The 55,719-nt window shown below is 67.1% G+C and carries 54 protein-coding genes and 1 tRNA gene (2 of these 55 running past the window's edge); 21 read left to right on the forward strand and 34 right to left on the reverse strand.

Features of this window, described 5'->3' with window-relative positions; all coding sequences use genetic code 11:
- The 12 genes from leuE to gloB form a co-directional block, all read right to left on the reverse strand.
- Positions 1-406, reverse strand: the 5' portion of a protein-coding gene (leuE, locus tag AC3FJ6_RS01255; protein ID WP_488770398.1) for a leucine efflux protein LeuE. The gene continues 272 nt to the left of window position 1, outside the view; the window shows 406 of its 678 coding nt (coding positions 1-406); it begins with the start codon at positions 404-406; the stop codon falls past the left edge of the window.
- Positions 407-453: 47 nt separating this feature from the next.
- On the reverse strand, positions 454-1,602 hold the full coding sequence (gene carA / locus AC3FJ6_RS01260; protein WP_400391276.1) for a glutamine-hydrolyzing carbamoyl-phosphate synthase small subunit: 1,149 nt from the start codon (positions 1,600-1,602) through the stop codon (positions 454-456).
- A gap of 329 nt (positions 1,603-1,931) precedes the next feature.
- The gene (locus tag AC3FJ6_RS01265; RefSeq protein ID WP_153945340.1) at positions 1,932-2,345 is read right to left on the reverse strand and encodes a RidA family protein; all 414 of its coding nucleotides are present in this window, start codon (positions 2,343-2,345) and stop codon (positions 1,932-1,934) included.
- 42 nt (positions 2,346-2,387) lie between these two features.
- Positions 2,388-2,813 carry an acyl-CoA thioesterase gene (locus tag AC3FJ6_RS01270; RefSeq protein ID WP_153945341.1) on the reverse strand — a complete coding sequence of 142 codons (426 nt, stop codon included), beginning with the start codon at positions 2,811-2,813 and terminating at the stop codon, positions 2,388-2,390.
- A gap of 38 nt (positions 2,814-2,851) precedes the next feature.
- Positions 2,852-4,531 (reverse strand): AMP-binding protein, encoded by a 1,680-nt coding sequence (locus tag AC3FJ6_RS01275; protein WP_488770399.1) that lies wholly within the window; start codon positions 4,529-4,531, stop codon positions 2,852-2,854.
- A gap of 32 nt (positions 4,532-4,563) precedes the next feature.
- A complete protein-coding gene (locus AC3FJ6_RS01280; protein WP_488770400.1) occupies positions 4,564-5,736 on the reverse strand; it encodes an acyl-CoA dehydrogenase family protein in 1,173 nt (390 codons plus the stop codon).
- Positions 5,737-5,745: 9 nt separating this feature from the next.
- Positions 5,746-6,597 carry an enoyl-CoA hydratase family protein gene (locus tag AC3FJ6_RS01285; RefSeq protein WP_488770401.1) on the reverse strand — a complete coding sequence of 284 codons (852 nt, stop codon included), beginning with the start codon at positions 6,595-6,597 and terminating at the stop codon, positions 5,746-5,748.
- A gap of 91 nt (positions 6,598-6,688) precedes the next feature.
- Positions 6,689-7,483: an SDR family NAD(P)-dependent oxidoreductase gene (locus tag AC3FJ6_RS01290; RefSeq protein WP_488770402.1), complete on the reverse strand. Its 795-nt coding sequence runs from the start codon at positions 7,481-7,483 to the stop codon at positions 6,689-6,691.
- Between the two features lie 2 nt (positions 7,484-7,485).
- Positions 7,486-9,861 carry a bifunctional salicylyl-CoA 5-hydroxylase/oxidoreductase gene (locus AC3FJ6_RS01295; protein ID WP_488770403.1) on the reverse strand — a complete coding sequence of 792 codons (2,376 nt, stop codon included), beginning with the start codon at positions 9,859-9,861 and terminating at the stop codon, positions 7,486-7,488.
- Between the two features lie 184 nt (positions 9,862-10,045).
- A complete protein-coding gene (locus AC3FJ6_RS01300) occupies positions 10,046-12,028 on the reverse strand; it encodes a propionate--CoA ligase (protein ID WP_488770404.1) in 1,983 nt (660 codons plus the stop codon).
- Positions 12,029-12,210: 182 nt separating this feature from the next.
- Positions 12,211-13,923 (reverse strand): transglycosylase SLT domain-containing protein, encoded by a 1,713-nt coding sequence (locus AC3FJ6_RS01305; protein ID WP_488770405.1) that lies wholly within the window; start codon positions 13,921-13,923, stop codon positions 12,211-12,213.
- Positions 13,924-14,102: 179 nt separating this feature from the next.
- Positions 14,103-14,903 carry a hydroxyacylglutathione hydrolase gene (gloB, locus tag AC3FJ6_RS01310; RefSeq protein WP_488770406.1) on the reverse strand — a complete coding sequence of 267 codons (801 nt, stop codon included), beginning with the start codon at positions 14,901-14,903 and terminating at the stop codon, positions 14,103-14,105.
- Between the two features lie 10 nt (positions 14,904-14,913).
- Between gloB and AC3FJ6_RS01315 the strand changes: the two genes are divergently transcribed.
- The 4 genes from AC3FJ6_RS01315 to AC3FJ6_RS01330 all read left to right on the forward strand — a co-directional run bounded on the left by AC3FJ6_RS01315 (position 14,914) and on the right by AC3FJ6_RS01330 (position 17,153).
- Positions 14,914-15,714, forward strand: coding sequence for a class I SAM-dependent methyltransferase (locus AC3FJ6_RS01315; protein WP_488770407.1), 801 nt, complete (start codon positions 14,914-14,916; stop codon positions 15,712-15,714).
- A gap of 23 nt (positions 15,715-15,737) precedes the next feature.
- On the forward strand, positions 15,738-16,175 hold the full coding sequence (rnhA, locus tag AC3FJ6_RS01320) for a ribonuclease HI (RefSeq protein ID WP_153945351.1): 438 nt from the start codon (positions 15,738-15,740) through the stop codon (positions 16,173-16,175).
- Positions 16,176-16,225: 50 nt separating this feature from the next.
- Entirely contained in the window at positions 16,226-16,963 is a 738-nt protein-coding gene (gene dnaQ / locus AC3FJ6_RS01325) for a DNA polymerase III subunit epsilon (protein WP_488770408.1), read from the forward strand.
- Positions 16,964-17,078: 115 nt separating this feature from the next.
- Positions 17,079-17,153, forward strand: a tRNA-Val gene (locus AC3FJ6_RS01330).
- An 87-nt stretch (positions 17,154-17,240) separates the two neighbouring features.
- Here AC3FJ6_RS01330 and AC3FJ6_RS01335 read toward each other — a convergent pair.
- Positions 17,241-18,038 (reverse strand): AadA family aminoglycoside 3''-O-nucleotidyltransferase, encoded by a 798-nt coding sequence (locus tag AC3FJ6_RS01335; RefSeq protein WP_488770771.1) that lies wholly within the window; start codon positions 18,036-18,038, stop codon positions 17,241-17,243.
- Between the two features lie 306 nt (positions 18,039-18,344).
- Here AC3FJ6_RS01335 and AC3FJ6_RS01340 point away from each other — a divergent pair, with 306 nt between their 5' ends.
- On the forward strand, positions 18,345-18,575 hold the full coding sequence (locus AC3FJ6_RS01340; protein ID WP_488770409.1) for a hypothetical protein: 231 nt from the start codon (positions 18,345-18,347) through the stop codon (positions 18,573-18,575).
- A 116-nt stretch (positions 18,576-18,691) separates the two neighbouring features.
- On the opposite strand, the gene AC3FJ6_RS01345 is transcribed toward AC3FJ6_RS01340, so the two are convergent.
- The 5 genes from AC3FJ6_RS01345 to AC3FJ6_RS01365 all read right to left on the reverse strand — a co-directional run bounded on the left by AC3FJ6_RS01345 (position 18,692) and on the right by AC3FJ6_RS01365 (position 23,149).
- Positions 18,692-18,853 (reverse strand): hypothetical protein, encoded by a 162-nt coding sequence (locus AC3FJ6_RS01345; RefSeq protein ID WP_488770410.1) that lies wholly within the window; start codon positions 18,851-18,853, stop codon positions 18,692-18,694.
- A gap of 20 nt (positions 18,854-18,873) precedes the next feature.
- Positions 18,874-19,452, reverse strand: a complete 579-nt coding sequence (locus AC3FJ6_RS01350) for a DUF6932 family protein (protein WP_488770411.1) — start codon at positions 19,450-19,452, stop codon at positions 18,874-18,876.
- Positions 19,453-19,634: 182 nt separating this feature from the next.
- Entirely contained in the window at positions 19,635-21,236 is a 1,602-nt protein-coding gene (locus AC3FJ6_RS01355) for a rhodanese-related sulfurtransferase (protein ID WP_488770412.1), read from the reverse strand.
- A complete protein-coding gene (locus tag AC3FJ6_RS01360) occupies positions 21,233-21,853 on the reverse strand; it encodes a cysteine dioxygenase family protein (protein WP_488770413.1) in 621 nt (206 codons plus the stop codon). The genes AC3FJ6_RS01355 and AC3FJ6_RS01360 overlap by 4 nt, the downstream gene beginning before the upstream one ends.
- An 87-nt stretch (positions 21,854-21,940) precedes the next feature.
- The gene (locus AC3FJ6_RS01365) at positions 21,941-23,149 is read right to left on the reverse strand and encodes an acyl-CoA dehydrogenase family protein (RefSeq protein WP_488770414.1); all 1,209 of its coding nucleotides are present in this window, start codon (positions 23,147-23,149) and stop codon (positions 21,941-21,943) included.
- A 210-nt stretch (positions 23,150-23,359) separates the two neighbouring features.
- Here AC3FJ6_RS01365 and AC3FJ6_RS01370 point away from each other — a divergent pair, with 210 nt between their 5' ends.
- The 6 genes from AC3FJ6_RS01370 to AC3FJ6_RS01395 all read left to right on the forward strand — a co-directional run bounded on the left by AC3FJ6_RS01370 (position 23,360) and on the right by AC3FJ6_RS01395 (position 29,423).
- Positions 23,360-24,451: an LLM class flavin-dependent oxidoreductase gene (locus AC3FJ6_RS01370; RefSeq protein WP_488770415.1), complete on the forward strand. Its 1,092-nt coding sequence runs from the start codon at positions 23,360-23,362 to the stop codon at positions 24,449-24,451.
- 35 nt (positions 24,452-24,486) lie between these two features.
- Positions 24,487-25,500: an ABC transporter substrate-binding protein gene (locus AC3FJ6_RS01375; protein WP_400394064.1), complete on the forward strand. Its 1,014-nt coding sequence runs from the start codon at positions 24,487-24,489 to the stop codon at positions 25,498-25,500.
- Positions 25,501-25,515: 15 nt separating this feature from the next.
- Positions 25,516-26,598, forward strand: coding sequence for an ABC transporter permease (locus AC3FJ6_RS01380; protein WP_488770416.1), 1,083 nt, complete (start codon positions 25,516-25,518; stop codon positions 26,596-26,598).
- Positions 26,592-27,374: an ABC transporter ATP-binding protein gene (locus AC3FJ6_RS01385; RefSeq protein ID WP_488770417.1), complete on the forward strand. Its 783-nt coding sequence runs from the start codon at positions 26,592-26,594 to the stop codon at positions 27,372-27,374. Before AC3FJ6_RS01380 ends, AC3FJ6_RS01385 begins: the two co-directional genes overlap by 7 nt.
- A gap of 21 nt (positions 27,375-27,395) precedes the next feature.
- A complete protein-coding gene (locus tag AC3FJ6_RS01390; protein ID WP_488770418.1) occupies positions 27,396-28,598 on the forward strand; it encodes a c-type cytochrome in 1,203 nt (400 codons plus the stop codon).
- A 147-nt stretch (positions 28,599-28,745) separates the two neighbouring features.
- Entirely contained in the window at positions 28,746-29,423 is a 678-nt protein-coding gene (locus AC3FJ6_RS01395) for a hypothetical protein (RefSeq protein ID WP_488770772.1), read from the forward strand.
- On the opposite strand, the gene waaC is transcribed toward AC3FJ6_RS01395, so the two are convergent.
- Together waaC and AC3FJ6_RS01405 are read right to left on the reverse strand one after the other, a co-directional pair.
- Entirely contained in the window at positions 29,396-30,412 is a 1,017-nt protein-coding gene (gene waaC / locus AC3FJ6_RS01400; RefSeq protein ID WP_488770419.1) for a lipopolysaccharide heptosyltransferase I, read from the reverse strand. The two genes, AC3FJ6_RS01395 and waaC, sit on opposite strands and share 28 nt — an antisense overlap.
- 162 nt (positions 30,413-30,574) lie before the next feature.
- Positions 30,575-31,192, reverse strand: coding sequence for a cysteine hydrolase family protein (locus AC3FJ6_RS01405; protein ID WP_488770420.1), 618 nt, complete (start codon positions 31,190-31,192; stop codon positions 30,575-30,577).
- Between the two features lie 88 nt (positions 31,193-31,280).
- Between AC3FJ6_RS01405 and AC3FJ6_RS01410 the strand changes: the two genes are divergently transcribed.
- Positions 31,281-32,141, forward strand: coding sequence for a LysR family transcriptional regulator (locus tag AC3FJ6_RS01410; protein ID WP_488770421.1), 861 nt, complete (start codon positions 31,281-31,283; stop codon positions 32,139-32,141).
- 263 nt (positions 32,142-32,404) lie between these two features.
- Positions 32,405-34,369: a diguanylate cyclase domain-containing protein gene (locus AC3FJ6_RS01415; RefSeq protein ID WP_488770422.1), complete on the forward strand. Its 1,965-nt coding sequence runs from the start codon at positions 32,405-32,407 to the stop codon at positions 34,367-34,369.
- Here the strand turns inward: AC3FJ6_RS01415 and AC3FJ6_RS01420 are convergent.
- The 7 genes from AC3FJ6_RS01420 to AC3FJ6_RS01450 all read right to left on the reverse strand — a co-directional run bounded on the left by AC3FJ6_RS01420 (position 34,318) and on the right by AC3FJ6_RS01450 (position 41,894).
- Positions 34,318-35,598: an AAA family ATPase gene (locus AC3FJ6_RS01420; RefSeq protein ID WP_488770423.1), complete on the reverse strand. Its 1,281-nt coding sequence runs from the start codon at positions 35,596-35,598 to the stop codon at positions 34,318-34,320. The genes AC3FJ6_RS01415 and AC3FJ6_RS01420 overlap by 52 nt on opposite strands.
- 182 nt (positions 35,599-35,780) lie before the next feature.
- Entirely contained in the window at positions 35,781-37,523 is a 1,743-nt protein-coding gene (locus AC3FJ6_RS01425) for an ABC transporter substrate-binding protein (RefSeq protein WP_488770424.1), read from the reverse strand.
- Between the two features lie 127 nt (positions 37,524-37,650).
- Positions 37,651-37,959, reverse strand: coding sequence for a DUF2160 domain-containing protein (locus AC3FJ6_RS01430; protein WP_153945368.1), 309 nt, complete (start codon positions 37,957-37,959; stop codon positions 37,651-37,653).
- 10 nt (positions 37,960-37,969) lie between these two features.
- Positions 37,970-38,800: a carbohydrate ABC transporter permease gene (locus tag AC3FJ6_RS01435; protein WP_153945369.1), complete on the reverse strand. Its 831-nt coding sequence runs from the start codon at positions 38,798-38,800 to the stop codon at positions 37,970-37,972.
- Positions 38,793-39,677 carry a carbohydrate ABC transporter permease gene (locus tag AC3FJ6_RS01440; protein WP_488770425.1) on the reverse strand — a complete coding sequence of 295 codons (885 nt, stop codon included), beginning with the start codon at positions 39,675-39,677 and terminating at the stop codon, positions 38,793-38,795. The genes AC3FJ6_RS01435 and AC3FJ6_RS01440 overlap by 8 nt, the downstream gene beginning before the upstream one ends.
- On the reverse strand, positions 39,674-40,774 hold the full coding sequence (locus AC3FJ6_RS01445) for an ABC transporter ATP-binding protein (RefSeq protein WP_488770426.1): 1,101 nt from the start codon (positions 40,772-40,774) through the stop codon (positions 39,674-39,676). The genes AC3FJ6_RS01440 and AC3FJ6_RS01445 overlap by 4 nt, the downstream gene beginning before the upstream one ends.
- A 1-nt stretch (position 40,775) precedes the next feature.
- Entirely contained in the window at positions 40,776-41,894 is a 1,119-nt protein-coding gene (locus tag AC3FJ6_RS01450) for an ABC transporter ATP-binding protein (protein ID WP_488770427.1), read from the reverse strand.
- Positions 41,895-42,053: 159 nt separating this feature from the next.
- On the opposite strand from AC3FJ6_RS01450, the gene AC3FJ6_RS01455 reads away from it, so the two are divergent.
- Positions 42,054-42,824: a DeoR/GlpR family DNA-binding transcription regulator gene (locus AC3FJ6_RS01455; RefSeq protein ID WP_194946428.1), complete on the forward strand. Its 771-nt coding sequence runs from the start codon at positions 42,054-42,056 to the stop codon at positions 42,822-42,824.
- An 84-nt stretch (positions 42,825-42,908) separates the two neighbouring features.
- On the opposite strand, the gene purU is transcribed toward AC3FJ6_RS01455, so the two are convergent.
- Positions 42,909-43,775 carry a formyltetrahydrofolate deformylase gene (gene purU / locus AC3FJ6_RS01460; RefSeq protein ID WP_153945374.1) on the reverse strand — a complete coding sequence of 289 codons (867 nt, stop codon included), beginning with the start codon at positions 43,773-43,775 and terminating at the stop codon, positions 42,909-42,911.
- Positions 43,776-43,822: 47 nt separating this feature from the next.
- Complete coding sequence (locus tag AC3FJ6_RS01465; RefSeq protein ID WP_488770428.1) at positions 43,823-44,644, reverse strand: NUDIX hydrolase; 822 nt, start codon at positions 44,642-44,644, stop codon at positions 43,823-43,825.
- A 33-nt stretch (positions 44,645-44,677) separates the two neighbouring features.
- Here AC3FJ6_RS01465 and glpK point away from each other — a divergent pair, with 33 nt between their 5' ends.
- From glpK to AC3FJ6_RS01480, 3 genes are all read left to right on the forward strand, one after another.
- Positions 44,678-46,225 (forward strand): glycerol kinase GlpK, encoded by a 1,548-nt coding sequence (gene glpK, locus AC3FJ6_RS01470; RefSeq protein WP_488770429.1) that lies wholly within the window; start codon positions 44,678-44,680, stop codon positions 46,223-46,225.
- Between the two features lie 20 nt (positions 46,226-46,245).
- Complete coding sequence (locus AC3FJ6_RS01475) at positions 46,246-47,850, forward strand: glycerol-3-phosphate dehydrogenase/oxidase (protein ID WP_153945377.1); 1,605 nt, start codon at positions 46,246-46,248, stop codon at positions 47,848-47,850.
- Between the two features lie 109 nt (positions 47,851-47,959).
- Positions 47,960-48,343 (forward strand): hypothetical protein, encoded by a 384-nt coding sequence (locus AC3FJ6_RS01480; RefSeq protein WP_488770773.1) that lies wholly within the window; start codon positions 47,960-47,962, stop codon positions 48,341-48,343.
- A 57-nt stretch (positions 48,344-48,400) separates the two neighbouring features.
- Here the strand turns inward: AC3FJ6_RS01480 and AC3FJ6_RS01485 are convergent, their stop codons facing one another.
- The 3 genes from AC3FJ6_RS01485 to AC3FJ6_RS01495 form a co-directional block, all read right to left on the reverse strand.
- Positions 48,401-48,625, reverse strand: coding sequence for a hypothetical protein (locus AC3FJ6_RS01485; protein ID WP_400392817.1), 225 nt, complete (start codon positions 48,623-48,625; stop codon positions 48,401-48,403).
- Positions 48,626-48,728: 103 nt separating this feature from the next.
- Complete coding sequence (locus AC3FJ6_RS01490) at positions 48,729-49,172, reverse strand: YXWGXW repeat-containing protein (protein WP_488770430.1); 444 nt, start codon at positions 49,170-49,172, stop codon at positions 48,729-48,731.
- Positions 49,173-49,337: 165 nt separating this feature from the next.
- The gene (locus AC3FJ6_RS01495) at positions 49,338-49,541 is read right to left on the reverse strand and encodes a hypothetical protein (RefSeq protein ID WP_092594216.1); all 204 of its coding nucleotides are present in this window, start codon (positions 49,539-49,541) and stop codon (positions 49,338-49,340) included.
- A gap of 429 nt (positions 49,542-49,970) precedes the next feature.
- Here AC3FJ6_RS01495 and yfiR point away from each other — a divergent pair, with 429 nt between their 5' ends.
- The 4 genes from yfiR (at position 49,971) to AC3FJ6_RS01515 (ending at position 55,099) form a co-directional block, all read left to right on the forward strand.
- On the forward strand, positions 49,971-50,429 hold the full coding sequence (gene yfiR / locus AC3FJ6_RS01500; protein ID WP_488770431.1) for a regulatory sequestration protein YfiR: 459 nt from the start codon (positions 49,971-49,973) through the stop codon (positions 50,427-50,429).
- Positions 50,426-51,745 (forward strand): diguanylate cyclase DgcN/YfiN, encoded by a 1,320-nt coding sequence (gene dgcN, locus AC3FJ6_RS01505; protein WP_488770432.1) that lies wholly within the window; start codon positions 50,426-50,428, stop codon positions 51,743-51,745. The genes yfiR and dgcN overlap by 4 nt, the downstream gene beginning before the upstream one ends.
- A 15-nt stretch (positions 51,746-51,760) precedes the next feature.
- Complete coding sequence (gene yfiB / locus AC3FJ6_RS01510; protein WP_488770433.1) at positions 51,761-52,282, forward strand: outer membrane lipoprotein YfiB; 522 nt, start codon at positions 51,761-51,763, stop codon at positions 52,280-52,282.
- A gap of 270 nt (positions 52,283-52,552) precedes the next feature.
- Positions 52,553-55,099: an EAL domain-containing protein gene (locus AC3FJ6_RS01515; protein WP_488770434.1), complete on the forward strand. Its 2,547-nt coding sequence runs from the start codon at positions 52,553-52,555 to the stop codon at positions 55,097-55,099.
- Between the two features lie 18 nt (positions 55,100-55,117).
- Here the strand turns inward: AC3FJ6_RS01515 and AC3FJ6_RS01520 are convergent, their stop codons facing one another.
- Positions 55,118-55,393, reverse strand: a complete 276-nt coding sequence (locus AC3FJ6_RS01520; RefSeq protein ID WP_488770435.1) for a hypothetical protein — start codon at positions 55,391-55,393, stop codon at positions 55,118-55,120.
- Between the two features lie 70 nt (positions 55,394-55,463).
- On the reverse strand, positions 55,464-55,719 hold the 3' end of the coding sequence (locus AC3FJ6_RS01525; RefSeq protein ID WP_488770436.1) for a D-amino acid aminotransferase. 593 nt of this gene lie beyond the right edge of the window; only the last 256 of its 849 coding nucleotides appear in the window; the start codon falls outside the window, past its right edge; its stop codon occupies positions 55,464-55,466.

Consider the following 55,719-nt stretch of genomic DNA (forward strand, 5'->3'; position numbering starts at 1 on the left):
TGATGACCAGCGCCTTGGTGAACGGGTTCGAAGACCTGTCCACCGGCACGGCCGCCGCCTGCGCGGCAGCGGGGTCGGCCGGCCTGGTCCAGTTGCGCACTGCGCCGCGCAACATCTGGAAGCCGATCCACCCCAGGTAGCCGGCGCCCACGTACTTGATCACGTGGAACAGCGCCGGGCTGGCCTTGAGCAGCGAAGCCACGCCCGCGGCCGACAGCACCATCAGGATGGCATCGCCGAGGAACACGCCGCACGCACCCTTGTAGCCGGCACGCACGCCGCGCTGGGCGGCCACCGACAGCACATACATCGAGTTCGGCCCGGGCAGCAGCACGATGAAGATCGTGCCGAGCACATAGGTCCAGAAATCGGTGATGCCGAAGCTGGCGTGCATGAAAGCGGTCATGGCAGGTGGATTCCGTTCAGGTCTCTCGTTGCATCCAACGCGCCGCGTCAGGCGGCAGCCTTGGCGCGGGCGTCCTGCATCAGCTTCGTGAAGCGGTCGAACAGGTACGCGATGTCATGCGGACCCGGCGACGCTTCGGGGTGACCCTGGAAGCAGAAAGCAGGCTTGTCGGTCAGTGCGAAGCCCTGCAGCGTGCCGTCGAACAGCGACGTGTGCGTGACACGCGCATTGGCCGGCAGCGTCGCCGCATCCACGGCAAAGCCATGGTTCTGAGACGTAATCACCACGCGGCCATCGTCGTGATCCTTGACCGGATGGTTGGCGCCATGGTGACCCGTGCTCATCTTGAGCGTCTTCGCGCCCACGGCCAGCGCCATGATCTGGTGACCCAGGCAGATGCCGAACGTAGGGATGCCGCGGGCGATGAACTCGCGCGTGGCGGCGATGGCGTAGTCGCACGGCTCGGGGTCGCCGGGGCCGTTCGACAGGAAGATACCGTCCGGATTCAGCGCCAGGGCGTCGGCCGCGCTGGCCTGCGCCGGCAGCACCGTCACCTTGCAGCCGCGCTCGGCCAGCATGCGCAGGATGTTGAACTTGACGCCGTAGTCATAGGCCACCACGTGGAACTGCGGCTTGTCCTGCTTGCCATAGCCTTCGCCCAGCTTCCATTCGGTCTGGGTCCACGCGTACGGTTCCTTGACCGACACCACCTTGGCCAGGTCCATGCCCGACAGGCCCGGGAACGAGCGCGCCAGGTCGATGGCCTTCTGCACGTTGTCCTCGCCCGCCAGGATGCAGCCGTTCTGGGCGCCCTTCTCGCGGAGGATACGGGTCAGCTTGCGGGTGTCGATACCGGCAATCGCCACGACCTTTTCCTGCTTCAGGTAGTGGGCGAGCGTGTGTTCCTTGCGGAAGTTGGAGGCCAGAAGCGGCAGATCCTTGATGATCAGGCCGGCGGCATGGACTTTCGTGGCTTCTACATCCTCAGGATTGACGCCGTAATTGCCGATATGCGGATACGTCAGCGTGACGATCTGCCGGGAATAGCTGGGGTCGGTGAGGATTTCCTGATAACCGGTGATGGCGGTGTTGAACACCACTTCGCCGATCGTATGGCCGGAAGCGCCGATGGAATAGCCACGAAAGACCGTGCCGTCTGCAAGCGCGAGGATGGCGGACGGAAAAGACGGTAACACGGGTAGGCTCCTGCTGGACTCACCCCGTGACCGACCTGCTCAACGCCTCGTGCCCCGTAGGCGGCCCAACAAAGGGACCGGCTGGCGCATGGCTTTTTCATCACATTTTTGCAGTGCATGAAAAACGCGCGCAAGCGGGGCGGCGGAAGGTGGAATACGGTAGGCGCTAGGGTGAAGGGTTCTGAAAGCGAAACTTTCGGATTATATCCCGCCGTACCCAATTTCTCAAGTATTCAACAACTTACGATGGACAGACGCGGCCGCCGGCTTACCGGCCATCGGCATGCCAGACGGCCGCACCACCGCGCTCCGCCGGCATCGCGCGGGATTTACGCCGCCGGCGGCACCACCGCCGTGACTTCGATTTCCACCTTGGCCCGCGGCTCCACCAGGTCGGCCACTTCGACGGCCGTCATGGCCGGAAAATGCCGGCCCACGATATCGCGATAGTGCTGGCCGATGGCCTTGTAGGCGCCCACGTATTCGGCCTTGTCCTTCACGTACCAGGTCATGCGCGCGATGTGCTCGGGCCGCGCCCCGCCCTGCTCCAGCACCGCCACGATATTGCGCAGCGCCTGCGCCACCTGCAGCGCGAAGTCGTCGGTCTCGAATTCGCACTGGCCGTTCCAGCCAATCTGGCCGCCCACGAATATCAGGCGGCTGCCCACCTGCATGTCGGCTAGGATGCCGTTGGCGTAGCCCTTCGGCGCTGCCCAGTCGGGCGGTTGCAATGTCTTCAGCATGTTGGGTCCTTTCGGTGTTGCCATCGTCTGGTTTGTTCTGGCTTACGCGGCGGGCGCCAGGAAGCGCCCCATCGCGGTGCGCACGGGGTCAGGCAGCGGCTGCGGGGCCATCTGGCGCGTGTCCACGCAGACCAGGCGCTGGGTGATGGCCATGCGCGTGTCGCCATCCGGGCCGGCAAAGCGGATCTGCACCGCAAAGCTGCTGCGGCCGATGTGTGTCACACGCAGTTCGCGCGTGAGCAGTTCGCCCAGGCGGCTCGGCGCCTCGAAGCGGCACTGCAACTCGGCCGTCGGAATGCCCGCGTGCGCCGCCCCGTGCATGGCGTCGAACGGCCAGTCCAGCGCCTCGGCGAACCAGTCTTCGATCAAGTCGTTCAGCATCTCGAAGTAGCGCGGATAGAACACGATGCCGGCGGCGTCGCAATGCTTGAAGCGGATGCGCACGTGGTTGCGGAATACCTCGCTCATGACGGCTCCCTCATGACGGCTCCCTTGTGACGGTTCGCTCACGGCCGTCCGCCCTCGTTGGCCATTTGCCGCAGCCGGAAGCGTTGCAGCTTGCCCGTCTCGGTGCGCGGCAGCGCGGCCACGAACTCGATGCGGCGCGGATACTTGTAGGGCGCGATCTCGCGCTTGCAGTAGTCCTGCAGGGCGGCACACGTGGCCGCGTCGGCCGCCACGCCGGGGCGCAGCACCACGTAGGCCGTCACCACCTGGCCGCGCTCGGCGTCGGCCGCGCCCACCACGCCGCACTCGGCCACGAATGCGTGCTTCATCAGCGTGCCCTCCACCTCGGGGCCGGCGATGTTGTAGCCGGCCGAGATGATCATGTCGTCCGAGCGGGCCTGGTAGAAGTAGTAGCCGTCCTCGTCGGCCATGAAGGTATCGCCGGGCAGGTTCCAGCCTTCGCGCACATAGACTTCCTGGCGCGGGTCGTCGAGATAGCGGCAGCCGGTCGGGCCGCGCACCGCGAGCTTGCCCACGGTGCCGGGCGGCAGCGGCTGCATGTTGTCGTCCACGATGCGCGCCTCGTAGCCGGGCACCACGCGGCCCACGGCGCCGGGCCGGACATCGGCGCCGGCGCTGGACACGAAGATATGCATCATCTCGGTCCCGCCCAGCCCGTCGATCATCTCGATGCCGGTGGCCGCCTTCCAGGCCTGGCGCGTGGCGTCAGGCAGCGCCTCGCCGGCCGATACGCTCTTCTTCAGGCTGCCGATATCGAAATTCCCGGCCAGCGTGGCCATCTGCCGGTAGAAGGTGGGGGCCGTGAACACCACGGTGGCACGGTGGTCCTGGATCAGCTTGAGCAGCGTCTCGGGCGTGAGCTTCTCGGCCAGCGCCGTGCTGGCGCCGATGCGCAGCGGGAAACACAGCATGCCGCCCAGCCCGAACGTGAACGCGATCGGCGGCGTGCCGCAGAACACGTCGTCCGGCGTGGGCTTCAGCACGTGGCGCGGGAACAGGTCGCACATCGCCAAGACATCGCGGTGGAAATGCACGGTGCCCTTGGGCTGGCCCGTGGTACCGCTGGTGAAGGCGATCAGGCAGATGTCGTCGGTGGCGGTGTCGCAGGCGGCAAACGTATCCGGCTTGCCGTCCATCGCGGCTTCCAGCGACCCCGGGCCGGTGCCGTTGAAGTACCGTACCGTGGTCAGCGTCGGGCAGAAGTGCTCGCCGTCGGCGCGCTGGTTGGCGTCGAGTTCGTCGCGCAGGCGGGCGTCGCACAGCGCGGCCGTGACCTGCGCCTTGTCGATGATCTGGCGCAGTTCCTTGGCGCGCAGCAGCGGCATCGTCGGCACTGCGATCAGGCCCGCCTTGACCGTGGCCAGCCAGCTGGCCGCCATCATCAGGTTGTTCGGCCCGCGCAGCAGCACGCGGTTGCCCGGCACCAGCTTCATATCCTCCACCAGCACATGGGCGATGCGGCTGACCAGCGCGGACAGTTGCGCGTAAGTCACCGTTTCGATGCGCCCGTCGCGCTCATGGCGCACCGCCACGCGCTGGCCATTGCCGTCGGACACATGGCGGTCCACCAACTCCACGGCCGCGTTGAGCCGCGCCGGGTAGCGCGTGTCGTCGTTGAACTGGAATACCGGCCACGTATCCGGCGGCGGCAGGCGATCGCGGGCGAAGGTGTCGACGTGCGCCGTGGCGGCATTCGGGACGATGGTGGGGGCGACCATGCTTGTCTCCTGTTCGATTCGGATGCGATGCGTCAGGCCGGGCGCGCAGCCAGGGTCTCGCGCGCGATGATCAGCTTCTGCACCTCGGTGGCGCCTTCGTAAATACGCAGCGAGCGGATCTCGCGGTACAGGCGTTCCACACGCGTGCCCGCCTTGACGCCCAGGCCGCCAAAGATCTGCACGGCGCGGTCGATCACCTGCTGCGCGTGCTCGGTGGCCACCATCTTGGCCATGGCCGCCTCGCGCGTGGTGCGCTGCTGGCGCACGTCACGCAGCCAGGCGGCACGGTAGGTCAGCAGCGCGGCCGAGTCGATGGCCGTGGCCATCTCGCCAATCGCGGCCTGCGTCAGCTGCAGGTCGGCCAGCACGCCGCCGAACATCGGCCGCGACGTGGCGCGCGCCAGCGCGTCGTCCAGCGCGGCGCGGCCAAAGCCCAGCGCAGCCGCCGCCACCGACGCGCGGAAGATGTCCAGCGTCATCATCGCCACCTTGAAGCCCTGCCCCGCCTCGCCCAGCCGGTTGCCCACCGGCACGCGGCAGTGATCGAAGCGCAGCGTGGCCAGCGGATGCGGCGCGATGACGTCGATCCGCTCGGCAATCGACAGGCCCGGCGTATCGGCATCGACCACGAAGGCCGTGATGCCGCGCGCGCCCGGCGCTTCGCCGGTTCGGGCGAAGACGCAGTAGAAGTCGGCGATGCCGCCATTCGAGATCCAGGTCTTGGCGCCGTCCAGCACGTAGTGGCTGCCATCGTCGGACAGCCGCGCGCTGCACTGCATCGCCGCTACATCTGAGCCGGCCTCGGGCTCCGACAGCGCAAAGGCCGCAATCGCCTCGCCCCGGGCCACGCGCGGCAGGTAGCGTTCGCGCACGGCGTCGCTGCCGGCCAGCGTGATCGCACCGGAGCCCAGCCCCTGCATGGCGAAGGCGAAGTCGGCCAGGCCGTCGTGACGCGCCAGCGTTTCGCGCAGCAGGCACAGCGCGCGTGAATCCAGCGCCGGCAGCGCGCCGCCAAAGGCCGCCGGCACGCAGTAGCGCAGCCAGCCCGCCTGGCCCAGCTGGCGCACCAGCCCCCGGCATGCAGCATCGGCGTCGTGATGGTCGATATCGCGCAGGTGCTGGCCGCACCAGCCGTCCAGCTCGCGTTCCAGCTGGCGATGCGCGTCGTCGAAGAACGGCAGGTCGAGATAGGTCTTGTCGCTCATGCCGGCTCCTCAATCGCCTTCGAAGACGGGCTTCTGCTTCGCCACGAATGCATCGTAGGCACGCCGGAAGTCGCGCGTCTGCATGCAGATGGCCTGGGCTTCGGCCTCGGCCTCGATGGCCTCGTCCACGCCCATATTCCACTCCTGGTGCAGCAGCTTCTTGGTCACGCCGTGCGCGAAGGTGGGGCCCGCCGCGATCTGGGCGGCCAGCGCCTGCGCCTCGGCCAGCACGGATTCCGAGGCATGCAGCGCATTGAAAAAGCCCCACTGCAGGCCTTCGTCGGCCGTCATCGCGCGGCCCGTGTAGAGCAGTTCGCTGGCCCGGCCCTGCCCGATCATGCGCGGCAGCAGCGTGCAGGCGCCCATGTCCGCCCCGGCCAGGCCCACGCGGACGAACAGGAAAGCCGTTTTGGCCTGCGCCGTTCCCAGCCGCATATCGGATGCCAGCGCCATCATGGCGCCGGCGCCGGCGCAGATGCCGTCGATCGCACTGATCACCGGCTGCGGGCAGGCGCGCATGGCCTTGACCAGGTCGCCCGTCATGCGCGTGAAGTCGAGCAGTTCGGGCATTGACATGCGCGTCAGCGGCCCGATGATCTCGTGCACGTCGCCGCCCGAGCAATAGTTGCCGCCCGCGCCGGTTATCACCACGGCCTTGATGTCCTTGGCATAGCACAGCGCGCGGAACAGGTCGCGCAGCTCGGCGTAGGAATCGAACGTCAGCGGATTCTTGCGCTCCGGCCGGTTCAGCGTGATCGTGGCCACCTTGCCGTCGGCCGACACCGACCACAGGAAGTGCTTCGGCTGGTAGTCGGCAAAGGTGCGCTTGTGGTGGCGCATGTCCAGTGCTACATCGCTCATCGTTTGTCTCGCTTTGGATTCTTGACCTGCATTTGGTTTGGTTGCCGCCCTGCTGCCGCGACGTGGAAGCGGGGCGTAACACCCCGGTACTTCACCCCACCATCACCTCGCCGCCCGCCACCGGCACGGCCTGCCCGGTGATGGCGGATGCCGATGGACGGCACAGCCACGCCACGGCATCGGCCACCTCGTCGGGCTGCACCAGCCGGCGCTGCGGATTGCGCGCGGCCAGCTCGGCGCGCGCCTGTTCTTCCGTGCGGCCGGTCTTGTCGACGATATTGGACACCGCATCGCGCACGATGTCGGTCTCGGTATAGCCCGGGCACACCGCGTTCACGGTGATGCCCTTCGGCGCCAGCTCCAGTGCCAGCGCGCGGGTCAGGCCGATCACGCCGTGCTTGGCCGCGCAGTAGGCGCTGACGTAGCCGTAGCCGATCAGCCCGGCCGTGCTCGCCACGTTGACGATGCGGCCCCAGCCCTGCTCCAGCATCGCGGGCAGCGCCGCTTGCGTACACAGGAAGGTGCCGGTCAGGTTCACGTCGAGCATGCGCTGCCACAGCGCCAGGTCGGTCCTGGCGAACGGTGCGCTATGGGCCTGGCCCGCGTTGTTGATCAGCACCGTGATCGGGCCGCGTTCGCTGGCGGCCTGGGCAAAGGCACCGGCCACCTCGTCGGCATCGGTGATGTCGGCCGCCGCCATGCCCAGCGCCGCGCCATCGACGGCCAGCGGCTCGAGCGCCTGCATGGCCGCGTCCAGCACCGTGCAGTCGCGGCCCACCAGCGTCACGCTCGCGCCCTCTTCCAGCAGCCGGCGGGCAATCGCCGCGCCAATGCCGCGTCCGCCGCCGGTAACCAGCGCATGGTGGCCCTGCAACGCCATCGCCATGATCACTTCCCCGCTTGCTGCGCGTACGAAGCTGCCCGCGCCAGGTTGGTTTCGAGCTGCCGCTTGCCGGCCACGTATTGCCTGGGCCAGGTGATGTCGCGGAAGCCCAGCCGTGCGGCTTCGTGCAGCGTCCAGGCCGGATCGGCCAGGTGCGGGCGGGCAATCGCGCACAGGTCGGCGCGGCCCGCCGCCACGATGCTGTCCACGTGGTCGGCCTCGAAGATGGCGCCGACGGCAATCGTCGGAATGCCGGCCTCGTTGCGGATGCGGTCGGCGAACGGCGTCTGGTACATCCGGCCATAGACCGGGGTCTGGTCGGGGCTGACCTGGCCGGACGAACAGTCGATCATGTCGGCGCCGGCCGCCTTGAAGGCGCGCGCGATTTCCACGGCATCGTCGGCCGTGATGCCGCCTTCGACCCAGTCGTGCGCCGAAATCCGCACCGACATCGGCTTGTCCTGCGGCCAGACGGCGCGCACCGCGGCAAAGACCTCCAGCGGAAAGCGCAGCCGGTTGGTCAGCGAGCCGCCGTAGCCGTCGGTACGTACATTGGTCAGCGGCGAGATAAAGCTCGACAGCAGATAACCGTGCGCGCAGTGCAGTTCCAGCCAGTCGAAGCCGGCCTCCGCCGCGCGGCGGGCATTGGCCACGAAGTCGTCGCGCACGCGATCCATGTCGGCGCGGGTCATCTCGCGCGGCACCTGCGACACGCCCGGCAGGTAGGGCAGCGCCGATGCCGATTCCAGCGGCCAGTTGCCCTCGGCCAGCGGGTAGTCCATCTTCTCCCAGCCCAGCTGCGTCGAGCCCTTGCGGCCGGCATGACCCAGCTGCATGGCGATGCGGGCGTCGCTGTTGGCGTGTACGAAATCGACGATGCGCTTCCAGGCATCGCGCTGGGCGTCGTTCCACAGCCCTGGGCAGCCCGGCGTGATACGCGCATCGGGCGACACGCAGGTCATCTCGGCCACCACCATGCCGGCGCCGCCCATGGCGCGCGAGCCCAGATGCACCAGGTGGAAATCGCCCGGCACGCCGTCCACCGACGAATACATCGCCATCGGGCTCACCACCACGCGGTTCTTCAGCGTGACGCCGCGCACCGTGAACGGCGTGAACATCGGCGGCAGGCCCGCGTCGCCGGCGGCGGCGCGCAGCTTCAGCGTTTCCGGTGGCACGCCGGCCTGGGCGGCCAGCCATTGCTCGAACCCGGCGACGTAGCCGGCATCGCGCACGCGCAGGTTCTCGTGCGAAATCCGCTGCGAACGCGTCAGCAGCGAATAGGCGAACTGCTCGGGCGCCATGCCCGCGTAGCGTTCGACATTCTCGAACCATTCGGTGGAATTGCGCGCGGCGTTCTGGATCTTCAGCACCTCCACGCTGCGCGTGGCCTCGTAGCGCGTCAGCGCCTCGGGCACCCCATCCACGCCGGCGGCGCGCTGCGCGCCGATCTCGTTGGCCAGGTCGATTGCGTCTTCCAGCGCCAGCTTGGTGCCTGAGCCGATCGAGAAATGCGCGGTGTGCGCGGCATCGCCCATCAGCACCACCGGCACGCGGCGGCCGTCGGCCAGCGTGTTCCAGTGCACCCAGCGGTGGCAGATCACGCGCGGGAAGCGGATCCAGTTGGCCGAGCCGCGCAGGTGCGTGGCATTGCTGATGAGCCGGTGGCCGTCCAGATGGCGGGCGAAGAGCCGTTCGCAGAATGCCACGCCCTCTTCCTGGCTCATCTGTTCGATGCCGGCGGCGCGCCACACGGGCTCCGGGGCTTCGACGATGAACGTCGATGTGTCGTCATCGAAGCGGTAGGCATGGGCCTGGAACCAGCCATGCTCGGTCTTCTCGAACGCAAACGTGAACGCGTCGAACAGCTTGTGGGTGCCCAGCCAGACAAAGCGGCACTGGCGCGTGTCGATATCGGGCGCGAAGGTCTCGGCGTAGCGGGTGCGGATGCGGCTGTTGATGCCATCGGACGCAATCACCAGGTCGGCGTTGTACTGCCGGGCCAGCGCCTGGTCGTCAGTGGCGTCGGTCTCGAACACCAGCTTCACGCCCAGCGCCTCGCAGCGGGCCTGCAGGATGTTGAGCAGGCGTTTGCGGCCAATGCCGATGAACCCGTGCCCGCCCGAGCGGATGGTGCGCCCGCCGATATGGATGTCGATATCGTCCCAGTGATTGAACGCCGCGTTGATTTCGGCCGCGCTGACCGGATCGGCCTGCTTCAGGTTTTCCAGCGTGGCGTCGGAAAACACCACGCCCCAACCGAACGTGTCGTACGGCCGGTTGCGCTCGACCACCACCACCTCGTTGGCCGGGTCCTGCAGCTTCATCAGCAGCCCGAAGTACAACCCTGCCGGGCCGCCACCAATACAGAGCACTCGCATCTGTCAGTCTCCTGCACGCCGCCGGCATCGGGGCCCATGGCGCTCTACATCAGGGTTAAATATTTTATGCTTAAAATATTAGGGCGCCTGACGATGGCTGGCAAGCAGAATTTCAGGACGCGTCGGAGGTCGGATCAGGCCCCTCCTCTGCCCGCGCAGAAAAGGGGAGCCTTCGCCACATCAATCAGCCCAGGGCGTCTTTTACCTGATCGAGCGCCGTCGGGTCCTCGATCGTCGTGAGGTCGCCCGGATCGCGCCCCTCCGCCACGGCCTGGATGGCCCGGCGCAGCAACTTGCCCGAGCGGGTCTTCGGCAGCGCGTTGACAAAGAACACGCGCGCCGGCCGCGCCACCGCGCCAAGCTGCTGCTCGACGGTCTTCATCAGTTCGCCTTCAAAGATCAGGCGGTCGTCATCGGTGCCGGTGCGGCTAGCATCGCGGGCGATACAGAAGCCCAGCGCCACCTGCCCTTTCAGCGCGTCCTGCACACCCACCACGGCCACCTCCGCCACGCCCGGGTGGGAAGACAGGCTTTCCTCGATCTCGCGCGTGCCCAGCCGATGCCCGGCCACGTTGATCACATCGTCGGTGCGCCCGAGGATGAAGATGTAGCCATCGTCATCGCGCACGCCCCAGTCGAACGTCGAATAGCACTGCCGGTTCGGCACCGCCGACCAGTAGGTGCGTACAAAGCGGTCGTCGTCGCCCCAGACCGTGGTCATGCAGCCGGGCGGCAGCGGATAGTCGATGGCCACCACGCCCTTCTGGTTCGGCAGACATTCCTCGCCGGTACTCTCGTCGACGATCCGAAGGTCATAGCCATAGGCCGGCACGCCGGGCGAGCCCAGCTTGGCGGGCAACGCCTCGACGCCGCGCTGGATCGCGATGATCGGCCAGCCCGATTCGGTCTGCCAGTAGTTATCGACCACCGGCTTGCCGATGCCGTCCTGGATCCAGCGCGCCGTGGGCTCGTCCAGCGGCTCGCCCGCCAGGAACAGCAGCCGCAGGCTGGACAGGTCGTACTGGCGCAGCAGCGCCGGGTCCTGCTTCTTGAGCACCCGGATGGCCGTGGGCGCGCTGAACATGATGTTCACGCCATGCCGCTCGACGATCTTCCAGAGAATGCCGCCGTCGGGACGGATCGGCGTGCCTTCGTACATCACCGTCGTCATGCCGGCCAGCAGCGGCGCATAGACGATATAGCTGTGCCCCACCACCCATCCCACGTCGGACGCCGTGAACATCGTGTCGCCAGGCTTGCCGCAGAAGATGTATTCCATCGACGTGGCCAGCGCCACCGCATAGCCGCCGGTATCGCGCTGCACGCCCTTGGGCTTGCCCGTGGTGCCCGAGGTGTACAGCACATACGATGGCTCGCTCGATTCCAGCCATACGCACGGCACCGGGCGGCCCGCCATCCTGTCGCGCCAGGCGGCGTAGTCCTCGTCACGGTCGGCGGTGCGCGGCATGTCGGCCAGCTTGCGGTCCACCAGCAGCACCTTGTCCGGATGATGGCCGGCCAGCCGGATCGCCTCGTCCAGCAGCGGCTTGTACGGCACCACCTTGCCGGCGCGCGACCCCGCATCGGCACTGACGATCACCTTGGGCTTCGCATCGTCGATACGCGCGGCCAGGCTGACCGAGGCAAACCCGCCGAACACCACCGAATGGACGGCCCCGATGCGGGTACAGGCCAGCATCGCGAACATCGCTTCGGGGATCATCGGCATGTAGACCAGCACCCGGTCTCCGCGCTGCACGCCCAGTGCCTGCAGCGTGGCGGCCATCCGGTTCACCTCGTCGTGCAGCTGGCGATAGGTGTAGACGCGCTCGGAATCGGTCTCGGTGGACACATAGACCAGCGCGCGCTGGTCGGCCCGCTCGGCAAGGTGGCGATCGATGGCGTTGTGGCAGAGATTGGTCCGCCCGCCAACGAACCAGCGCGCGAATGGCGGATGGCTGTCGTCGAGCACGCGCTCGAACGGGGTTTCCCAATCGATGCGCGCGGCCTGTTCGGCCCAGAATCCGGCCTTGTCGGACAAGGAACGCGCGTGCAGGGCACGGCTTGCCGTCATGATGTGTCTCCTCCGCTTGTCGTTTGTCGTAATGCGGTGCGGATGGCCCGGCCGGGCCCGAGGGGGATGGGCTATCGCGCGGCGCCTGTCCACAGCATCGCGCAGCGACTTGCGGCGCCGTCCCCTTGGGCACGGATACGGCCATCTTTTTTAAAGAATCTACCATGACGGCGCGGCGGCCCAGACGTTTGGCCTCACCGTGGGTGCCGATCCCCCCGCGGCCTGCGATGTCGCGCGGCGCGGGGGGACGGATCAGACAGGTCGGATATCGCCAATCAGCGAGCGTGACCCTTGGCGGACTTTGCCGACGGCGTCGGCTTGGCGGGCGCGGCGGGCGCCGGCTTGCTGGCCGACTTGCTGGCGCCCTTGTGCGGTGCAGCTTCCACCACCACGCGCTTGCGCGGCTCGGCCTTTTCAGCTTTCGCCGATCTGGAAACCGACGCTTTTTCGACCTTCTCGGTTTTTTCCGATTTCGCCGCAACGGTCCTGCCGTGCGCAGCCTTGCCACGGACGGGCGTATCGTCGCCATCGTCGCCGCGCTCGGCGCGCGCCGCAGCCGGCGAGTTCGGGCGGACCATCAGCACCAGGCTCTGGCCGGCCACCAGCTTGCTGCCTGACAGCTTGTTCCACGACTGCACCTGCCGCACGGACACCCTGTAGCGATGGGCCACCGACGACACCGTGTCCTTGCGGCCCGCCTTGACCACCACGCGGCGCGCATCGGGCACATCAGGCTCTACGGCCAGCATCGCGGTGTCCACCAGCGACGCGCTGATGTCCTGGTCGTGGCGATCGGTACGCGGAATCATCACCGTCGATCCAGCCTTCAGCCGCATGCCCTTGGGAATGCGGTTGATCTCGCGCAGCGTGTCGGCATCGACGTTGAGCCGCGCCGCCAGCGATTCCACGCGCTCGCGGCTGTCCACCGAAATGGCCGTCCAGGTGGACAGGCCGCCCCGATAGGTATTGAGGTTGTACTGGAACCGTTCGGCGTTATCGAATGGCAGCAGGATCTGCGGGTTGGCCGCCCCCAGAATCACCGGCCGGTTGAACGACGGATTGAGCGCCTTGAACTCGTCCAGCGGCATGTTGGCCAGCTTGGCCGCCAGCGCCACATCGATATCGCGCGACGTGGTCACCGTCACGAAGTACGGATGATCGGGAATGTCGGGCAGCTTGACCCCATACGCGGCCGGGTTGGCGATGATGTTCTTCACCGCCTGCAGCTTCGGCACGTAGTACCGCGTCTCGTTCGGCATGGTCAGGCTGGCGTAGTCCGTGGGCAGCCCGCGCGCCTGGTTGCGCGCGATGGCCCGCGACACGGCACCCTCGCCCCAGTTGTACGCGGCCAGCGCCAGATGCCAGTCGCCGAACATGTCATAGAGCCGCGACAGGTAGTCGAGCGCCGCGTCGGTGGACGCCAGCACATCGCGCCGCTCGTCGCGGAACATGTTCTGCTTGAGGTTGTACGTCTTGCCCGTGCTGGGGATGAACTGCCACATCCCGGCCGCCTTGGCCGTGGATTCCGCCTGGGGATTGAACGCGCTCTCGACGAACGGCAGCAACGCCAGCTCGGTCGGCATGTTGCGGCGCTCGAGCTCTTCCACGATGTGGTAGAGGTAGCGGCTCGACCGGCCCACCATGCGCTCCATGTAGTCGGGCCGGGCGGCGTACCACTGCGTGCGGTCATCGACCAGCGTGCCTTCCAGGTCCGGCATCGCAAAGCCCTTGCGGATGCGGCCCCAGATATCGGACGACGGCCCGCGCAGCCAGTCCACGCTGGACTGGTCTACCTTGGCGACATTGGAGCTGGCAAGCGAGCCGGCGCGACCGGTGCTGTTCAGCGTGTTGAGCGGGTCCTTGGGCGGACCGGATTCCAGGGCGGTCGGCGTGCCGGCCATCTCGCCGGCAGGCGGAGTGGGTGTGCTGGCGCAGGCTGCAAGCAGCGCGGCACACGCAACTACCGCCAGAAATCGACCAAATCGCATTAAGTTCTCTGAAAGTGACGCCAAAAATTTCGCCTGATCCTATGGAAAAGGCCGGTTGGCGTCAATGAGATTTTCCCGAAGATGCAATTTGGACATCTTGCGATACCTGAAATGCAGGCCGGGGCCGTCCGGGCGGGTCCGGCACACCCCTGCGCCCGCCCGCAAACGTCTGGAATGTATTAGCGGAAATTGTCCTTCCATCCCCGCAGGGCGCCGAACGCCGCGGCATCGTTGCTGACGTCGCCGCCCTGCGCCTGCACGGCCCGGCGCACCGCCGGTTCCCGCGAGCGCAGGAACGGATTGACGGCGCGCTCATGGGCCACCGTGGTGGGTACCGTCGGGGTCTCGGCCTGACGCAGCGTATCCACCCGCGCCGACCATGCAGACAGATCGGCATTGCCCGGCTCTACGGCCTGCGCAAAGCGGACATTGCTGCGCGTGTATTCGTGGGCGCAGTACACCCGGGTATCGCCGGGCAAGGCGGCCAGCTTGTCCAGCGACGCCAGCATCTGCGCCGGCGACCCCTCGAACAGCCGCCCGCACCCGCTGGCAAACAGGGTGTCGCCGCAGAAGACGACACGCCCCGCGCCGGGCAGGTCGCCCACATAGGCCACATGGCCGGCGGTATGGCCGGGGACATCCAGCACGCGGAAGGTCGCGGCCGGGTGGGCCAGCGTCACCGTATCGCCCTCGCGCACGGCCTGGGTGCGATGTCCGATGCGTTCGCTGGCAGGCCCGATCACCGGGATCGGGGCCCCGTCGGGGCCGGCCGGATGGCGTTCCAGCAAGTCAGACACGCCGCCCTGATGATCGCCATGGTGATGGGTGATTACAATAGCGCCCAGTGCCAGTCCGCGTTGCGCCAGAAATCGCTCCACCGGCTGGGCCTCGCCTGGATCCACCACCGCGGCACTTTCGCCGTCGTGGATGGCCCAGATATAGTTGTCCTGAAAGGCGGGGATCGGCTCCACTTTCAACATGTGTGCTCCTATGTCCAACCGACCGATTATAGATTGGGAAGAATGGCTGGCGTCGCCACCCGGGCAGTACATGCTCCGGTGGGAGTCGCAGCAGTATGACCGGACGGTAACGGACATCTTCGGCTACCACGCGGTGCAGCTGGGGCTGCCCCACATCGACACGCTGCGCGAGAACCGCATGCCGTTCTCGGCGCTGGCGCTCGATGGCCGCGCCGGCCCCCATGGGCCGCGCGAGACGCACCCCGACGCGCGCCAGCTGTTGTGCCGGTTCGACGAACTGCCGTTCGATACACAGAGCATCGACCTGGTCACCCTGCCCCATATCCTGGAGTTTTCCGAGGACCCGCACGAAGTGCTGCGCGAGGTATCGCGCGTGCTGATGCCCGAGGGCCGCGTGGTGGTGACCTGCTTCAACCCGATGAGCCTGTGGGGTGCGCGCCAGGGCCTGAACCGGCTGGGCGCCACCCCTTTCCTGCCCAGCGACGCGCAGACCATCGGCTTCGTGCGGATCAAGGACTGGCTCAAGCTGCTGGGCTTCGAGATCATCCGCGGCCGCTTTGGCTGCTACTGTCCGCCGTATCGCACCGACCGCTGGCTGCAGCGCGCCGCCTTCATGGAAAAGGCGGGCGACCGCTGGTGGCCGATCTTCGGCTCGGTCTACATGATCTCCGCGGTCAAGCGGGTCAAGAATATCCGCCTGGTGGGCCCGGCGTGGAAGACCGCCAAGCCCACGCTGGCGCCTGTGGCGGCCCCGGTGGCCACCCCCACGGGCACGCACGGCAAACATCAAAAGACCACGCCCGACGCCTGATCCGGGCCCTCCTCCATTTATCCATGCAAGAAGTCACGATTTATTCCGACGGCGCCTGCAAGGGCAATCCCGGCCCTGGCGGCTGGGGTGCCGTGCTGGTATCCGGCGGCCACGAGAAAGAGCTGTTCGGCGGCGAGAACCCGACCACCAACAACCGCATGGAACTGATGGCCGTGATCGAGGCGCTGCGCGCGCTCAAGCGGCCTTGCGTCATCAATATCTATACCGATTCGCAGTACGTCCAGAAGGGCATCAGCGAATGGATCACCGGCTGGAAAAAACGCGGCTGGATGACGGCCGACAAGAAGCCGGTCAAGAACGCCGACCTGTGGCAGATCCTGGACGAAGCGCGCCAGCCGCACGTGATCGAATGGCACTGGGTGCGCGGCCATGCCGGCCACCCCGGTAACGAACGGGCGGACCGCCTGGCCAACCGCGGCGTCGAATCGATCAGCGCCTGACCCTCCGCAATCCGTCGCCCAGCCGTGCCGGGCGATTACAATCCTGCCCCATGCGACAGATCGTTCTCGATACCGAAACCACCGGCCTGAACCACGCCACCGGCGATCGCCTGATCGAAATTGGCTGCGTGGAACTGGTCAACCGCCGCCTGACCGGCCGCAACCTGCACTTCTATATCAACCCGGAACGCGACGTCCCCGAAGACGCCGTGGCCATCCACGGCCTGACCGCGGAATTCCTGGCCGACAAGCCGAAGTTTGCCGAGGTCATGCACGAGATCCGGGAGTTCGTGCGCGACGCCGAACTGATCATCCACAACGCCGCGTTCGACCTGGGCTTCCTGGAGATGGAGTTCAAGCTTCACAAACTGCCCCCGTTCCGCGACCACGTGGCCAATGTGATCGACACCCTGCGCGAAGCCCGCCAGATGTTCCCCGGCAAGCGCAATTCGCTGGATGCCCTGTGCGATCGCCTGGGCGTCAGCAACGCGCACCGCACGCTGCACGGCGCGTTGCTCGATGCCGAACTGCTGGCCGAGGTCTACCTGGCCATGACGCGCGGCCAGAATTCGCTGGTCATCGACATGCTCGACGCCGGCGCCGCCCAAGGCGAAACCCGCGCTACGGCCGACCTGTCGGCCCTGACCCTGCCGGTGCTGCTGGCCACCGAGACTGAACTGTCGGCCCACCTGAGCGTGCTCAAAGAACTGGACAAGGCCAGCGGCGGCAAGACCGTCTGGAAGATCGAAGTCCCGGCCGAAGTGCCCGCCGACGCCACCGTGCAGTAGCCCTCACCACTTTTTTAAAGAAAGTTAAAAAAGGGCTTTACAAGATACTGGCCCATCGGCATAATCTCGTTTCTCCACTGCACGACGCCAGCAACAACGGCGACGAAGCAGCAAGGGGTGGTTAGCTCAGCGGTAGAGCACTGCCTTCACACGGCAGGGGTCACAGGTTCAATCCCTGTACCACCCACCAGATTCGTCAAAAAGCCCAGCAGCGATGCTGGGCTTTTTGTTTTGGCCTGGGCATCGGCGCCGATCCCTGCATCGGCCAAACGCGCCGTCAGTTACACCCAAGAATTTCATCAATGGCGGTCCGTGCGAAGCGGATGAACGCTTCCACCTGCCGCGCGTCGGCGAGGGCCGAGGCCGGCCCATCCTCCCGATACCCTGCCCTCGCCGCGATCATGACTGGGCGGAATGTCTCGGGCAGCCGCTCCAGCGCCCACGTCGCGGCCACGTCCTTGGGGGCGATCTTTCCGGTGGCCGCGCTGTACCAGATGCGGGCCAGTGCCAGCACGACGTTGCGTTCGTCGTCCTTCCAATCCGCGTCGGCATTCCACTGCGCGGCGGTATCGCGCAGCGCGCGGTGGAAATCCTGAAGGGGGACGGCATCGAGCAGCGTCTCGGCCGAGGGCCCTACCAGTGCCACGCTGTGCTGGCGCGCCTTCGTCAGCAGGATGGCCAGGTCGTGATCAAGAACTGGCGATTCGACGATGCCGGCCTGCAAATCGGTGCGGAGCCATTCGCCGAACTGGACTTCGCGCCTGGCCGGGTAGCGCCAGGGTACGACCTCATCGCATGCAACCACGGTGACTTCCAGCGCGCGCCACCGCGCGTCGGTGCCCGGCGGGACAGAGATCGTCAAGAGATCGCGCATCAATGCACACTTGGCCGATTCTTCAAGCCGTGTCCGCACGATTACCAGCAGATCGATGTCGCTGCACGGCTTCAATCCGCCTTCGACGGCTGATCCGAACAGGTGGACGCCCATCAGCGTGCCGCCCAGGTGTCGCGCGATCACCGCGCATGCCAGCAAGGTCTGCTCGGTAATGTCTACGGGAACGATCGTGCGTGCCATCTCGGTCATCGACAGACTCTTTCTGGTCAGATTTCACCCGGCAAGCATACGGCCATCGAACACAAGGCGTCACGCGCGCCTCGGATAAATATTAGAGACAATGGGAATCAGTATTTGATTCGAGCGAAATGGCCCGTCTACCATAGCCACACACCGATTCGCAATAGAGTGCCCAATAAATCACTCAGAAAACGGTATCCGCCATGCGCCGCCAACACAGGCCGCCCCCTGACGGCGCGCAAGGCCGCGAAGGCACCACGCGGGAATCAGGTTCACCACCAGACAGGAGCGCCAGGAAACATGCCAATGTCGAAGACCTCGAAGAAAAAGTACCTCAAGGCCCTGAACCGGAGCCTGAAAAAGGAAGCTGGCAAGGATTTCGGGTCGAGCTTTGTGTTCTATCCGCTCGGCGCCAAGCCCAAGGACGCCACCGGCGTGACCGCCAGCGATGCGGCCAATCCGCAGCAACTAAAGGTCATGGAGGCCGTGCAGGCGCGCGTGTTCGCGGCGTTCGGCAGCGCCTCCGGGGTTGCCTGATCACCAGCCGGAGGGTGAAGAAGCCACGCTGTGGCAGATGTTCGATGCCGACGGCCTGCTACACGGACAGGCCGTGATCATTCCGCGGACACGGGATTTGTGAGCGCCTCAGGTGCTCACCGGGACTCCGCTTCCGCCAGTTCAGCCTCGACCTGCCGCATGAAATGCTCGATGCTGGATCTCGCAAGGCTGTCCACTGGCAACTCTTCCAGCCAGTTGGCCGGGCGCTCGTCGGGCACGTTGTCGAATTGACCCCGGACGCTGTCATCCTTTGCCATTTCACTTCTCCTTGTCATCGTCAAACATTGAAGGCTGCGCGGCTTTGTTCCAGGCTCTTCCGATCCAGAACCGCTTCCGCAGCCTCGTCGTCCGCGGGTTGCAGACCGATTTGCAGATAGCCTTTCCACTGCAAGTCCCTTCGGTGCGACCACACGCTGTGCCAGTAGGTGGATATCCTGCGACGGCAGTTTTCCGACGCCGCGGGCTCCACCCAGTAACCGTCAACAAGCAACTGCGATTTCACGCGGTTATGGTCGAATAGCCAGGACGGCAACCTGGCCGGCGAACAGGAAGCGCCGTCCAGGAACGTCACCACATCGATATCGCGAGGGATACGGCCTTCACGCCCCTCGACATCCTCGACGAAGCTTCCGCCCACCCACTGGAACCCAGAGGAAACGCCGGATGCATGTAGCACTTTTCTGAATCCCAGAAAGCCTCGCAGGATTCGACACCGCTGCCCCGATGTCGCGAATCGCTCTACGAAAGAGACCAGCGACACCTCATAGGGCGACCGTTCGGTGCCTACCGGATTCTTGCTATTTACCGGCGGAAGCACCCGCGCATCATTCCACGCTGGTATCGGTACAACATTCATGAATTGACCCCAAGTTTGTGCGGCGCCTGCGCTTCAAGCTAGAAAGGCGGGCCGCGTTATCGATGGGGGATCTTCACACGCATTGGCGTAAACTTCTGTGCCCAAATGGAACATTGCTGTTGCATTTTGGGATGGCCCACTGCGTTGCGCAGGGGGTCTTGCCTTGGCGCAATTCGGTTAGCTCAAGCCACCTCAAAGAAATGCGTGCCGTCACGATCGAGTTGTGCGATCAGGCCGAATTCCCAATCGAGGTACGCCTGCATGGCAGCCGCTGCGTTGTCGGTGCCCTCGTACGGGCGGCGATAGCGATCCGTGCGCGGCACGGCCAGACGGGTTTCGCCCTGCTCGGCTGGCAGGCCCGCGTCGAACCACGCCGCGTTGCCGCCTTCCAGCACGAACACCTCCGACGTGGTCAGCGCCTGCAGGTCCACGGCCGCAAACCGGGCCAGCAGGCTTGACCCGCAGGTCAGCACATAGCGGCGGGCCGGCGGGATAGCGCGCAGCGCCTGGGCCAACTGCGCCCGAATCGCGAACCACGCACCGGGGATATGACGCTTGACGTAGTTGGCGCTGGCCGTCACGTCAATGACCGCCACGTCGCCCGCTTCCAGCCAGCCGGACAGCGTTGCCGGCGTGATCGTTGGCACGTCCGGTGCGGCGGGACGTTTCGCCCCCGGGGTGCCGCGCTCGCTGCGCAGGGCATCGCCGACCGGCTCCACCACATAGACCTCCCATCCCATCTGGGCCAGCCATGACGCACTCATGTTGGCGCGCACGGCGTCATCGTCCGCCAGCACGACGCGCGCGCCACGCACCGGTGCGTTGTGATCGGTTTCCTGCACCAGCTGGCCGCCCGGCGCACTGGCGAAGCCAGGCAGATGGCCGTCGGCGTATTCCTCGGGCGTGCGCACGTCGAAGCGGTACACGGTGCGGCCCGGGGTCTCCAGCGATGCCAGCGCATCATGCGCGATGCGCTTGACGCCCGCCCTGTCCGCAATGGCGCGGGCGCCTGCGCGGGCCTGTTCCAGGTTGGCCGCGCCCACCTGCGCCGGTGCGCGGCGGCTGGCGCCGTGCGACAACGTCTGCCCGGCCAGGGTCCAGCCGATCGTTCCATTGCGCAGCGCCGCCACAGGGTTCGGAATGCCGGCATTGATCAGCGACTGCGTGCCGATGATGCTGCGGGTGCGGCCCGCGCAGTTGACGACGACTTGCGTGGCGGGGTCCGGCGCCAGTTCGCGCACACGCAGCACCAGTTCCGCGCCGGGCACGCTGGTCGACGTCGGAATGTTCATGGTCTGGTATTCGTCGAAGCGGCGCGCGTCGACGATCACCACATCGGCCTTGCGGTCGATCAGCGCCTGCACCGCCGTGGCGCTCAGCGACGGCGTGTGCCGTTTCGCCTCGACCAGTTCGCCAAACGACTTGCTCGGCACGTTGACGTCGCGGAACACTTCGCCGCCACCGGCGATCCATGCTTCCAGGCCGCCGTCGAGCAGCGACACATCGGTATAGCCAAGCCTGCGCAGCACGCTTGCCGCACGCGGCGCCAGGTCTTCGCCGTCATGCTGGCCGTAGATCACGATACGCGTATCGCGCCGCGGGATGCGCGTCCAGGCTTCGAGTTCGAGCTTCGACAGCGGGAAGTTGGCCGCCCATAGCGGATGCTGCTGCGCGAACGGGTCTTCCTCGCGCACATCCACCAGCGCAATCTCGGCGCGGTCCAGCAACGCCTGGCGCACTGCCTGGCTGGTCGTGACGGGAAACGGATGGCTGGCTGCGGTCATGGTGCGACGGATTCCTTCGAGCGGTCCCAGGGATTGGGCAAGGTGGTATTGGAGTAGCCGGAGATAAAGGTCTTGTTGCCGCCGGCTTCCGGATAGACATGGCGGCTTACCGCGCCGATGTTGGCGCCGTAGACGTGGATGCTGATCGATACGCGGTCGTCGAAGGCATTGTGAACGCGGTGGATATCGCCAACCGCGGGCGACACCGCCTCCACCTGGCCCGGCTCCAGCCGCACGGCCGCGCCTTCCGGCCGGGGCACGCCGTCACCGTCTATCGCGTAAGGCTGGGCGTACTCGGCGCCGCGCAGCATGCCGATCAGGCCCCACACCGTATGGTCGTGGATCGGCGTGCGCTGTCCCGGCCCCCAGACGAAGCTGACGATCGAGAACCGCTCGGCGGAATCGCAGTGCAGCAGCATCTGCTGGTAGAACTCGGGATGGGGCTGCGCATAGGCCTCGGGCAGCCAGTCGTCGCGCGCCACCAGCTTTGCCAGCAGCGCGCCGCCTTCGTCGAGGATGCGCGGCTCGTCCGGATGCTGGTCCAGCAAGGCGGAAAAGGCGGTGATGAAGTCGCGCAGCGGCGCCAGCGCGTGCGCGCCAGGTAGCGTCTCGGCCATGGCTTGTCTCCGGATTCACGTGTGCCGTCGAGGCTGCGGCACATCGCACACAACCATAGCACGGCGGGCAATCGTCTGCGCCCCGGGTCACACACCCAGCGCCGCGCGTCCGGCGGCGGTCAGGATGGCGTCGTTCTGGGGCGTGTGGATGCGGCTGCAGAGCACGTCGCGATAGTGGCGTTGCAGCGGGTTGTGCCGGCTCAGGCCGTGATTGCCCGACAGTTGCAGCGCCAGTTCCACGGCACGAATCGCGTTCGATGTCACGGTGTACTTGAGCAGCCCGCTGTCGGCCGGCAGCGGCGGCGCGCCGGCGTCGCTGCGCGCGGCAATGTCGTCCAGCAAGACCTGGTTCACGCGCAGCAGCGCGGCGATCTCGCCAATCGACTCCTGCACGCGCGGCAGGGTGGCCAGCGGCTTGCCCAGGCTGCCCGGCGCCCGCTCGCGCACGAACTGGCGGACCCAGTCGAAGCCGGCACGCGCCACGGCGTCGTAGAGGCTACCCAGCAGGGTCACCATCCACGCCTGCTGGTCAGCGTTGGCGTCGATGTCCGCCTGGCTGCCGCCCGCCGGCGCCCACGCCGCGGGCGGGCGGATGTCCACGGCGTTTTCCAGCGGGATCCAGACATCCTCGAACACGGTTTCGTGGCTGCCCGACGCACGCAGCCCCAGATGGTCCCAGCTTTCGATCACCCGGATGCCGGGCGTCCCGGCGTCCGGCCTGGGCACCAGAAAGATGCCGACGCGCGGCTCGGGCTCGTGCGTACGGGCCCATACGGCCAGCCAGCGCAGGGCCGGGATGCCGGTGGTGTACAGCTTGTGGCCGCGCAGCCGCCAGCGGTCGCCCACGCGTGTGGCCACCGTGCCCGGCAGGCCGCCGCGTGCCGGCGAGCCAAGCTCGGGCTCCACGCGCAGCGAGTTGATCAGGCCGCCCTGCTCCACGGCACTGCGGAATACCTGCTGGCGCACCGCGTCGGGCCAGCGCGAATCGGCGCGACCGATAGCGCGATGCTGCAGGTAGGTCATCGTCAGCACCAGCGCCGTGGCCGCGTCGCCGCCCGCCACAGCCGCGATGATGCGCCGCGCCTGGGCCAGTCCCGCGCCAGCGCCGCCGTGCGCGGCCGGCACGACCTGTGCAATCAGGCCGTAGCCGTGCAGCTGCGCGAAATTGTCGTGCGGGAACGTGCCATCGGCGTCGTGGGCGGCAGCGGTGGTGGCGAAGCGCGCGGCCAGTTCGGCCAGCACGTCGTCCAGCCGTGCCGCCGGGGTCGGCAGGCGATGCAGGGATGACGAAGACATGCGGTTTCCTTCGGGCGTCGGGGGGAACAGGATCAGGCGCCACATAGCGTACCGCCGCATGCCCGGCCTTGATAACGACGCATATCGCATATCGACCGGCGGTTTTTGCTGCATATGGAGCGGCGTTTTTATTCGTTGGGTCTGCCGCCGCGCGGGCGTACGTTCTCGTCCATACCCGTACCCCATCCAGGCAAACCAGGAGCATCACGCATGAGCGTCAACTTCATCGGCATGATCCAGAGCCAGAAGCAATCGGAAATCCATCCGCCCACCGGCCCCGCGGTCGACCGCGACTATGTGCGCGCCTTTGCGCAGGCCCACGAGCAGGCCGGCTTCGACCGCATCCTGGTGCCGCACCACTCCACCGGCCCGTCCGCCACGCTGACCATCTCGTACGCGGCCGCCGTCACCGAGCGCATCCACTTCATGCTGGCCCACCGGCCGGGCTTCACGTCGCCCACGCTGGCCGCGCGCCAGATCGCCACGCTGGACCAGTTCAGCGGCGGCCGGCTCGGCGTGCACTTCATCTCCGGCGGGTCGGACGACGAACAGAAGCGCGATGGCGACTACCTGGACCACGACCAGCGTTACGCCCGCACGGACGAATATCTGGGCATCCTGCGGCGCATCTGGACGGAGCCGCAGCCGTTCGACCACGACGGCACGTTCTACCGCTTCGCGCGCGGCTTCTCCGAAGTCAAGCCGGCGCAGCAGCCGCATGTGCCGATCTACTTCGGCGGCGCGTCAGAGGCGGCCATTGCCGTCGCCGGCAAGCACGCCGACGTCTATGCGTTGTGGGGCGAATCGCTCGACCAGGTGCGCGAACTGACCACGCGCGTGCGTGCCGAAGCGGCCAGACACGGCCGCGAGATCAACTTCTCGGTGTCGTTCCGGCCGGTGCTGGCCGATACCGAGGAAAAAGCCTGGCAGCGCGCCGACGACATCCTGGAACGCACCCGCGCGTTGCGCGTGCAGGCCGGCTACAGCCGGGGCGGGCCGCAACAGAGCGAAGGCGCGCGCCGGCTGCTGGCGGCGGCCGAACAAGGCGATCGCGTTGACCAGCGTCTGTGGACGGCCATCGCACGCGAAACGGGCGGCCGATCGAATTCCACCGGGCTGGTCGGCACGCCGGAACAGGTGGCCGATGCCCTGCTGGCCTACTACGACCTGGGCGTGACCACGTTCCTGATCCGCGGCTTCGATCCCCTCGAAGACGCCGTCGACTACGGCCGCGAGCTGATTCCGCGCGTGCGCGAGCTGGTAGCACAGCGCGACGCCGAACAGCGCCGCCGCGCTGCCTGAACCACCCACACCAACAACAACGGGGAGCGGGAAACATGAGCCAGAACACGTTCCAGCCTGATGCACGCCGCCGCAGCGTCCTGCGGCTCGCCGGCACCGCAGCCATCGCCGCGCCGGCCCTGATCCTGGGCCGCCAGGCGTGGTCCGCACCGCGCAAGCTGACGTTTGCGTGGAACCAGAATTCGTTCTGCCTGACACCGATCGTGGTGGCCCAGGAAAAGGGCTTCTTCGAGAAGAACGGGCTGCAGGTGGATCTGATCAACTACAGCGGGTCCACCGACCAGCTGCTGGAATCGATCGCCACCGGCAAGGCAGACGCCGCCGTGGGCATGATCCACCGCTGGCTCAAGCCGCTTGAGGCCGGCTTCGACGTCAAGATCATCGGCAGCTCGCATGGCGGCTGCGTGCGGCTGGTAGGCGCCAAGGCCGCCGGCGTGACGAACCTGCAGGCGCTCAAGGGCAAGACCGTGGGCGTCAGCGACCTGGCCGCGCCGGGCAAGCACTTCTTCACGATCCTGCTGGCCAAGAACGGCATCGACCCGGACCGTGACATCACCTGGCGCCAGTACCCGGCCGACCTGCTTGGCGTGGCCGTGGACAAGGGCGAGATCCAGGCGATTGCCGACGGCGATCCCAACCTCTACCTGCTCGAAAAGCGCACCAACGGCGCCTATGTGGAACTGGCCACCAACCTGACCGGCGAGTATGCGCGCAAGGTCTGCTGCGTGATTGGCGCCCGTGGCGAACTGGTCCGCAACGACCGGCCGGCCGCGTCCGCGCTGGCCCGGTCAATCGTGCAGGCCACCGACTACGTCAACGAGAACCCCAACGAGGCGGCCAAGGTCTTTGCCAAATACTCGCCCAAGATCAGCACCGACGACCTGCGCAAGCTCTATGCGTCGCTGACCTACACCCATCACCCGACCGGCGTGGACCTGCAGGAGGAAATCGCGTTCTATGCCGGCGATTTCCAGCGCATTGGCGTGCTCAAGAAATCGACCGACACGAAGAAGCTGGCGCAGCACGTCTACGCCAACGTCCTCGGCTAACCCGGGAGCGCCCACATGGCTACGCCGCAACAAACGCTTGACGCCCCGCTGCCGCTGGACGGATCGGCCAAACCGGTCACATCCGCCACATCGGCCAAACCGGCCAAACCGGCCAGATCGACCGGCACGCCGGCCGGTGTCTGGCCCACCGGCATCGTCGCCGCGCTGGCGTGGGGCGCCTTCGGCGCGCTCACCTGGCGCTGGCCGAACAAGGTGGCCGGCTTTTCGGACTGGGCCTATACGGACGAACTCGGCATCGCGGTACTCGTGGCGGCCGCCGCGCTGCTGGCGGTGGCTGTCGGGGGCGGTTACGCGGGTCCGCTGCGCCGCCTGCGCCAGGCGATACGCCATGCCGGCCCGTGGCTGGTGGCCCTGCCGCTGGTCTTGGCGGGCTGGGAAATCCTGACCGCGAAGACGGCGCTGCTGCCCACGCCCTTCTTTGCGCCCCCGCAGGCGCTGATCGAGGTCTACATCGACGACTGGCGCCGGCTGGGCGACAGCGCGCTGAACACGCTGAAGCTGCTCGGCTTCGGCGTGGCCTACGGCGGTGTGGTGGGCTTTCTGATCGGCGTGTCGATCGGATGGTCGCGCCGCATCGGCTACTGGGTGCATCCGGTGCTGCGTGTGCTGGGGCCGTTGCCCTCCACCGCGCTGCTGCCGCTGACGTTCTATTTCTTCCCGTCGAGCTATTCGGCGGCCGTCTTCCTGATCGCGCTGGCCACGGCCTTTCCGGTGGCGGTGCTGACCTGGTCCGGCGTGGCCAGCGTCAACAAGAGCTACTACGACGTGGCCCGCACGATGGGCGCGTCAGAGGCGTTCCTGGTGCTGCGCGTGGCCATCCCGGCGGCGCTGCCGCAGGTCTTCGTGGGGCTGTTCATGGGGCTCGGCGCGTCGTTCTCGGTGCTGGTCACGGCCGAGATGATGGGCGTGAAGTCGGGGCTGGGCTGGTATCTGACCTGGGCGCAGGGCTGGGCCTCGTACGTGAACATGTACGCGGCGCTGATCGTCATGGCCCTGCTGTTCTCGGGCGTCATCACATTGCTGTTTGCCGTGCGCGACCGCGCGCTGTCGTGGCAGAAAGGAACCGTCAAATGGTAGTGGCTGCATCCGACCCCTCGCGTGGCGCCCGCATCGATATCCGCGCCGTCAGCCATGCCTTTGGCGATGGCGATACGCAGCTGCCGGTGCTCGACAGCGTCAACCTGAAGGTGGCGCCCGGCGAATTCGTCGCGCTGCTCGGCCCCAGCGGCTGCGGCAAGTCCACGCTGCTGCGGCTGGTGGCGGGCCTCGACAGTCCGTCGCAGGGGCAGATCCTGCAGGACGACACGCCGATCGACCGCCCCGACCCCTCGCGCATCGTCGTCTTTCAGGACCCCACGCTCTACCCTTGGCGCCGCGTGCGCGACAATGTGGCGCTGGGCCTGCAGGCGCGCGGCCTGCTGCGCCGCGAAGGCCACCGCGTCGATGCGGCGCTCAAGCGCGTGGGGCTCGAAGCCTTCGCCCGCGCGTTTCCGCATCAGTTGTCGGGCGGCATGGCCCAGCGCGTAGCACTGGCCCGCGCGCTGGTGAACGACCCCCGGCTGCTTGTCCTCGACGAACCGCTTGGCAAGCTCGATTCGCTGACGCGCCTGGCGATGCAGAGCGACCTGGTCGAACTGTGGCAACGCGCGGGCTTTTCCGCCCTGCTCGTCACGCACGATGTGGAAGAGGCGCTGTTCCTGGCGCAACGCGTGATCGTGTTCAGCCAGCGGCCGGCGCGCATCACGGCCGAGATCCACGTCGACCTGCCCTATCCCCGCCATCGCGGCGATCCGCGGCTGACCGCGCTTCGGCACGAAGCCCTGCGCCATCTGGGTCTCGATGCAAGCTGGTAAGTCCGCCGTCCGGGGCGCCACATGAGCGCCCCGCCACCGCCGGCGTGGCTCGATGCGCTGCTGCGCCTGGTACAGGAAGTCCAGCTAGCGCTGTGGCAACTCTGGCACACGCTGGGCTGGTCTGGCGATCTGCACGGCCAGCCGGCGTGGCCGTGGTCGCACCGCATTGCCGGGGACACCCTGCTGATCGACCTGGGGCTGGCGCGCCAGCTGGGCCTGTCGGTGCTGGCCATCGCGCTGGCGCTGACCTGCCTGGTCGTGGCGCTGGGCTGGCGCCGGCGGCGCATGGTGTGGCTGGGCATCGGCGCGCTGGCGCTGGTGGCGGCGCCCTGGCCTTCGCCGGTGCTGCTCGTCACGCCCGCGGCCCCCACCAGCTTTCACCAGAGCCCGACCCGATTCGCCGTGGATGCCATCGCCACTGGCGCGCAAGTCTACGCGCAGCATTGCGTGGCGTGCCACGGCACCGACGGCCGGGGCGAAGGTCCGCAGGCGGCCACGCTGTCACGCTGGCCGCCGACCTTCCTGAGTCCGCTGCTGGGCCGCCGCGCCGAAGGCGAACTGTTCTGGCACATCGTGGCCGGCATGCGCGACGGCAATGGGCACACGACGATGCCGGCCTTCGGCGACCAGCTTGACGATACCCAGGCATGGGCCGTGATCGATTACCTGAAGACGCTGGCCGCCGGCACCGGCGGCGCTACGCAGGGCAGTTGGCCGGTGCCGCTGCGACTGCCCGATGTGACGGTGCGCTGCGGCGCGGCGCCGCCGCGCGCGCTGGACGACTGGCGCGGGCGCCAGCGCGTGCGCGTCGTGGCGTTCGACGGCGCGCCTGCCACGCTACCGCTCGACGATCCACGCTTTCTCACGTTGCTGGTCACACCCGACGGCCGCCCACCAGCCACGATTCCGGATTTCCGCGCCGGTTGCGTGGCCGCGTCCGCGCAGGCCTGGCCCGTGTTCGCGCGGATCGCGGGGGTCGATCCAGCACGGTTGCCCGGCACCACGTGGCTGGCCGATCGCGACGGCTGGCTGCGCGCGCAGGCTGCCCACGGGGGCAATGGCTGGAGCGATGCCAGCCTGGTTTGCACGGCGGGACAGCCGGCGCAGGGTGTGCCAGGCGGCCGGGGTGCCGGCCAGCGCCGGCCGCCCGATGGCCTGACCGCGCTGCTGCTGCGCATCGACGCGGAGCCGGTGCGCGTTGTGCAAGGGGGCGTCATTCACTGATGCCCTCGCCATGGGGCCATTTGCGTTGCGTCAACTCGCCGCCAGGACGAGAAAATTCCGCACCCACAATTAGAAATGTCCTAACGACGTCGAGCGGCACGGCAAGTAGCGTTGAGAGCTCTCCCCAAACGCCAAGCCTTGAAGACGATGTCGCTGGAACTGACCCCCGCCAATGCCGAGACCGGCGCCGAAACCGACGCTGCCGCGCTGAAGACCTGGACGGGCCGCTATGCCGTGTCGCCCGGTCTGTTCGAAGTCAGGCCCCGCTATCTGCCGCGCGACGCACGCCCCATCCTCGACGATGACCTCGACTGCATCATCGGCTACCACCGCCGTTTTGGGCTGCGCAGCCATCTTTACGATCTCAATGGCGACATGTTTTCGGTGGCGGAAGACCTGTCGAACCTGCCGCCGCCCGAAAAGCGCGACCCGCTGATGGTGGTGGGTGGGCTCTGGCGCGCAAACGTGCGCGGCGTGACCGCCGTGGGCCTGACGGGCACCGGCGCCACACTGGCGACAGGCACGCTGGCCCAGTTGCGCACCCGTTTTGCCCGCCTGGCGCAGTCATCGCTGCTTTACCGGGGCGCGGCCCTGGCGCGCATGGATGATCCGCAGCGATTCGTGCCGGTGCATATCCTGCGGCTGGCGATGCGTCACGGCGAATCCGTGGCCCCGCCGCCGGGACTCACCCGGGCGTCGCGCTACCTGGCCTCCATGCTGATCCGCCGCCAGCCGTTCATGCTCGACGTGGTGACCGCGAACGGCAATACGACGATCGTGGACTTCGAGTACTGGCGTTACGCCGATGCGCTGCCGGCCGCGTGAACCGGCACGCCCGCCGGCGCCGGGCTGGCATGCGTGACGTGATCGATGGCGCGCAGCACCTCGTCCACCGAAGGCGGTGCGCCGTTATCGCCAACCGACACCGACTGCCCAGGCTTGTTCACGCCAAAGTGCGGCCGTGACGTCGCGGTGAACAGCATGACGGTCGGCTTGCCCAGCGCATCGGCCAGATGCACGAAGCCGGTGTCCATGCCGACGACCAGAGCGGCCGCATCGACGCGCTGCGCGCACTCGGTGATCGACATGCGCGGCAGCACCTCGGCGCCGGGGATGGCCGCGGCCAGCGCCTGGGCTTCCTGCTGCTCCTTCTGCGAGCCCCATGGCAGCTGCACGCGATAGCCGCGCCGGGCCAGCTGGTGCCCGATTTCGACCCAATTGGCCTGCGGCCACTTCTTGATGTCGAGCGACGTCGCGTGGAACAGCAGCGCGCGTGGCACGCCATCGGCGTTCAGCGGCGTGGCCGGTGCCGGCACCCGAAGTTCAGCGGTTTCGTGCGGCTCGATGTCGTACCCCAGCGCGTTGGCCACCACCATGCGCATCTTCTGGCGGCAGTTGGCATCGCCGTGCGGACCAAAAATCTCGGTGTAGGCGAACACGGCCTTTGCTTCGCCGAGATACTCGGCGGCATAGCCGAGGCGCCGCCTGGTCCGTGCCAGCCTGGCGGCGATGGCACTCTTGTAAACGCCGTGGACGTCGATGGCCACGTCATAGCGTTCGCGGCGCAGCGACATCAGTGCGCCGATGATGCCGCGCAGGTCGCGCCATTTGCGGCCATTCTTCTTGAACTGGCGCAGAGGCGGCGCGATGACACGGTCGATGCCGACCGCCCAGCTCGGAATATCCGCGCACGATGCGTCGGCAATCCAGTCGATTTTGGCGTCCGGATAGGCACGGCGCAGGTCGTACAACAGCGGCAGGGTATGCACCATGTCGCCAAGCGAGGTGATCTTGATAAGCAGGATGCGCTTCATGCGGGGGCGGCTTGTTTGAGCGAACGCGGCCGGATTTGCCGCGTTGGAAAGGCGCTAGTATGCCCCAGACCGCCCGCACCAGCGCGTGACGCAGATGTAAGGAACTTCACACATCACAAATTCGCCGGCCGCCCCAGCCAGCCGCATGGCGGTCGATCGACGTCAGTGCGCCAACGCCGAAGCATCCGCCACGATCGTCGCAAACCTGTCGTTCAGCGCGGCCAGTGTCACGCGGTGCAGTTCGGCGGCGCGCAACGGGTCGCCACCAAGCGGATCGGGCAGATCGCGCGTGGCACAGCCCGCTGCGACCAGCGTGACGCGATAGCCATGATCAAGCGCCGACCGCACGGTCGCGCTGATGCACATATGGGTCTGAAAGCCCGCCACGATCAGCTCCTTGCGGCCGATTGCGCCAAGCAGCGCGGCCAGATCAGTGCCCGCAAAGCTGTTTGGCAGGTTCTTGATGACTGTCTGCTCGCCTTCGGCGGGGGTCAGACCCTCGATGATGGCCGCGAACGGGCCGGTCGGGTCGAACGCACCGCCAGGCTTGCCGTGGTGAACCACGTGGATGACCGGCGTGCCGTGCTGGCGCGCCTGCGAAAGCAGCGCGGCGCACTCGGCCACGGCTGCCGGCATGCCGGTCAGGGGCAGCTTCCCATCGACGTATTCGCGCTGGTGATCCACGAGCACCAGCACCGCGTCCGACCAGTTGGACGGCTGGCGGCTGGCACCGGCGGCATCGAGCAGGGTGAAAGGCTTGGCGGCAGGCGTTGCGGTCATGACGGTCTCCGTACAGTGAAAAGTGGCTATGCAGGCATCGTAGAGGCCGGTAAGCTGTACGCCAATTAGCCACGAGATCACACATACTGTGCAAAAAAGCACAATCACCTGGGATGACCTGCTGACCCTGTCCACGCTGATGCGGGTCGGCAGCTATTCGGCGTGCGCCCGTGAACTCGATATCACGCATGCCACCGCCATCCGGCGCATCCGGCGGCTCGAAACCGCGCTCGGCAAACCCGTGGCCACGCGCACGGACGGGACGTTCGTACTGACTGCCGCCGGACGCAACGCGCTGGCGGCCGCGCGCGAGATGGAGCAATCCGCCGACCGGCTGCTGCGCGAGATCGAAGGCGCAAGCGCCGGCGTGTCGGGCGTGGTGCGGGTCGCCGCGACCGCCTCGCTCGGCAGCCATTTCCTGACGCCACGTCTGCCCGCCTTCTACGCGCGCAATCCCGACGTGGAAGTGCGGCTCGAAGTGGATAACCGCGTCACCAGCCTGGCCCGGCGCCGCGCGCATATTGCGGTACGCCTGGCTCGGCCGCAGGAAGACTCGCTGATCGCGCAGCGCGCCGGCACGATCCAGTTCGGGCTCTATGCGCCGGCCGTCATGTCCGCCACCGTGGCGGAGTCGCGCGACACACCGCTGTGCGGACTGCTCGACGAAGGCTTCTCACTGCCCGAAGTCGATTGGCCACAGGAGCAGGGACGGCGCTTCTCGTTCCAGTCCAATAGCTTCGCGGCTGTGCGCGAAGGCGTGCGCGCGGGACTCGGCGTGGCATTGCTGCCCCACTACCTGGCTGCCGGCGAGCCCGGCCTGGCGCTCGTACGCAATGTCCCGGAGGTCTCCCGCGAAATCTGGCTCGCCTATCCGCCAGAGTTCCGTGGGGCATCGCGATTCCGGCCCCTCATCGAATGGCTCGCCGAGGCCCTGGCGACGTGCCCGTGAACCTGATGGGACCGTCCCGTTGTCGCGCCGCCACCCTGAAGCGGCGCATCCGCCACCCCATGTGGGAAGCCGCACGTGTTTCCATCGCTGCTCTCACCGAAAAAAACAGCAGTTCTGCTACGCTCTGACCGGGTTGCCAACGTTGCGTCGTCAAGGTGCGTTCAAGAAATGGGCAGGGTCGTTGCATTGAAGCCCAGGCAGCCGGAAAACGGGTCAGTGCGCAGAACAAAAAGAGATTCATGCGGCACTCATTGAAGTATCGAATGGCAATCGCGGCCGCGACGGTTGTTACGCTGGTATTCGTAGTGCGGGTCGGGTTTTCCCAGGTCTACGCATACACGCGCCTGAAGGAAGTCGTTCAGGCCCAGCAGGACACCCTGGTCAAGCTGGTCGCCGATCAACTCGACGAAAAGCTCGAGTCGCGCGCTATCGTATTGCGACGGCTCGCGCGCACGCTCGCGCCCGTCCTCGATCGTCCCGCCGGTCAACTGCGCCAGATGGCCATCGATACGGTCGACATGCCCGAGCACTTCAATGCCACCTTCCTGGCCGCGACCGACGGCACGCTCGTCTTCAGCACCGCCGTGCCCGATGGCGTCAAGATGACCGTTGGCGATCGGGATTACTTCAAGGCCATCGTCAACGGCGCGGACTTTGCCGTCTCGGACCTGCTGCAAGGCAAGCACTCGAGCGCCCCCGGCGTCATCCTGGCCGTGCCGTTGCACGACAGCCATGGCCAGTTGCGGGGTGTGGTGGGCGGCGTGCTGAACCTGTCGGCAGAAAACTTCCTGGGCGAACTGGCCCATCACCGCGTAGGTGTCACCGGCTTCTATTGCCTGGTGTCGGCCGGGCCGAATCCCCGCTATGCGATGCACCCCGATGCAGCAAAAGTCCTGACCCCTGCGCAGGCAGTTGGCGAATCCTGCGGCGCCGAAGCCCCCGAATCGACACTGGAGTCGATCTGGCCGGAGCAGCCCGTGGTAGCCCGCTTCCTGCTGGAGTCGAATGGCTGGGAAGTCATCTCGGTCCTGCCCGCCGCCGAAGCCTACGCACCGCTGGTCGAAGTGCGCCAGCGGGCCGTCATCCTGGGCATCGTGACGTTGCTGGCGGCCGCGATCCTGATGTGGGCCGTGATCCGGCACCTGCTGGCGCCGCTGGAGCGCCTGCATCGGACCGTGCGACGTCTTTGCGAACAGCCCGCCGCCATGGCCGAACTGCCCGTGCGCCGCGACGACGAAATCGGCGAACTGGCCGGGGCGTTCTCGGAGGTCATGACCCAGCTGATCGAGCGGGAAGCCGCGCTCAAGGCCGCCAACAGCAAGGCAGCGGCCAGCGAGAAGCGCCTGGAGGCCATCGCCAACCATGTTCCGGACCTGGTGGCCTTCGTCGACGCCGGCGAGCGGTTCGTGTTCGTCAACCAGGCCTACGCACGCCATTTCGGCTTGCCCGCCAGCCAGATCACGGGCCTCTCGCTGCGCGAGCTCTGGGGCACGCCAGAGTACGTCGCCCACAAGCCGTACCTGGAACAGGCCTGCGCGGGCGAGCCCGTCACCTACAGCCGCGAGGACGCCGAGGGCCGGGCCTGGGAAATGACTTTCCAGCCCGCCTGGAACGATACGAAGGACGCCGTCACCGGGCTGCACATGTTCGCCCGTGACATCACCGGCGAACGCCAGAAGCTGCGCTCGCTGGAAGCCCAGACGCTGTCCGATCACCTGACCGGCCTGCTCAACCGCAAGGGTTTCGACCGCCGCCTGCAGGAAACCATGGCTCGCGCCGATGCAGGTGGCTATCGCACCGCGCTGCTGCTGGTGGACCTCGACGACTTCAAGGCCGTCAACGACAACTACGGGCACCCGATCGGCGACCAGTTGCTGGTTGCCTTCGCGGAACGCCTGCGCGCCTGCGTGCGGGCGGGCGACGCCGTGGCGCGCATCGGCGGCGACGAATTCGCCATCGTGCTCGACAACGTAGGCCATCCCAATACGGTCGAACGGATTGCCCAGACGGTGGTGCATGCAGCGATGCGGCCGTTCGATATCGACGGGCGGCGGCTGGTGTCCACGGCCAGCGTGGGCAGCGCGATGCATCGGCCGGACCAGGGCACGTCGGTCAGCGAACTGTTCATGCGCGCCGACATGGCGCTGTACGATGCCAAGCGGCATGGCAAGGCCTGCTATGCGTCGACGGGGGCCAGGTGGCCGGAGGACGCATCCTCGGACGCCTGAAGCCCGGCCCCGGACGTCGGCACGATGAACGGGTCCAGGTCCTCGTCGCCGTCCGACCGTCGCCCGCCCGGCATCGCGGGCACGATATCGAGCAGCCCCGCCCGCCGCATGGCACCTGCCAGCGTCGGGTCCGCGAGCATATGGATGCCCAGTACCGAGCCCCACATCAGTTTCAGGGCAGTCAGCCGCTTCAGGGACTGTTCGATATCGCGGCGCTCCGGCGCCCGGCTCCAGTCAGGGTCCAGTTCCTGGACGACCGTCCGGTACAGCCCCATCGTCCGGGTGTCGAACCCGGCAATCGTGGACGGCGTGGCGGCCACCACGCGCAGCACCGCATCGTCGATCGGGTCCAGCGGATCCATGGCTTTCATGAAAGGCTGGTGAACCTTGGCCAGGCGGAGGTCAACGGCCCGTTCGAATGCGTGCCTGACGCTCACCCCCTCGCACTGGCCGTAGAGCGCCACCCGCAACGCGGCGTCCATCAGGACTTCGGGACGACTTTCCGCACGCTGGAACATCCGTTCGAGCAGCGCATCGTCGGCGGAGGGCGGCAGTTCATACTTGCGCCGTACCCACTGCAGGAAGTCCGCGCCGAGTTCCGGAAACGCAAACTGCGATGCGCTATACATCGTGTGCCGTCCGCCCAGCATCATCAGCAGCTTCGTGCGGTCGGAGCCCGTGAACACGGTCCGTACGCCATACAGTCCCCGGTCGTTGTTGAGCAGGTCCCGGGTGGCTTTCAGCGTGTACAGCATGCTGTCCCCACGCTCGGTTGCCAGCATCTGCTGCGCTTCGTCGATGATCAGGATGATCGGACGGCGCGTCCTGGCCGACAACGCCTCCATCGAGCGGTAGACCCACAGCCCTCCGCGCTTCTCGGGTGTCTCGCCGTGACCGAAAGACAGCGACAGGCTGCCGAAACCGACCCCCTTCAGCCCCACTGCCTGCGCGAATCTGGCGGCGATGCTCTCGTTGGCATCCAGCGCCTTCTGGACCGCACCGACCACCACGTCCGCGGGGTCCTTGTCTGTCTCGCCCCACAGATCCGCCATCACCACCAGTGCGCCAAGCCTGCGGATGGCAGGCGCCACTTCCTGCCGCAGGAACGTGCTCTTGCCGATGCCACGCGATCCGATCAGCGCGATGACCTTGCTGGCCGGCCCATGCACCAGCTTCTGCGCGATATCCGCCGCAAGCCTGGGGCGTTCGAAATGATCCGACAAATCCATATCGCTCCTCGTTCATCAAGACCTGCGAGCGATTCTAGGCAGCCCACCTCCACAGTCCACCCCTCAACTCCGACTGCAACAGCAATATTCCAATCCTTAACAGATCCACAAAAAAATGAAGCGGTGACGCAACACACGCCACCGCTTCACACTGCAGGCTGAACACCCCGTTCAGAGAAGGATCAGCGGACTCGCCCTTCCTTCCACGCCTGCAGCAGCTTGTCGTAGGCGATGGTTTCGCCCTTCGGCTTTTCGTTATCGAGCTTCTTCCACGGCGCATGCTCCGACGACAGCCACTTCGACGGATCGCTCTTCGGATTCAGCTTCGGCGCGCACTGGGCCATGCCCGCGCGCTGCAGCCGGCCCATCACCTGGTCCATTTCCTCGGCCAGGTTGTCCATGGCGGCTTGCGGCGTCTTCTCGCCCGTCACCGCCGTGGCCACGTTCTTCCACCAGAGCTGGGCCAGCTTCGGATAGTCGGGCACGTTGTTGCCGGTCGGCGTCCAGGCCACGCGGGCCGGGCTGCGGTAGAACTCGATCAGGCCACCGTACTTGGCCGCGTTCTTGGTCAGGTACTCGTGGTGGATGTCGCTGTCGCGGATAAAGGTCAGGCCTGTCAGCGACTTCTTCAGCGACACCGTCTTGGAGGTCACGAACTGGGCGTAGAGCCACGCCGCGGCCAGGCGGTTCGGGTCGGTGTTCTTGAAGAACGTCCACGAGCCCACGTCCTGGTAGCCGTTCTGCATGCCCTGCTTCCAGTACGGGCCGTATGGCGACGGCGCCATGCGCCACTTCGGCGATCCGTCGGCATTGACCACCGGCAGGCCCTTCTTGGTCATGTCAGCGGTGAAGGCCGTGTACCAGAAGATCTGCTGGGCGACCTGGCCCTGGGCGGGCACCGGGCCGGCCTCGGAGAACGTCATGCCCATGGCCTGCGGCGGGGCGTACTTCTTCATCCAGTCGATGTACTTGGTCAGCGCGTAGACGGCCGCCGGGCTGTTCGTGGCACCGCCGCGCGACACCGACGCGCCCACCGGCGTGCACTTGTCGTCGGCCACGCGGATGCCCCACTCGTCCACGGGCATGCCGTTGGGCAGGCCCTTGTCGGCCGAACCGGCCATCGACAGCCAGGCATCGGTAAAACGCCAGCCCAGCGACGGGTCCTTCTTGCCGTAATCCATGTGGCCGAAGACCTTCTTGCCATCCAGCTCCTTCACGTCGTTGGTGAAGAAGTTGGCGATGTCCTCGTAGGCCGACCAGTTGGTCGGCACGCCCAGGTCATAGCCGTACTTGGCCTTGAACTTGTCCTGCAGGTCCTTGCGCGCGAACCAGTCGGCGCGGAACCAGTACAGGTTGGCAAACTGCTGGTCGGGCAGCTGGTAGAGCTTGCCGTCCGGCGCCGTGGTGAACTTGGTGCCGATGAAGTCCTTGACGTCGATGCCGGGGTTGGTGAACTCCTTGCCGGCGCCGTTCATGTAGTCGGACAGCGGCAGGATGGCGCCGTACCGGTAGTGCGTGCCGATCAGGTCGGAATCCGAAATCCAGCCGTCGTAGATCGACTTGCCGGACTGCATCGACGTCTGCAGCTTCTCGACGACGTCGCCTTCCTGGATCAGGTCATGATTGACCTTGATGCCGGTGATTTCCTCGAAGGCCTTGGCCAGCGTCTTCGATTCGTATTCGTGCGTGGTGATCGTCTCGGACACCACATTGATCTGCGTCACGCCCTTGGCCTTGAGCTTGGCGGCGGCGTCGATGAACCACTTCATTTCGGCCTGCTGCTTGTCCTTGGCCAGCGACGACGGCTGGAATTCGCTGTCGATCCACTTCTTTGCCGCGGCCTCGTCGGCCCAGGCGGCATGCCCGCATGTCAGTGCGGCCGCAAAGGCCAGGGCCGACATCCCCAACATCACGCGCTCTTTCATTCGTTGTCTCCTCAGGTACCCTTCCCCGGTTCTGTCACAGGGTTGCGGCCCCGGGGAAGGGGACAAGATCTCGCAGCCCATGCACAGCAATACCAGTCGAAACCCCTGCGGCATCTTCCAGGCGCCTTTAGCCCCGGCGCATGACGATCACCAGCACCACGGCCGAAATGGCCGCGCTGATCCACACCGACGGCGCTTCCGCCAGCTGGAACCAGCCTTGCATCTTCTCGCCCAGGCCTACCCAGGCCAGGTTGATCCACGCGGCACACATCAGCCCGATAAACAGGCGGTCGCCCCGGGTGGTGGCGATCGGCAGGAAACCCTTGCGCTCCACGGTGGGCGCGCGCACCTCCCAGATCGTCATGCCGATCAGCATCACCACCACCAGGGTAAAAAATACCGCCACCGGGGTGGTCCATACCATCCAGCTCAGCATCGCCGACTCCTTACACGCGGCCCATCGCGAACCCCTTCGCGATGTAGTGCCGGACGAACCAGATCACGATGGCGCCCGGCACGATGGTCAGCACGCCGGCCGCGGCCAGCACGCCCCAATCCATGCCCGACGCCGATACCGTACGCGTCATCGTCGCCACGATCGGCTTGGCATTGACCGATGTCAGCGTGCGCGCCAGCAGCAGTTCCACCCAGCTGAACATGAAGCAGAAGAACGCGGCCACGCCCACGCCGGCCTTGATCAGCGGCAGGAAGATCGTCAGGAAGAAGCGCGGGAACGAATAGCCATCCACATAGGCGGTCTCGTCGATCTCGCGCGGCACGCCGGACATGAAGCCTTCCAGGATCCACACCGCCAGCGGCACGTTGAACACCAGGTGGGCCAGCGCCACGCCGAGGTGAGTGTCCATCAGCCCGATCGTCGTATAAAGCTGAAAAAATGGCAGCAGGAACACCGCCGGCGGGGTCATGCGGTTGGTCAGCAGCCAGAAAAACACGTGCTTGTCGCCGATGAACTGGTAGCGCGAGAACGCATAGGCGGCCGGCAGCGCCACGGAGATCGAGATCACCGTGTTCAGCAGCACGTAGATCAGCGAATTGATATAGCCGGAATACCACGAGGCATCGGTGAAGATCGTCACATAGTGTTCCAGCGTGACCGCTGCCGGCCACAGCGACAGCGACGACACGATCTCCTCGTTGGTCTTGAACGACATGTTCACCATCCAGTAGATCGGGACGATGGCGAACAGCAGGTACAGCGTCAGGAAGACCGGACGCCACCAGCCCGGACGCTGGCCGGGAAGCTTGCGATCAGCCATTGGGGAGCTCCTCGGTGCCGGCCGTGCCGGCGCGCTGCATCCAGTTATAGAGCACGAAACAGGTCAGCAGGATGATCAGGAAGTAGACGATCGAAAACGCGGCGGCCGGGCCCAGGTCGAACTGCCCCACGGCCTTCTGCGTCAGGTACTGCGACAGGAAGGTGGTGGCGTTGCCGGGGCCGCCGCCGGTCAGCACGAACGGTTCGGTGTAGATCATGAAGCTGTCCATGAAGCGCAGCAGGACGGCGATCATCAGCACGCCGCGCAGCTTGGGCAGCTGGATGAAGCGGAACACCGCGAAACGCGACGCCCCATCGATCTGCGCAGCCTGGTAGTAGGCATCGGGAATCGCGCGCAGGCCCGCGTAGCACAGCAGCGCCACCAGCGGCGTCCAGTGCCAGACGTCCATCACCAGCACGGTCACCCAGGCATCCAGCGCACTGCCGGTGTAGTTATAGTCGAATCCCATGCCTTCGAGCGCCGCCCCCAGCAGGCCGATGTCGGTCCGGCCGAAGATCTGCCAGATCGTGCCCACCACGTTCCACGGAATCAGCAGCGACAGCGCGATGATGACCAGCACGGCCGACGCCTGCCAGCCCCTGGCCGGCATGGCCAGCGCCAGCAGGATGCCGAGCGGGATCTCCACGCACAGCACCGCCAGCGAAAAGCCAAGCTGGCGCAGCAGCGCATCGTGCAGCTCGGCGTCGCGCAGCACCGTGGCGAACCATTCGGTGCCCACGAACACGCGGCGTTCGGGCGAGATGATGTCCTGCACCGAATAATTGACGATGGTCATCAGCGGCAGGATGGCCGAGAATGCCACGCAGATCACCACGGGCAAAACCAGCAGCCAGGCTTTCTGGTTGACGGGCTTCATGGGACCAGTTCCTCGTCGATGTAGAAGCAGGTGTGGCGGTTGAACACCGACAGCCACGCGGTATCGCCGGGCCGCAGCGCGGCGGCCTCGGTGCCCAGGCGGGCCCGGATCGTGGCAGCTTCGCCATGATCGACCGTCGAGGTCATCAGCCAGTAGGTGCCGATGTCCTGCGCACGCGCCACCCGCACCGGCATGGCCTGCGGATCGCCCGCCGGTGCCAGCTGCAGGTATTCGGGCCGCACGCCGATCTTGAAGCTGCCGGCGGCCTGCAGTGCCGACAGCGTCTGCGGCGGCAACTCGGGCAGGTAGCGGCGCCCTGCAACTTCCACCGCACCGTCGCGCCAGTGCCCCGGCAGGAAGTTCATGCCCGGCGAGCCGATGAAGTGCCCCACGAAGGTGTGCGCGGGCCGCTCGAACAGCGCGTCGGCCGATCCTACCTGCACGGCCTTGCCGCGCGACATCACCACCACCTGGTCGGCAAAGGTCAGCGCCTCGGTCTGGTCGTGCGTCACGTAGATCAGCGTCAGCCGGAATTCATGGTGGATTTCCTTGAGCTTGCGCCGCAGCTGCCATTTCAGATGCGGATCGATCACGGTCAGCGGCTCGTCGAACAAGATGGCCGACACGTCCTGACGCACCAGCCCGCGCCCCAGCGAGATCTTCTGCTTGGCATCGGCGGCCAGCCCGCTGGCGCGGCGGTCGAGCGAGGCCGACAGGTCTAGCATTTCGGCCACTTTGCCGACCCGCTCCCTGACCTGCGCGGCGGGCACGCCCCGGTTGCGCAGCGGGAAGGCGAGGTTCTCGCCGACCGTCATCGTGTCGTAGATCACCGGGAACTGGAACACCTGCGCGATGTTCCGGGCCTGCGGCGACGCGTCGGTCACATCGTTGCCGTCGAAGCGGATGGTGCCCTGCGACGGACGCAGCAGCCCCGAGATGCAGTTCAGCAGCGTGGTCTTGCCACAGCCGGACGGACCCAGCAGCGCATAGGCGCCGCCGTCCTCGAACGTGAAGTTCAGCGGCAGCAGCGCGTAGTCTTCGTCCTTTTGCGGGTCAGCCACGTACGAGTGGGCGAGTTCGAGATCGATGCGCGCCATGTCAGGCCCCCGACTCGGTGACGGGCGTACTGACCACATCGGCCAGGGCGCCCGGGCGGCGCGGCGCGTGGATGCGGTCGCCGGCGGCGTTGAATAGATAGAGCTGGGCCGGTTCGACATGGAGCGACAGCGGCGCCCCGAGCTGCAGGTCCAGCACGCCGGCAAACTGCGCCACCAGGTTGCCGGCGGCCGTGTCGATGTGCACGAAGGTATCGGAGCCCGACAGCTCGGCCAGGGCTACCTTGCCCGGCACTTCCACCGCCCCCGGCACCGCCTTCAGGCGCAGCGCGGCGGCGCGTACGCCCACCGTCACCGGGCCGCCCGGGGCATTCACATCGGGCAGCGGGATCACGATCCCGCCCGGCAGCGTCACGCGGCCGCCCTCCAGCACGCCTTCCACGAGGTTCATCGGCGGGTCGCTGAACGCGCGCGCCACCCGCAGCGAGGCAGGATAGTGGAAGACTTCGGGAGTCGGGCCGTATTGCAACAGTTCGCCGGCATCGAGCACGGCGGTGTGACCGCCCAGCAGCAGCGCCTCGGCGGGCTCCGTGGTGGCGTAGATCACGGTGGCGTCGCCTTGCGCGAACAGGTGGGTCAGCTCTTCGCGCAGTTCCTCGCGCAGCTTGTAGTCCAGGTTGACCAGCGGCTCGTCCAGCAGCATCAGCGGCGCATTCTTGGCCAGGGCACGCGCCAGGGCCACGCGCTGCTGCTGGCCGCCGGACAGTTCCGACGGGTAGCGGTCCAGCAGATGTTCGATATGCAGGCGGCCGGCCAGGCTGCGCACGCGGGCGTCGATCGCCTCGCGGCTGTCGCGGCGCAGCCGCAGCGGCGACGCAATGTTGTCGAAGACGGTCAGCGACGGGTAGTTGATGAACTGCTGGTACACCATCGACACGTTGCGTTCGCGCACCGGCACGCCGGTCACGTCCACGCCGTCCACGCGCACACGGCCGGCCGTGGGCTTGTCGAGCCCGGCCATGACCCGCATCAGCGACGTCTTGCCAGCCTGGGTGGTCCCCAGCAGGATGGTGACGGCGCCCGGCACGGGGGCCAGCGTCATCGGGTAAAGATAGGCTTGCGATCCCACTTGCTGCGCAATGCCTTCCAGGCTCAGCTGCATCCAGTCTCCAAATGTTCCTGTGCTTGCTCAGCCACTCCGAAAACCGCGGCCAAGGCGCACTTTTCAAGTCAACCCGCTCGTTTTAGCTCAAAAACGAACATAAAACAATACTGCGGTGCGTCATTTGTTTTCGTTTCTGTTTGAACTAGAATGCCGGGCATGACGCTTAATCCCCGCCAGACCGCTCTTCTCGAGGAAGTCCGCAGCCAGGGCTTTGCCTCCATCGACGAACTCGCGCGCAAGTTCGGCGTGACCTTGCAGACCGTGCGGCGCGACGTGAACCTGCTGGCCGAAAACGGCATGCTGGCCCGCTTTCATGGCGGGGTGCGGATGGAGGGATCGACCACCGAGAACATTGCCTACCGGCAGCGGCAGGCGCTCAACGCCGAGGGCAAGGTGCGCATCGCGCGCGCCGTGGCCGCGGCGGTGCCCGAGGGTTGTTCGCTGATCCTGAACATCGGCACGACGGTGGAAGAAGTGGCACGCGCGCTGATCCATCACCGCGGTCTGCGCGTCATCACCAACAACCTGCACGTGGCCCATATCCTGGCCGACAACCCCGACTGCGAGGTCATCGTGGCAGGCGGGGTGCTGCGCTCGCGCGACCGCGGCATCATCGGCGAGGCCACGGTGGAATTCATCCGCCAGTTCAAGGTGGATATCGGCCTGATCGGCATCTCGGGCATCGAGACCGACGGCACGCTGCGCGACTACGATTTTCGGGAAGTGAAGGTGGCGCGCACGATCATGGAACATTCGCGCGAGATATGGCTGGCCGCGGATGCCAGCAAGTTCAACCGCCGCGCCATGGTGGAGCTGGCGCCCCTGACCAGTATCGACCGGCTGTTTACGGACGAGCCGCTACGAGCGCCGTTCGACACGATGCTGGCGGAAAGCGGAGTGAAATGTGTGGTCGCGGATCAGGAATGACCGGGCATTGCGCCCGTTGCGCCCGTTGCACCCCTCTCCCGCAGGCGGGAGAGGGCAGAAAACCATCGCGGTTTTCCGAGTTCTTTACTTGAAGACGACCGTCTTGTGGCCGTTCAGCAAAATACGATGCTCGGCGTGCCACTTGACCGCACGGGCCAGCGCCACGCATTCGACGTCGCGGCCGACGGCGGTCAGCTGCTCGGGGTCCATGCTGTGATCCACGCGCTCGATTTCCTGCTCGATGATCGGGCCTTCGTCCAGGTCGGCCGTCACGTAGTGCGCGGTCGCGCCGATCAGCTTCACGCCGCGATCGTGCGCCTGGTAGTAAGGCTTGGCGCCCTTGAAGCTGGGCAGGAACGAGTGGTGGATGTTGATGGCGCGGCCTTGCAGCTTGCGGCACAGGTCGTCCGACAGCACCTGCATGTAGCGCGCCAGCACCACGAGGTCGATGTTCTGGTCGCGCACCACTTCAAAGACGCGCGCTTCCTGCGCGGCCTTCTGCTCGGCCGACGCGTTCATCAGCGGCAGGTGGAAGAACGGCACGTCGTACGACGCGGCCAGCTGATAGAAGTCGCGATGGTTCGACACGATCGCGGCAATCTCGACCGGCAGGCCGCCGACCTTGGCCCGGAACAGCAGGTCGTTCAGGCAGTGGCCGATCTTCGACACCATGATCATCACGCGCGGCTTCACGGTGGCGTCGAACACTTCCCACTGCATGCCGAACTGGTCGCCCACGGGCGCGAAGGCGGACCGCAGCGCGGCCAGATCCGGGCCGCCGGCGGACGTGTTGAAATGCACGCGCATGAAGAACCGGCCGGTGAACGCATCGCCGTACTGGTCAGAATCGACAATATTGCAGCCGTGCTGGAACAGCAGGCCGGAAACGGCATGCACGATGCCCGGCTGGTCCGGGCAGGAAAGCGTCAGAATAAATCCGGTGGTGCTCATCTTGGGCAAATCGGGGTTAGGCAAGCCTGGGCCGCGATGCGTGGTGTTCAGGGCTGGACGGCAGCCCAGCCGCGTCTGCGGAGGGCATCCAGCGTCACCAGCGTGGCATCGACGGTCATGGCACGGGCCGCCATGATAGCAAGCAATGCCTCCGGGTCGATATGGCGATGCTCGGCCACTTCGCCATCGCGGTTATGCGGCACGAAGTCCGGCGGCAGCACCAGGTCATATCCATACACGCGTTCCCACTGCACGCCTTCGGGGATTTCGCGCAGCACATCGATCACGCCGTGGGGCTCGGCCTGGGCGGCCAGCGCGGGCGGAATGCCCGATTCCTCGTCGCATTCGCGCACCAGCGTCTCCAGCGGATCACTGCCCGCCGGCATGCCGCCGGCCACGAGGTTGTCCCACATGCCGGGATCGACCGCCTTGGACGGGCTGCGACGCGAGATCCACAGCGCCCGCTGCCCGTCCACGATGCCATTCATGTGCGACGCAAAGGTCAGCAGCCCGAGGAAACGGGCCGCAGCCCGCTCGATCACCGCGAACGGCGCCGCGTCGAGCGCCGGCGTGACGGCAAACAGCTCGTCGCGCCAGCCGCGCACGTGGCCCGCATCGGCCAGTTGCCGGGCCAGCGTGGCCACCGCCGCGGTGCGCGCCGCCACCGTGGTGCAGCCGGGCAGCAGCGTCACGGCGCCCTCCCCCTGCTCCGGTCCCAGCACATCGCCCATCGCGCGAAGGATGCCGGCATGGCGCCGGGGCAGCCAGCCCACCTGCACGCCATCCACCAGCAGCCGCAGGTGCGCGGCGGAATCGAAGGGGCTGCGCGCGGCAATGCCGGCAATGACAACGCTAACGATATCGGACATGGGCAAACACATTCACCGTTACGGATGGACCGCATGACACCCACGCATTCCACGCAAGCGCCGCAGTACGTTCTGGCCCTGGACCAGGGCACCAGCAGCTCGCGCGCCATCCTGTTCGATCACGCCGGCAATGTGGTGCGGATCGCCCAGCGCGAATTCCGGCAATATTATCCGCATCCCGGGCACGTCGAGCACGACCCCTACGAAATCTGGCAGTCGCAACTGGCCGTGGCCCACGAGGTGCTGGGCGACGCCAATGTCAGCGGCTCGCAGCTGCGCGCCATCGGCATTACCAACCAGCGCGAGACCACGGTGCTGTGGGACCGCAAGACCGGCGAGCCCGTAGGCCGCGCGCTGGTCTGGCAGGACCGCCGCACCGCGCCGATGTGCGAGGACCTGCAGGCGGCCGGCCATGGCGATACCTTCCAGCAGAAGACCGGCCTGATCATCGACGCCTACTTCTCGGGCACCAAGCTGCGCTGGATGCTGGACAACTACGACGGCGCGCGCGAACGTGCCGAGCGGGGCGAACTGGCGTTCGGCACGGTGGACAGCTGGCTGATCTGGCAACTGACCGACGGCCAGCGGCATGTGACCGATGTGTCCAACGCGTCGCGCACGCTGCTGTTCAACATCCACGATTTCCGCTGGGACGACGAACTGCTGGGCATCCTCGATATCCCGCGCAGCCTGCTGCCCGACGTGGCGCCATCCAGCGGCGAGGTGGCGCGCACCGCGACGCGCCTGTTCGGCGTGGAGGTGCCCATCGCCGGGATCGCCGGCGACCAGCAGGCGGCCACGTTCGGCCAGGCCTGCCTGCGCCCCGGCATGGCCAAGAACACCTACGGCACGGGCTGCTTCATCCTGATGAATACCGGCGACAAGCCCGTGACGTCGCGCAACCGCCTGATCACCACCATCGGCTGGCAGATCGGCCAGGACACCCAGTACTGCCTGGAAGGCGGCGTATTCATGGGCGGCGCCACGATCCAGTGGCTGCGCGACGGGCTCAGGCTGATCCACAGCGCCCCCGAGGTGGACCCGCTGGCGCGCCAGTGCGAAGACACCGGCGGCGTGGTGCTGGTACCGGCGTTCGCCGGCCTGGGCGCGCCGCATTGGGACCCCTTCGCGCGGGGCACGATGGTGGGCATCACGCGCGGCACCGGCGGCCCGCATATCGCGCGCGCCGCGCTGGAGTCGATTGCCCTGCAGAGCGTGGACGTGCTCGACGCCATGCAGAAGGACGCCGGCATCTCGCTGGCCGAACTGCGGGTCGACGGCGGCGCATCGCGCAGCGACCTGCTGATGCAGATGCAGGCCGACCTGCTTGGCACGCCGGTCGTGCGCCCCCGCGTGACCGAGACCACCGCGCTGGGCGCCGCCTACCTGGCCGGACTGGCCACCGGCTACTGGACCGATCCCGAGGAAATCACCGGCCAGTGGCAGGTGGAACAGCGTTTCGAGCCGAAGCTGTCGGCCGACGAGCGCGCCCACCGCATCGCCCGCTGGCACCGCGCCGTGGACCGGGCCCGCGACTGGGCCCGCGACTGGGCCCGTGACGACACTGCCGCCGCACACTGAATCCGACTGCCGAACAAGCCATGCCAATTTCCGTACCTGCGGTCCAGCCGCCCACCCGCCCCGAACTGCTCGATACGCTGTCGCGCACGGCCCGCTGGGACGTCATCGTCATCGGCGGGGGCGCCACGGGCCTGGGCACCGCGCTCGACGCCGCCGCGCGCGGCTACCGCACGCTGCTGCTCGAAGCGGCCGACTTTGCCAAGGGCACGTCGAGCAAGGCCACCAAGCTCGTGCACGGCGGCGTGCGCTATCTGGCCCAGGGCAATATCAGCCTGGTGCGCGAGGCGCTGCACGAACGCGGCCTGCTGGCCCGCAACGCACCGCATGTGGTGTGGCCGCTCGGATTCGTCGTGCCGGCCTACCAGATGTTCGACCAGCCGTTCTACGGCATCGGCCTGAAGGTCTACGACATGCTGGCCGGCGGGCTGAACCTGTCGGGCAGCCGCTGGCTGAGCCACCGCGAAACACTGGAAGCCGCGCCCACCCTGGCCGAACACGTGGGCGGCCGTCCGCTGCGCGGCGGCAACCTGTATTTCGATGGCCAGTTCGACGATGCGCGCCTGGCCATGGCGCTGATGCGCACGCTGTTCGACGTGGGCGGCACGGCCGTGAACTACATGCGCGTATCGGGCCTGACGCAGCGCAACGGCGTGATCACCGGCGTCACCGCCGAGGATGCGCTTGGCGCCGGCACCTTCCACCTGTGTGCCGACTGCGTGATCAACGCCACCGGCGTGTGGGTCGATGCGGTCCGGCAGATGGAAGACGACCAGGCCCGTACGATGGTGGCGCCCAGCCAGGGCGTGCACCTGACCATTCCGCGCAGCTTCCTGCCCGGCGACCGCGCCATCCTGATCCCCAAGACCGACGATGGCCGGGTGCTGTTCCTGGTGCCCTGGAACGGGCACGTGATCGTCGGCACCACCGACACCCCACGCAAGGACCTGCCGCTGGAGCCGCGCGCCACGGGCGACGACATCGACTTCATCCTGGAAACCGCCGCCCGCTATCTGGCGCGCGATCCGTCGCGGGAAGATGTCACCAGCGTCTGGGCCGGGCTGCGGCCGCTGGTCAAGGCCACGGGAGAATCGTCCACGGCGTCGCTGTCGCGCGAACATACGATCGTGGTGTCCCGGGCCGGCCTGATCACGGTCACCGGCGGCAAGTGGACCACCTATCGCAAGATGGCCGAGGACGTGATCGAGACCGCGATCCAGCGCCAGATGCTGCGCGCCGCCCCCTGCCGCACCGCCGATCTGCCGCTGCATGGCGCGGTGGGCATGCCGTCCGACCTGCCGCCCGCCAACTCGGGCTCGCCCGACCGCTACTATGGCGCGGACCTGCCGCTGGTGCGGGCGCTGCCGGGCGCGGACACCATGGTCGTGGCCGCCTCGGGCCTGACCGAGGCCCACGTCCGCTTCGCGGCGCGCCACGAACTGGCCCGCAGGGTCGAAGACGTGCTGGGCCGGCGCAATCGCGCGCTGTTCCTGGATGCGGGGGCCGCGCTGGCCGGCGCGCCGCGCGTGGCGCAGATCCTGGCCGAGGAACTGGGTCACGATGCCGCCTGGCAGGCCAGGGAGCTGGAGGACTTCGGCGCGCTGGCCCGGGGCTACATGCTCGGCTGAATCGCCGGCAATGTCCCCGGCAGGCAGCAAATGGGCTGCCTTGGTGCGAGACTTCGGCGATAATGCCGGCTATTGCATCAGGGAGAACACCATGGACGACATGGATGACATGGACGAGATCGATGATCTGTCCGATCTGCCGATGCCCCGGTTCATCTGGGGCTTCGCCATCACCGCCAGCAAGGGCGGTGAAGTCAGTCACGACGAATTCGAATACCTGACCCACACCCACAATCCGCGCTTCTCGTGCCGCGTCGTGGAGCTGGAGGACATGCCCGCCGACAGCGATGAGTCGGGTATCGACGGACGGCTTGTCCATTACGACGAGCCGGACCGCCTGTTCTACATCACCGATGCCGGCATGGCGCTGGTCAACTTCCAGATGTTCGACAAGCTGCCCGAGAAGAGCCGGCTCAAGAAGGTCTGCGACGAAGCCATCAAGAACTGGATGCTGCGGCGCGAATTCCTCGACGACGAGGAAGACGAAGGCTGAAGCCAATACGAAAAAGCACCCGCGGGTGCTTTTTTCTTGCCGGGCCGCCCTGGCGGCCTAGCTGTCTTTTACCTCGATCAGGCCGGACGCCACGCGCTCGATCTCGCAATACACGGGCAACGCCTCCAAGGGCCCCGTGCAGCCCACGCCCGATGCCTGGCTGGCAGGGGCGCCCGGCGGCAGGAACACAAAGGCCATGCCGGGCTGGAAGCCAGGATGCCGGCGCAGACTGTCATTGAGAATGTCTAGATACTGCGATCGCGTAAAGACCTGCTTGGCCATGTCGAGTCTCCGGAAGATCGGCTGAGCCCGGAAATCCTAGCATGGCCTTACCGCCGCCCGGCACCGCATCGTGAGATTGCCGGTATCGGGCGCGGTAGTCAGGCTAGCACTCGCCCTTCTTGGCGTGGCCGGGCGGGCAGTGGTAGCCGCGCGGGCCGCCACGGGGACGGTCACCGTCGTAGTCATCGCGATCGTGGCCGTGATAGCGATCATAGTCGGGCCCGCGATTCCAGCGCTCGGGCTGCATCACCCAGCCGTTGCTGGCTCGCACCCAACGCGGCTGCTCATAGATATAGCCCGGGCGGGCGGCCACCCAGTGGCCCTGCTTCCATGCGTGCTTGCGATAGTGGTCGTCCCAGTCCCAGTAGCCGGGCGCCCAGACATAGCCCGCCCGGGGTGCCGGCACGGCTTCGTAGATCGGCGCCGGCGGCGGGGTGCCGATACCGATATTGATATTGACCTGGGCCAGCGCAGCGGGCGCGAAGGCCGCAGCCGACCAGAGCAGCGCGGCGCCGGCGGCGGCGCGCAGGAAAGCATGGCGATTCAAGGTGATCCCTCTTCTTTTAGGAAAAATGCCATAGACAAATGTAAACGAACGAACGGCAGTTTACCCACCGCAAACCCGGTGTGATGTAAGAAAGCGTGTCTGGGCGTTACGCCCCGGCGATCGGGGCGCGAGGGTATCGGCAGCGAGGGGTGCGGCCGCCGGACTTCAGTGGTCGGCGGCCATGGCTTTCAGTTCGGCCTCGCCGGCCACGCGGGCGGCGTCGGCCGTGGTAAAGGTGTCGTCCGACACCATGGTGCGTCGGATCTGCTGCGCGCCGAAGTCCACCAGCGCGATGACCCATACGTAGCGCCCGGCCTGGGGCGCGGTCTGCACAAAAGCCTTCAACTGCGGTCTGGATTCACTCGTCATGATGTATCTCCGTTGGAACACGACAGGACAAGACGCTGGCAGGCGCGCGCGTTGCCAAAAACTCTAGCACATCCATTCCGCCGGCCGGCCTAGGGCATCTGGCCCGGATGCGGACGCAGGCGTTTGTGGCTACAGTTTTTGCAGATCCCGCCGAAACCTACATGGAGTCTCTCACCCGCCAGTTCCACCGGTCCGACCGTACTTTCGCCCGCAGCCCAATTGCCGCGCTCCGCGTTACGCCCATCTCCCTGTTCGCGCGCCGTGCGCCGCCGTGTCCGCCTGGCCCCGCCGGCGTTCCTGGCGATGCTGGCGTTGCTGATGGTTGCATATCGGCCGATACCCGCCCGGGCGTCAGCGCCGCCGGCCCCCGCATCCGCCGCCGTGCCGGCCATGGCACCGTCCAGTCCGTCCGGTCCGTCCGCGCCGGCCATGCCCGTTTCGCGCCCCGATGCCGTCGCCCGCGTGGTCATGAGCCTGCTCAGCTACGCGCGCTGGCCGGGCGAGCGCGAAACCGTGCGGCTGTGCATCGACGGTTCGGCACGCTTTGCGGGCAAGCTGATGGAAGGCGGCACGCTGTCCACCGGCCGGCTCGTCGAGACCCGCCGGATAGACGGGCTGCCGGAATCGCTGGCATCCCAGTGCGACGCGCTGTACCTGGGGGCCATGAACGATGCCCGTCGCCGGGCGCTGACCGCCTATTTCGTCGGCAAACCCGTGCTGGTCATGACCGAAGAGGATTTCGAGTGTGAGGGCGGCAGCATGTTCTGCCTGAGCATCCGCGAGCATCAGGTGTCGTTCCGCATCAATCTCGACGCCATCGCGCGCAGCGGCATCCATGTGCACCCGGGCGTCCTGCAACTGGGGCGCCGCAAGGCACCGGCATCATGAACCTGCCCGGGCGCCGCGCCTCCGTTCGACCTCCGCCTGGCCTGCCGGCCCAGCGCGCCCGCCCCGCCCAGGGCGCCCACGCGCGGCCGACGCTCTATGGCGCGCTGCGCCGCATCCACATGGGCGTGGCGCTGATCGCCGTGCTCACGGTCGGCATTTCGCTGACGTTCCTGGGACTGACCGCGCTGCGCGCCTATGCCGATCACAACCTGAGGCTGGTGGCGCGATCGATTGCCTACACGGTCGAGGCGCCGGTGGTGTTCCGCGACGAAGCGGCGGCCGCCGACACACTGTCGGCCATCGCCGCCGCCGAAGACCTGGCCGCCGTCGCCGTCTTCGATCGCGACGACCAGCCGCTGGCGACGTGGCAGCGCCCCGGCCAGGACCGCTTGCCGGCGCTGCGCGCGATGGCGGGCGACCTGCTGACATCGGGCCCGGTGAACCAGCCCGTCATTCACGAATCGCAGCAGGTCGGCAGCGTGCGCGTGACCGGCGACCCCATCGCCCTGCTGCATTTCCTGCTGCAGGGGGTGCTCGGGCTGGTGGCCTGCCTGCTGCTGACGGCCGTGGGCGCGCACTATATGTCCAGCCGGATGCTGGCCAATATCGTCGATCCGCTACGTAACCTGATGCGCGTGGCCCACGCCGTGCGTTCCGAACGCGCGTTTGGCCAGCGCATGCCGCCTGCCCGCATCGAGGAACTGAACGCGCTGTCCGAGGACTTCAATGTGCTGCTCGACGAACTGGAGGCCTGGCAGAAGCAGCTGCAGCACGAGAACCGTTCGCTGGCGCACCGCGCGACCCATGACAGCCTGACAGGATTGCTCAACCGCGCCGCGTTTACCGAGGCGCTTGACCTGGCCGTCCGCGCCGCGGCGGCCCGCAACCAGTACGCCGCCGTGCTCTATCTGGACAGTGACGACTTCAAGGGCATCAACGACCGCCATGGCCACGCCGCCGGCGACGCGGTGCTGGTCGGCATCGCCCAGCGCATCCGCGCCTGCCTGCGCGACACCGACTGCGTGGCTCGCCTGGGCGGCGACGAATTCGCGGTGCTGATTGCCGGGCTGCGCCAGCCCGACGATGCCGTCCATATCGCCGAAGGCATCCTGGACGCCATGACCAGCCCGATGGGGCTGCCCGACGGCGGCTCGATCGTCGCGCCGCTGAGCATCGGCGTGGCCGTGTATCCGCTCCACGCCCGCAACGGCACGGCCCTGCTGCACGCGGCCGACGCCGCGATGTACGGCGCCAAGCGCCAGTCTGGCGCCACCTGGCGCAGTGCCGAGGCCGCCCCACCGGAATCCCACGTCTAGCCGACCCGACCCGGTATGCCGGACTTCCACGCCGCCCGCCGCCTGCACCTGCGCCACGCCGCAGCGGCGGCGCTGGCGGTGGCGGCGTACCTGGCACTTCCGGGCTGCACCACCGTGCCCCCGCCGGGCAAGCTCACCCCCGCGCAAGTGGCCGTCCTGAAAAACCAGGGATTCACGCTGACCGACAGTGGCTGGGAACTGGGGCTGCCCCACAAGGTGCTGTTCCGCTTCGACGATGACGTGATCGCGCCCGAGCGCCAGGCCGCGCTGCAGCGCATGGGCCACATGCTGCACGACGCCGGTATCGAATCGCTGCGCATCGACGGGCATACCGACGACGCCGGCACCGTCGAATACAACCTGCTGCTGTCCCGCCGGCGTGCCGAGGCCGTGGCCCGCGTACTGGCGGGCTGTGGCTTTCCGCGTGACCGCCTGGAAATCCGTGGCATGGGCAAGGGGCATCCGATCGCCGACAACCGCACGGTCGCCGGACGCGCCGAGAACCGGCGGGTCGCCATCATCGTGTCGGTGGACTGATGCAGCCGGCCTTTCAGCGCAGATTTTCCGAGGAAAGCCTCTAATTCTGGCCTCCCCCGCCGCGCTGTCGGCGCCGGCTCCCGTGGGCGGCGGACGGCCACGCCCCTGAGGATCGGCCAGGCTGCAATTTCTACAAAAAGCCGGGCAAACCCTGCCCTTCGGCAGTAGGGATCGGCCTTACACTCCCGGGGTGCGCGCGGATGGACGGCAATCGAGGGAGCTTGCCGGTAGCGCGCCATGAATTCCCCAAGATAACGAGAAATAGACAGCATGCGTACCCAGGCGCTGGAACAGGCGATCGATGCCGTGGTCGCCGTCAACGCGCGCAACCAGGTCACCCTGTTCAATGCCGCGGCCGAGGCATTGTGGGGTCTCCAGCGATCGGCCGTGCTCGGACGATGCGCCAGCACCCTGGCGCTCGGCACGCTGAGTGTGCCGGACACTGGCAAGCCCGACTCCGCGCGCCAGATCGCCATCTCCCGGCCCGACGGCACGGTGCGTCATGTATGGATCCATACGACGATCTTCGCGCCGCTCGACGGCGATGCCGGCTTGGACGTGCAGTTCGCCGCCTTTCTGTGCGATCACCAGGACGAACGGGGCGAAACGCTGAGCCCGGCCGGCCTGCGCATGTTGTCGCTGTGCCTCGATCACGCCGAAAACCCGGTCATGATCACCGACGGGCGCGGCATCATCTGCCACGTCAATGGTGGCTTTGCGCGGCTGCTGGGTTACGCCCGGCACCAGGCGGTGGGCCGGCCCTGGCATGAACTGCTGAAGCCGCTCAACGCGCGCGCCGACGTGATCGACACCCTGCTGGCCCCGCTGACGCAGGGCAAGCCGCTCCAGCATGAGTCGCTGGTGGCCGACAAGGCCGGCCAGCCGCGCTGGCTGTCGGTGGCCGTGAGTCCAATCATGGCCCCGCCGCCGTCCGCTGCGATGACAAACACGGTCAGCGTGCTCACGGACATCACCGCCACCAAGGTGCGCGAGTCGATCCAGCACCGCACGCTGGAGGCCTTGGCGCGCGACCTGCCCACCACCGACATCATGGCCGACCTGTGCCGCCGGGTGGAGCGCATGGCGCCGGGGGCCATCGCCGCCGTGATGCGGGTGTCCGACGGACGCCTGAAGCCCGTGGCCATGCCGTCCGCCGACGCCGATGCCATGGCCGCCTTCGATAACATGCCGATCGGCCTGCAAGCGGGCTCGTGCGGCGCGGCGGCCTTCCTGGGCAAGCCCGTGGCCGTCGACGACATCTCACGTGATCCGCGCTGGGAAACGCTGCGCGGCGTGGCGCAGGCCGCCGGCCTGGCCGCAAGCTGGTCCACACCGGTACGGGCCGCCGACGGCCGGGTGCTGGGCACGTTCGGCCTGTGCTTTACGGCGCCGCGCCTGCCAGATGCCTTCCACGAGAACCTGGCGGCGGTGGCCGCCGACCTGTGTGCGCTGGCGCTATCGCGCGACCTGGCGCAGGAACGCATCCACCGGCTGGCCTACTACGATGCCCTGACCGGCCTGCCCAACCGCCAGTTGCTGCTGGCGCGCACCGACGACGCCGTGGCGCGCGCCAACGCCGACGGCACGCCGCTGGCGCTGCTGTTCATCGATCTCAACGACTTCAAGCGCGTCAACGACGTCCAGGGCCATGTGGCGGGAGACCGCTTTCTAATCGAGGTGGCCACGCGGCTGCAGCATGTGGCACACGATCACCATGCCGATGCGATGGTGGGCCGCCTGTCCGGCGACGAATTCGCGGTGCTGCTGCCAGGCCACGCGCGCGATGCCGCGCTGGCTGCCGCCCGGCACCTGCTGCAGGCGCTGGGCGCCCCGGTCGGCATCGGCCATGGGCTCAGCCTGTCGCCATCGGCCAGCATCGGCATCAGCCTGCTGACCGAGCAGGCCCGCGACCGCGAAACGCTACTGCATCATGCCGACCTGGCCGTGTACCAGGCCAAGCGCCAGCGCCTGCGGGACCCCGGCAACCAGGTCTGCCTCTACGACGCGGCACTGGCCCAGCGCCTGGGCGACCGACGCACGCTGGAAGGCGAACTGCGCGAAGCCATCGCCGATGGCCGGCTGCGCATGCACTACCAGCCGCAGATTCACCTGGGCACCGGCCACCTCTGGGCCGTGGAGGCGCTGGCCCGCTGGCCGCACCCGCGCCGCGGCGATGTGTCGCCGTCGGTCTTCGTGCCGCTGGCCGAGGAATCAGGACTGATCGTGGCGCTTGGCTACTGGGCCGTGCGCGAAGCCTGCGCCCAGCTGGCACTGTGGCACGACGCCGGGGCAGCCGTGCCGGCGGTTTCGGTCAACCTGTCGCCGATCTGCATTCGCGACCCCGGCCTGGCCGATGTGGTGGCCCAGGCGCTGGGGACAAACGGCCTGCCGCCCGGCGCCCTGACCATCGAAATCACGGAAGGTGTCTTTCTGGAACAGACGCCCGAGGCGGAAGCCACCATCGCCGCGCTGCGCGGGCTGGGTGTGCGGCTGTCGATCGACGATTTCGGAACGGGGTTTTCGAGCCTGAGCCAGCTCACGCGCCTGCCGGTGGAGGAAATCAAGCTCGATCGCAGCTTCCTGCTGGATCTGGAAACCAGCGAGGCCACGCGCACACTGGTGGAGGCCGTGATCCGCATCGGCCGGTCGCGGCAGCTCAATGTGGTGGCAGAAGGGGTAACCAGCGCGTATCAGCGCCAGTTCCTGCAGGACCAGGGGTGCCACGTCGGGCAGGGATTCCTGTTCGCCCAGCCGTTGCCGGCCAAGGCCATCGAGGGCTGGCAGCCCTTGCCGGTGGCCACGGGGCTGGCGTCCTGACGGGCCCGCCGGGACGGTTCAGTCGCCGAACGGATTGGGCACGGTGCTGGCCGGATCGTCGACGAGATCGAATTCGTCGCGCACTTCATCGACCACCGCGCGGATCGACGCCTCGTAGCCCCGCGCATTGCCAAAGCGCGCCATGTCCCAGTTGCGCCCGCGGGTGTCTCGCGCGTGCGGCTCCGGGTCCGGCACCCGGACCCTTGCACCGTCGTCCGCGATCTCGTCGATGTTCTGGATCCGCCGGCTCACCTCTTCCTTGATGACACGCCGGCTGCGTGCGCGCTTGGCCATGAGCAGCCTCCTATCGGTGGTCTCCCGCAGCGGCCATGCTAGCACGCACCCCCGGCGTGGCGCGATGTGATTACAGCGCCGCCTTGGCAGCCTGGTACGCGGCGTACAGCCGCTCGAAAACCGGGCCCGGCTTGCCGGTGCCGATGGTGGTGCCGTCGATCGTCACCACCGGCAGCAGTTCCTTACTGGCCGACGAGATCATCACTTCATCGGCGCCGAACACCTCGTCTCGCGTGATACGGCGGGCTTCGAACGAGATGTCCATCGCGGCGCATAACTCCTCCATCAGGCCGTAGCGGATGCCTTCCAGGATCAGGTTGTCCTTG

This window comes from Cupriavidus sp. 94F1 (genome assembly GCF_057798875.1).

Coding starts and splice junctions, on each gene's coding strand:
- AC3FJ6_RS01305 (WP_488770405.1), bottom strand. CDS start 13,923: ATGCGATTTGGTCGATTTCTGGCGGTAGTTGCGTGTGCCGCGCTGCTT.
- purU (WP_153945374.1), bottom strand. CDS start 43,775: ATGAGCACCACCGGATTTATTCTGACGCTTTCCTGCCCGGACCAGCCG.
- AC3FJ6_RS01515 (WP_488770434.1), top strand. CDS start 52,553: ATGCGTACCCAGGCGCTGGAACAGGCGATCGATGCCGTGGTCGCCGTC.
- AC3FJ6_RS01480 (WP_488770773.1), top strand. CDS start 47,960: ATGGACGAGATCGATGATCTGTCCGATCTGCCGATGCCCCGGTTCATC.
- AC3FJ6_RS01495 (WP_092594216.1), bottom strand. CDS start 49,541: ATGACGAGTGAATCCAGACCGCAGTTGAAGGCTTTTGTGCAGACCGCG.
- AC3FJ6_RS01435 (WP_153945369.1), bottom strand. CDS start 38,800: ATGGCTGATCGCAAGCTTCCCGGCCAGCGTCCGGGCTGGTGGCGTCCG.
- AC3FJ6_RS01290 (WP_488770402.1), bottom strand. CDS start 7,483: ATGGCGATGGCGTTGCAGGGCCACCATGCGCTGGTTACCGGCGGCGGA.
- rnhA (WP_153945351.1), top strand. CDS start 15,738: ATGCAAGAAGTCACGATTTATTCCGACGGCGCCTGCAAGGGCAATCCC.
- AC3FJ6_RS01340 (WP_488770409.1), top strand. CDS start 18,345: ATGTCGAAGACCTCGAAGAAAAAGTACCTCAAGGCCCTGAACCGGAGC.
- AC3FJ6_RS01365 (WP_488770414.1), bottom strand. CDS start 23,149: ATGTCTTCGTCATCCCTGCATCGCCTGCCGACCCCGGCGGCACGGCTG.
- dnaQ (WP_488770408.1), top strand. CDS start 16,226: ATGCGACAGATCGTTCTCGATACCGAAACCACCGGCCTGAACCACGCC.
- AC3FJ6_RS01425 (WP_488770424.1), bottom strand. CDS start 37,523: ATGAAAGAGCGCGTGATGTTGGGGATGTCGGCCCTGGCCTTTGCGGCC.
- waaC (WP_488770419.1), bottom strand. CDS start 30,412: ATGAAGCGCATCCTGCTTATCAAGATCACCTCGCTTGGCGACATGGTG.
- AC3FJ6_RS01475 (WP_153945377.1), top strand. CDS start 46,246: ATGCCAATTTCCGTACCTGCGGTCCAGCCGCCCACCCGCCCCGAACTG.
- AC3FJ6_RS01285 (WP_488770401.1), bottom strand. CDS start 6,597: ATGAGCGATGTAGCACTGGACATGCGCCACCACAAGCGCACCTTTGCC.
- AC3FJ6_RS01430 (WP_153945368.1), bottom strand. CDS start 37,959: ATGCTGAGCTGGATGGTATGGACCACCCCGGTGGCGGTATTTTTTACC.
- yfiB (WP_488770433.1), top strand. CDS start 51,761: ATGCCGGACTTCCACGCCGCCCGCCGCCTGCACCTGCGCCACGCCGCA.
- AC3FJ6_RS01440 (WP_488770425.1), bottom strand. CDS start 39,677: ATGAAGCCCGTCAACCAGAAAGCCTGGCTGCTGGTTTTGCCCGTGGTG.
- AC3FJ6_RS01450 (WP_488770427.1), bottom strand. CDS start 41,894: ATGCAGCTGAGCCTGGAAGGCATTGCGCAGCAAGTGGGATCGCAAGCC.
- AC3FJ6_RS01485 (WP_400392817.1), bottom strand. CDS start 48,625: ATGGCCAAGCAGGTCTTTACGCGATCGCAGTATCTAGACATTCTCAAT.
- AC3FJ6_RS01375 (WP_400394064.1), top strand. CDS start 24,487: ATGAGCCAGAACACGTTCCAGCCTGATGCACGCCGCCGCAGCGTCCTG.
- AC3FJ6_RS01415 (WP_488770422.1), top strand. CDS start 32,405: ATGGCAATCGCGGCCGCGACGGTTGTTACGCTGGTATTCGTAGTGCGG.
- AC3FJ6_RS01380 (WP_488770416.1), top strand. CDS start 25,516: ATGGCTACGCCGCAACAAACGCTTGACGCCCCGCTGCCGCTGGACGGA.
- AC3FJ6_RS01465 (WP_488770428.1), bottom strand. CDS start 44,644: ATGTCCGATATCGTTAGCGTTGTCATTGCCGGCATTGCCGCGCGCAGC.
- AC3FJ6_RS01280 (WP_488770400.1), bottom strand. CDS start 5,736: ATGAGCGACAAGACCTATCTCGACCTGCCGTTCTTCGACGACGCGCAT.
- AC3FJ6_RS01405 (WP_488770420.1), bottom strand. CDS start 31,192: ATGACCGCAACGCCTGCCGCCAAGCCTTTCACCCTGCTCGATGCCGCC.
- glpK (WP_488770429.1), top strand. CDS start 44,678: ATGACACCCACGCATTCCACGCAAGCGCCGCAGTACGTTCTGGCCCTG.
- AC3FJ6_RS01265 (WP_153945340.1), bottom strand. CDS start 2,345: ATGCTGAAGACATTGCAACCGCCCGACTGGGCAGCGCCGAAGGGCTAC.
- AC3FJ6_RS01385 (WP_488770417.1), top strand. CDS start 26,592: ATGGTAGTGGCTGCATCCGACCCCTCGCGTGGCGCCCGCATCGATATC.
- AC3FJ6_RS01275 (WP_488770399.1), bottom strand. CDS start 4,531: ATGGTCGCCCCCACCATCGTCCCGAATGCCGCCACGGCGCACGTCGAC.
- AC3FJ6_RS01520 (WP_488770435.1), bottom strand. CDS start 55,393: ATGGCCAAGCGCGCACGCAGCCGGCGTGTCATCAAGGAAGAGGTGAGC.
- AC3FJ6_RS01295 (WP_488770403.1), bottom strand. CDS start 9,861: ATGCGAGTGCTCTGTATTGGTGGCGGCCCGGCAGGGTTGTACTTCGGG.
- AC3FJ6_RS01335 (WP_488770771.1), bottom strand. CDS start 18,038: ATGGCACGCACGATCGTTCCCGTAGACATTACCGAGCAGACCTTGCTG.
- AC3FJ6_RS01360 (WP_488770413.1), bottom strand. CDS start 21,853: ATGGCCGAGACGCTACCTGGCGCGCACGCGCTGGCGCCGCTGCGCGAC.
- AC3FJ6_RS01350 (WP_488770411.1), bottom strand. CDS start 19,452: ATGAATGTTGTACCGATACCAGCGTGGAATGATGCGCGGGTGCTTCCG.
- yfiR (WP_488770431.1), top strand. CDS start 49,971: ATGCCCGTTTCGCGCCCCGATGCCGTCGCCCGCGTGGTCATGAGCCTG.
- AC3FJ6_RS01270 (WP_153945341.1), bottom strand. CDS start 2,813: ATGAGCGAGGTATTCCGCAACCACGTGCGCATCCGCTTCAAGCATTGC.
- AC3FJ6_RS01390 (WP_488770418.1), top strand. CDS start 27,396: ATGAGCGCCCCGCCACCGCCGGCGTGGCTCGATGCGCTGCTGCGCCTG.
- AC3FJ6_RS01395 (WP_488770772.1), top strand. CDS start 28,746: ATGTCGCTGGAACTGACCCCCGCCAATGCCGAGACCGGCGCCGAAACC.
- AC3FJ6_RS01345 (WP_488770410.1), bottom strand. CDS start 18,853: ATGGCAAAGGATGACAGCGTCCGGGGTCAATTCGACAACGTGCCCGAC.
- AC3FJ6_RS01445 (WP_488770426.1), bottom strand. CDS start 40,774: ATGGCGCGCATCGATCTCGAACTCGCCCACTCGTACGTGGCTGACCCG.
- dgcN (WP_488770432.1), top strand. CDS start 50,426: ATGAACCTGCCCGGGCGCCGCGCCTCCGTTCGACCTCCGCCTGGCCTG.
- AC3FJ6_RS01370 (WP_488770415.1), top strand. CDS start 23,360: ATGAGCGTCAACTTCATCGGCATGATCCAGAGCCAGAAGCAATCGGAA.
- AC3FJ6_RS01420 (WP_488770423.1), bottom strand. CDS start 35,598: ATGGATTTGTCGGATCATTTCGAACGCCCCAGGCTTGCGGCGGATATC.
- gloB (WP_488770406.1), bottom strand. CDS start 14,903: ATGTTGAAAGTGGAGCCGATCCCCGCCTTTCAGGACAACTATATCTGG.
- AC3FJ6_RS01455 (WP_194946428.1), top strand. CDS start 42,054: ATGACGCTTAATCCCCGCCAGACCGCTCTTCTCGAGGAAGTCCGCAGC.
- AC3FJ6_RS01355 (WP_488770412.1), bottom strand. CDS start 21,236: ATGACCGCAGCCAGCCATCCGTTTCCCGTCACGACCAGCCAGGCAGTG.
- AC3FJ6_RS01315 (WP_488770407.1), top strand. CDS start 14,914: ATGTCCAACCGACCGATTATAGATTGGGAAGAATGGCTGGCGTCGCCA.